Raw genomic sequence first — 57671 nt, forward strand, 5'->3', positions numbered from 1 at the left:
CTATTTCGACGCAACCACAAATACGCAATATGGCCTGTATGGCTATACGCTGAAGAGGCGAACCTGGTAAATGGATCCGTCTCGCTGACAGAGCAAGATGCAGGATCGTCTGTCTCTCGCCCTAAGCGCAACAACGCAATTTGGGAGCGGTTAGTGTGACATCGAAGAATCCGCATCCCGGGCTTGGCGGTCACTTTTCCGGCTTTGCTCCGCTCGTGCTGCCCTGCGAGGCGTTCGGTGGTGGATACGATATATCGTGCGGCGATACGGAAGATGGAGCGTCCATAGTCTGTTACGCCAATGCCGTCAGCGTGAATCGACTCCGTATAACGCGGCATGGCCCAGGAACCGGGGTACGCGCCGCAACCGGCCGCGTGGGTAGGCCGCCCGCTGTTCTACAGCGCTGGACGCGGGCGCCTGTAGGCGACGTCCGTGTCGGAGGACCGGTATCCAATCGCAGGATCATCCTGCGTACTGACAGGGCCTTGCCTTCGCTTGCGCTCGTATGGAGAATTCAATGCTGCGATTTGTCGTAGTCCGAGGGGTCTTGATGTGGGGCGTTGTTACGGCGGTTCTTTTCACTGCCATTCAGTTTGTCCAGCACCACGAAGTCGGGGCGCTAGACGTCGTTAGAAATTTCGCTACGTTCATGGTCGGTGGTATTTTTTGGGGAGCCACGATGTGGTGGTTAGGCAGCCGCAAAAAGGGAAAGTCGGGACACGATCGATGAGTCAATCCATTCAGGGATTCTCGGCGGACGATATTGGGCAATAGCCGGCCAGTTGCAGCAGCTCGCGCTCTCCATCTAGATGGGCCTAGTCGTGCGACGTAGTGCTAATGTGGTCAGTATCGTAACTGTGTATAAGAGGCAGGGAATGGGAAGGTGGCTCGCGATCGGTATAGCTGTCGGCGTTGCAGTTGGCGCAGCAACTGCAAGTATGGGTCTCTGGTTAAGCTTGGGGGCAGCAATAGGCGGTGCAATTGGAGCGGGCTCTAAAAAGCGGCATCGGTAGTCGCATGCCAATGGTGCAACAGTTCAATGCCCACTATTGGGGGAACTGAAGGGATGTTCCGGGCCACTACACAGTCTTCCACGGCGAGAGGCGATCGGCTCGAAAGAGTCAGTTCGCGACCACATCTGACCGTGACTGTCAGGTCGCGTCTCGGCTTATACAATTTGCCGGGACTTGATCTCACAGGGCGGTGTGGCGATCGCGTCTGACGGTTGTCCTCAGACTGCCCAATCAACGAGCGGAACGATCACGGTATAGAGCCGGAGAGTAGAACGTCCTCCGACCCCAGGCCGTGTAGATTCGGTCGTCAGAGTCCTGAGTAGTGCGGCATGGTCGCCGTGCGGATCGTCAATCTATGTGAACGGTCGACGTTCCCGATTCGCAAAGCAGATTCTCAGCTATTCAGCCCACTAGACGCGCCGCAGCCCTAGAAATCCCGCTCTGACGCTCTACGCCAGCTTGATCCACGTCGGGTCTGCCGTCAGATAGCCAACGGCCGCGCCGAAACGATCCTTGTAATTCGCGCGTATCAGCGGATCGAGTTCGGTCTGCACTTTCGAGTGCACGGACGTCCAGTCGCCCGCGTGCTGGAAATTGCTCATGATGTAGGTCCAGCCGTTGATTTCGTCGACGGCATGCAAGCCGGTCGATTCCGCACCTGCCGGACACGACAGCACGCGCGAGAGTACTTTCGTGTCGACGTTATAGGCCCACAGAAAATTGTTGATATGCATGCCGCTGTCTTCACCGATGAAGAGTGTGCGCAGCCGCTCCGAGAACTTGAGGTTGTCCGGATTCGCGATCTTTTCCGGATTCGCGGTGTTACCGAGGCTATCGGCACTCGCGAGGTCTTCGCCAACGAGTTGCGCGGGCGCGCTCATATCGATCGGCACCCATTCGCTGTCGATCGCCGCGCCCTCGAGATCGCGTTGGCCGCCCGTCATGTTCAACGCGTAGACCGCCCCCGATGAAATACCCTTGTCGAGCGCGATATCCGTCGAATGCGCATTGCCGCGCACCATCGATGCCGTGATTTGCGACATGGCCGAGTACAGGACCTTGTCTTTCGCATTCACCGTCGTGCCTTCGAGTTTCGTGAAACCCATGCTCGCGCCGCGCAACGCGGCGTAACGGTGCGTTTCCAGAAATGCGGCGGCTTTCTCCATGCCCGGCTTCAGTCGGATCCAGTTGAATTTGCCGCCGTAGTGGATCTGGGTGAAGCTCGGATCGGTGGGCGAATTCTTCTCGTCGGTGACGATGTCCATGATGTCCGCGATGGTCAGCGTATTGGCGAGCGCCTCGATTTCATCGCTGCTCGCGTGACCGAGTTTGAGCCACGTCAGCGTCGCGGCGCCCGCGTCCGCCGATGATCGTTGCGTCCACTTCGCGACATACAGCGTGCCCGCCGATAGATCCGCCTGCTTGTCCGCGACGAACATGAAGAGGCCGCCGTTGGTTGCGTCGTCGCCCATCAGCACGGTGCGCCTGTCGGGCATCACCTGAATCAGCTCATGGGAAAGGCGGCCGAGGCAGTAGTGCTTCCTGACCGTACCGGTGCCGTCGGGGTGAACGGTGACTTCGGGCAGATGCCCATAGTGATACGGCCGCGCCGCCGATGCGCTGCCGTAAAGGTTCTGACTGTACGCCTGGAACTGTTTGTTCGTCGCGATGGTCGCGGCATCCGGCTCGTACTCTTCGCTCGACAGATGCGTATTCCACGGCGACAGGCTCGCGCCGCAGGTAATCCACAATCCATGCGCGGCCGATGTATCGACGTTCGAATAGCTAACCAGCGTGAGCTTGCCCGTCGCCGGGTCCTGATCGAGCGTCAGCACGGCAATCGGCGACGGCAGCTTGCCGTACATGTCGCCTGCTGCTGTTTCCGTCTGGTCGCGCGTCGTGTATTCGAACTGGACCACGGCGAACACCGCGTTTCCCTTGACGCCCTTCACCGTCGGCTGGTCGAGACGGATCAGCGAGGTGCCGTCCGGGCAGTCGGAGAAAAACTGGCGCTCCTTGCCCGGCACGGAGCTGTCGATGATCGGCTGGTTGTTGATGTCGAAATAGCCGCCCGCCACGATCGTGCCGCCGGTCGTGTTCGCGACGATGTCGCCCGTCGTGAAGAACGGCTGATACGCGAGTTTGTAGGTGCGGCTGCTGCCGTCGCTGAACTGTGCGGTCAGCGTGGAGCCGACCGTCGTCTTCGCCATCGCCGCGGGATTCGCCAGCGAAGGTGCGGCCATGCCGCCGAACGACGCCGTTACGAAGGTGGCTTGCGTCGGGGCCGGGGTATGACTCGCCAGGTGGTCCTCACCACTGCCGCAGGCGGCGAGAAGCGATGTCGCGGCGCCGCCGAGCGGCAGCATCGGCGCGCCCGCGATGATCTTGAGGGCTTTGCGGCGGGAGTGGTCGAATGATTGCGCCATGTTCTCGTGATCCATGTTGAGTGAACCGGAGACGCAGGATCGGAGTGACCATGGCGCGCCGGATTGACGCGCCACTGTATTGAATGAATATGAAATATTGTTGACAGGACAATGTAATTTAATCGACTAGTCGTCGTCACATCGGCCTTGCTTCGGGCAGGAAAGCGCCCCGCCTGCCTTTGGGTAGAGGAGTGGTCTGTTTTTGGTGGCTTCCCACTCCCGGTGCGTCAGCGATGTGCTGAGGCGAAGAATCAATTGACGTCGACGAGAACCCGACCGGTCAGCTTGCCCGCCAGCATCGCTTCGGCTGCGGATTTCACCTCGTCGAGACGAACAGTTTTCTGTGTGATTGTTTCGAGCACGCCCAGTGGCAGATCGCGGGTCAACCGATCCCAGGCCCGGATTCGTTTCTCGATAGGCGCCATGACGGAGTCGAAGCCCAGCAATCGCACGCCGCGCAGAATGAAAGGCATGACCGACGTGGGAAGATCGGCACCGCCCGCGAGACCACAGGCCGCAACGATGCCGCCGTAGTTCATCTCGGCCAGAACACGGGCGAGGACGCCTGAGCCGACCGTATCGATGGCCGCAGCCCACTTTTGGCCTTCCAGCGGGCGTGCTGCCGTTTTCCACTGCTCACCGTCGACGATGCTGCTTGCGCCGAGGCCGACGACGTACGCATGCTTCGCGGGATCATCGCTGCCGGTGAGGGCGGCCACGGTGTAGCCGAGCCGGCTCAGAATGGCGACCGCGACGCTACCGACGCCGCCCGCTGCGCCCGTGACGAGCACGGTGCCGCTCGATGGCGAAACGCCGGCGGCTTCCAGTGCGTCGACGCACAACATGGCCGTGAAGCCAGCGGTGCCCACCATCATCGCGTTGCGGGTTGTCAGGCCTTCAGGCAGCGGCACCAGCCAGTCGCCGCGGACGCTCTGAAACTGGCTATATCCACCCCACCAGGCTTCGCCAACGCTCCATCCGGTCAGCACGACGCGTTGTCCCGCTGCGAGTCGCGGATGCGTGGTGTTGACCACCGTTCCAGCGAAGTCCACGCCGGGAACGAGCGGCCACTGTCGAACGATCTTGCCTTTGCCGGTGACGGCAAGCGCATCCTTGAAATTCAGCGTCGAATAGTCGATTTTCACCAGCGTGTCTTCCTTGGGAAGATCGCTGAAGCCGAGCGGCTCGACGGAGGAGAGCGTGTTTTTCTGATCGTCCTGTCTGAGGACCATGGCGTTGAACGTTTCGCTGTGCATGTCCGATCCGTTGGGTGTTGATAGGGAAACTAGACCCGTGACCTCCTGGTATCCCCGCATCGGGATGTTGGTCTGCCGTCCATTTAATTGGGGCGTTCGGTCTAATTAAATGGATTTATAGCCGCTTCGCGAATGCGCGTCAACAGGAGAAGTGAAGTGCGATGCGCCACAAGGGGAGCAGGGTGCGCAGAATCGGCGGTGTCCGGGCGTCGCCGGACTCACGTTCATACGCAGTAGTTCTAATTAAGCTGCAGACGAGAAGGCCTGCAAACGGCATGATCGGAGGGTCGGGACGGAGAATCGGGACGGCGCATAGACGGGCCGCCCCACAGCCGCGGGAATCGTCCGCTGGACCGCAGCGCTCTAGCGTTGGATGCTATCGACAAAAATTTTGGCGAACATGCGCAGTGGCGTGGCGCTGCGCTCGAGTTTCGCGCGCAGAACTGCACCCTCCCAACCCGTCCACAGGTAGGCGGACCATTCGGCGCAGTCAATGGACGCGTCGATTTCACCAGCGGCCTTCGCCTGTTCCAGCACCGTGGCGGTGCGCCGCTGCCAGCCGAGCAGCACGTCGGTCAACTGCGAGCGAAACGATTCGGGCAATGCGCCCATTTCCTGGCCCAGATTTCCGATCAGGCAACCGCGCCGAAACGCGAACCGCTTCATCCCCCGTTCGGCATCGACAAAGAAAGCCTGAATCCTGTCGAGGCCAGGCCGCGATTCGTCGAGGAAGAACCGGTCCAGCTTCTTGACGAAATAGGCGTCGTAACGCGCAATGAGTTCCGACCCGAAGACCTCTTTGCTGCCAAAGAAGTTGTAGAACGAGCCCTTGGGCACGCCGATCGATTTGAGAATTTCGTCGATGCCGGTGCCCGAGAAACCCTTTTCGGTGAGGGCCGCGACGCCGGCGTCGAGTAGTGCTTCGCGGGTTTCACGGAAGTCGCCTGCCTCCCTGGCTGGGCGTCCGCGCTTGCGGGGCGGTGTGATCGTCTGGTTCATGCGCCGAATATTGGACCGACTGTCTCGTGCGGTCAAGACCAGATTCTCCGGATCGGCGTTGGCAACGGCGGTTGGCTATAGCACGTCGATCCACGCGGAAATGGCAGCATTTACGTCGCCACTTTGGTCCTGCATGATCCAATGGCCCGCACCCGTCCATACGTCCACTTTCGACTTCGGATGCGAGAACCAGGAGCGCATACGATTGGCCTGCGCCGGGTCGCGGCACAAATGATAGAAGGGAACGGTAAGGCTCCTGCAGAACGTCGCGCTTGCTTCTCCAATGCCCACCTGATCGTTACCGAAGAACAGCGGGCCGAAGGATTCGCGCACGACATGCTGGGGCATACCCAGGACACGCCTTTCATGCCAACGTTTGAACGCCGGATCGGTGTCGCGGCCGTACACAAGCGGAAACAGGGCGGTGGCCACGACGCGGGGATCGTTCGAATTCAGGTCATGCGTGACTTTTGCAAAGAGTTCGGCCGCAGCGCCGGTAAATCCAAGCGCACCGTCGACTGACACCACCGCACTGACCAGATCCGGGCGCTTTGCGGCGAGTCGGGCGGCGATTTGGCCGCCCATCGAATGCCCGACGATGATGAATTTCTGTCCGGGATATTTCGTCGCAATAAACGCCTCGATGTCCGTGACGTAGTCCATGGGCGCATAAGTCCCCGGCGGCATCAGTTCCGATTTGCCATGTCCGCGGAGATCGACGGCGACGACGTGATACCTGCTTTCGAAGAATGGAAGTTGCCAACTCCAGTCATGGGAGTCGCAGGTCCAGCCATGAATAAACATGATATTTTTGCCTGCGCCTGCGTCTGTCGCGAACAAGGTGGCCGATGGCCTTATTGCACCAACGGCTTGATGGTTGCCGAAAGTGGCTGAAATCGCCACCGCACCGGCGACCTTGAGCAGATCACGACGGGAAATTTCGCGATGCTTATTTTCCATTTTTTCCTAAGTATTTTTACATTAGCGTGACGCTAACCAGTCCATTCTGGAATTTCAAAAAGCGCAGTGTGCTGAGCAATTTGTGTCACGTCATGTTATACATGGAATATCTACAGTCAATTACGCACCTTAAAGTGCGTAGATATACAGGAGGATATCGGCATGACATGCGAGGCGGACCAGGTGTTCTTTGCGGACTGCGCCGCGCGGTCCTTTTTCGATCAGGTGGCGAACAAATGGTCGGTGATGATTCTGACGCTGCTGACGCAGAGACCAACGCGCTTCAATGAACTCAAGCGCAGGCTAGAAGGAATCACGCACAAGGCGCTGACGGAGGCGTTAAGGCGTCTCGAACGCAATGGCCTGATCGCTCGGGCGGTGCTCAACACGTCGCCCGTGGCAGTCGAGTATTCAATCACCGACCTCGGACGAACGCTTCAGGTCCCGTTTGGAGCAGTGTACGACTGGTCGATCAAGCACCTGCATGCGATCCAGCAGGCGCAAATAGCCTACGATCAACACGCATTCGGGAAGTAATCTGGAATACTTCTGTCGATGCTACGCGACAAGCTGAGCATCAGCTACTCCGCATGCAGTTCGTCTTGGCTTCCTTCACTATCCCCAAAGCAATAGCGCCTGTCCAATGCCGTTTTCTGCCGCCGGCGATTCCCTGAATGCATCACTCTCTACGCGCATCTCGTCAACGTGACACGTCAGGAGACCGCCCGCCGCAAGGGGTCGACAAAGCGATCCAGAGTTGGGCTTACTCCGTTTGCCAGGAAGCAGAAGTCGAGTAGCAGCGGCACCGAAAGATCCTGCAGATCGACGAAACGCACGCGCGCCGGTGGCCTGTCACGATTCGCGCCGTTCACGATCGCGGCGCCCACGCCCGCGGATACGAGCGACAGGATCGCCGTTTCGGTGCTGGCCTCCTGCCGGATGTCGAGCGTGAGACCGCGTTCGGCGCAGGCACCCAGCAATCGATCGTAGTACGCGGGATACACGCGACGCGGAAACGCGATGAAGGGTTTGCCCCGAAGCGCCGCCGTTGCGACGGCCCCCTCTTTGCCGAGCGGCCACGCTTCGGGGACGGCCAGCACGACATTCTGTTCGAGCACGCGCACGCTGGCCATCCCTTCGGGAAGCACGCCCTCGCGATAGCAGAAGCCACCGTCGAGACGCCCGGCGGCAATCGATTCGAGTTGCTGCGGCGTGTTCATCGGTAGCAGTTCGAGTCTCACGTTCGGGACAGCCTGTTCGAATTCGCGCAACGTGCGCGAGACCACACCGCTCCACGCCGCGTTTTCGACGAAGCCGACGCGTAAATGTCCATGCAAGCCGGAAGCGATCTGGCGGGCGAGGCGATTGGCGGCATCGACGCGGGCCAGAATCTCACGTGCTTCTGTCAGGTAGGCTTCGCCCGCGGCCGTGAGCACGAGGCCGCGTGGCGTGCGTTCGAACAACGCCGTCCCGATGGCTTCTTCAAGACTCTGGATTTGTCGCGAGATAGCGGGCTGAGTGACGTGCAGCTGCTCAGACGCCGCGCGTACGCTACGCAATTCGGCGACGGCAATGAAATAGCGGAGATGCCGGAGTTCCATCGTGGGAAGGCCAAGAACGCAGGAGCCAGATAATAAATCATCGCGCGTTACGTGGTTACGATAAGGCGCCGGTGCAACACGGTAGTGCAGGGCCGATCCTGATGATCGCGGAACTGTTCGACCGTAAGTCTGACGGGTTGACAACGATAAAAACGACTATTTAGAATATGATCGTTTCCTAAATTGGTCGATCAAGATGATCAAAGCAGTCGCAGGCCGCCCGCGGGGCCGGCCCAGAGCATTCGATGAAGAACGGGTTCTGAGTCGCGCTATTGCGCTGTTTAGCGCTTCGGGGTATTCGGCCGCCGGGATCAGCGATCTATCAAAGGCTACCGGTCTGACGGCCGGCAGCCTATACAAGGCCTACTCCGACAAGGAGGGCATCTTTGCCAAAGCGCTGGAATGCTATATAAGCCGGCGCGAGGCGCAAGTCGCAGCCATGCTGGAAGGTGCGCAGAACGGGCGTGCCGGCATCGCGTCTCTACTCGGCCTTTATGCCAGGCTGAGTCAGGGCAAAGAGGGCAAGCTCGGCTGTTTGCTGGTGACAGGCATTGCAGAGCTACCTCAATTCTCGCGTGTGGACACTGTGTTACGCGGCCAGCTTGCGCGGCGCAGAACTCTATTGGCCGGACTCGTCGCTCGGGGGCAAGAGGACGGTTCGATTACCACCGCGAGCGCGCCGACAACGGTGGCCGACCTGTTGCTTGCGCTTCTGCAAGGGATGCGCGTGCTTGGAAAAGCCGGATCGTTTAGCGAAGATGCCGACGCATTCGTTGCGCTCGCACTCAAAGTGCTAGAGCGACCGTGAACAACTGGGCTCTATTCGCTTTCATGGCCGGGACAATGCTTCCGCTGCAGGCGGTGATCAATGCGCGACTCGCCCGTCCACTGGGATCGCCAATCTGGGCTGCCGCCTTGTCCGGCGCCGTCACAACGATCGCACTTGTTCTGATCGGTCTGGCCACCAGTCGCGGTTTGCCGAGGGGCGACGGTGGCGTCGATCTGCCGGCCTGGTCATGGACCGGCGGCCTTTGCGGTGCGTTCGCGCTAACCGCGATGACCGCCACCGCACCACGAATCGGCGCCGCAACCATGATCTCGATGATCATCACGGGGCAGGCGATGTTTTCCCTTCTGATCGATCATTACGGGTTGTTCGGCTCGGCTTCCTGTCCCATTACCTCCCGGCGAGTCATCGCAGTCTGTCTGCTGATCGCTGGTGCGGTTCTTTTTTCAAAAAGGATTCCTGCATGATACATGGCGCGCTTCCGGCTGCCCCCACCGGTTTTGAGCATAAATTTGCAACTGCGGAGGGGCTGCGATACCACTATGTCGAGGGTGGTGCGAATGCAGAACGTACTATCGTCCTCATCGCGGGCTTTCCCGAGAGCTGGTATGCATGGCGTAAGGTCATGCCGCTACTTGGCAGCCGCTTTCGCGTCGTTGCCATTGACCTGCCAGGGCAGGGCGATAGCGATCGACCGATAGACGGCTACGACACGCAAACGGTCGCGCAACGCGTGCACGATCTCGTGAGTCATCTTGGACTCAAGCGATATAGTCTCGCCGCGCATGATGTCGGCGCGTGGGTCGCGTTCCCTTATGCTCACCTGTTCGGCGAGGAAGTCGAGGCGCTGGCGCTGATGGATGCGGGAATTCCGGGTATTACGTTGCCGGATATGCTGCCGTCCTCTTCCGATCGGTCGTGGAAGACCTGGCATTTTTCCTTTCACGCGGTCCCGGATCTTCCCGAGATTCTTCTCGCGGGTCGTGAAAGAGCGTATCTGGAATGGTTCTTCTGGAGCAAGACGGCTAATCCGGCGTGCTACGGCGAGGAAGAGATCGCCGAGTATCTGAGGACGTATTGTGCGCCTGGCGGAATGCGCTCGGGCCTCGCGTTCTATCGCGCCGCGGCACTTTCCGTCGAGCAAAACCGAGCGTTGTCGCGCGACCGCAAACTGGCGATGCCGGTGCTCGGCCTCAGTGCAGACCAAGGGTCGATCCCGGATATGTCAGCGGCTCTCCGTCCGTTTGCCAACGAGGTCAAAGGCGAGACCATTGCGAATTGCGGGCACTTTCAGCCCGAGGAGCAGCCTGAAGCCGTGGCGGATGCTTTGGCGCGTTTTTTCGCTTCAGTCTGAAGTCCGCAAGGCAATTGAAACGATCAGTCGCAGGGGCAATCGGCGCTTGTCCGGCGAAGTTCCCTGCGACAGTTATCTTCGCGCGGTTTTCCGGTTAGACCGCGCGAGGACCGGAAGAACCTTGTTGAAAAGAGAAATAGAGCTGTATTGGTTCGAAGAGATTTGCCGGCAGAGCGTCTTCTGCGAACCATGACCATGCCTCGCATTTATCCGGCTCCATACGATGAATACACCGCGACAACTCAATTCGATTTGACGAGATGCGCGTAGAGAGTGATGCATCCAGGGCATCGCCGGCAGTAGAAAACGGCATTGGGCAGGCGCTTTTGCTTCAGCGATAGTGAACGCATCAATGCCCGTTCGACTCACTACAGAATGCACGGCCTTGTCATCGACGATAAGGAAACATGTCATGAAAGACTCTTCCAACACCTGGCGCGTAGGCGCCGCAACGATTACCCGGGTCGACGAAACGGCCTTCGCGCTGGCTCCCGAAGTGTTGTTCCCCGAGTGGGATGCCGAAAGCGAGCACATGCTGCAAACGCACTTTTCAGCGGCCAGCCTCGACCTCGCGAATCGACGGCTAGCGCTGAAAACGCACTTATGGGTCGTCGAACTGGACGGTCGGACCGTCGTCGTCGACACGGGGATCGGCAACGGCAAGGCGCGGCCGTTCAGTGCGCTTTTCGACCGGCTCGGCAACCCCGTCCTCGAACGTTTCGAAGCCGCCGGGTTCCGGCGCGAGCAAGTGGACTATGTACTGCTGACCCATTTGCATGTCGATCACGTCGGATGGAACACGCATTGGCAGGACAATCGCTGGGCTCCGGTCTTTCCGAACGCCACCTATGTGTTCAGCCAGCGCGAGCGCGACTACTTCGCCACGCCAGCCGGAGAACCGCGCCGAATGGTATTCGAGGACAGCGTGCAGCCCATCATCGAAGCGCGGCAGGCCCGCGTGGTGCCGGACGCCGGGGAGGAGGTTGTCGACGGCATTCGCTTTCTGCCGACGCCGGGCCACAGCATCGGGCACATGGCGATCGAGATTCACACGCAAGGACACACGGCACTGTTCTCCGGTGACGTTATGCATAGCCCGCTGCAGGTCTATCGTCCGCAGTGGAATTCGGCGTTCTGCCGGGACCCGTCGCAGGCGCGAGCCTCGCGACAATGGCTGCTCAATCATGCAGCGAAAACAGGTGCGATCGTCTTTCCCGCACACTTTCCCGAGACGTCGGTTGGTACGGTGCGGGAGGGACCGCACGGCTTCGACTGGCACTACCTGAATGGTGCAAGATCGGGAGAGGTTTGAAGGAAATGGGGAGACGGCTACGCGGGCAAAAGGCCTGCTTTTCGATAGTTTCCGATTAGCGCGTCATAGAGGGAGAGATCGGAACGGCTCCTCGCGACTTCCGGCAGGTCGTCAATTTCGGCGGCCATGAAGCGCTGGTGTCGGCGGCGGATTGAAAGGAGTAGATCGCCTCCGCTACTTTCCATTATTTGACATAATCTTTATTATCAACATTTTCGATAGCATGCCCGACGCCGCCAGCCATCAGCAATGCCGCCAGACCGGCGACCGCTTTTCAAAGAACGCCTGATTCCCCTCAATCGCGTCACGCGACTGATACGTTTCCACGAATTCCTCGAGCTCCACGGCGAGATGCTGTTCGAAGTCGTTGCGAAACTCCCGGTCGATCAGCCGTGTAATCGTGCGCACCGATTGGTTCGGCTTGGAAGCGTAAAACGCGGCTCGTTCGATCGCACGCTGCTCGAGCATTTCTTCGTCGGCGACTTCATCGACGAGGCCAAGCGCCAACGCCTCGTCGGCACCGAACCTGCGACCGCTATACAGCAACTCTTTCGCAGCCCGCGCACCGATCAGTCGATTGAGAAGCACGATCCCGCCGGTGCCAGGCCAAACGCCGCGATCGATCTCGGGCAATGCGAACACAGCATCGCGCGCACAAATCCGGAACGCACAGCCCAACGCCAGCTCCAGACCACCGCCCATGCAAAAGCCGCGGATCGACGCGATGACAGGAACATCCAGTTTGACGAGTTGAAGAATCATTCGATGGGCGTTTTCCCCATGCTCTCTGGCGACCCTCGCATCGAAACGCAGTGGAAATTCGCGCAAATCGGCACCTGCGGAAAATGCGCGCTCGCCACTGGCAAAGATCACACAGCGCAGATCGCGCCGATTTTGGGCATCCATAAAGAGGTCGCCGAGTTCGCGCCGAACCGTTTGCGTCAGCACGTTCAGCGGCGGATTTGCGATCCTGACGCTCAGGACGCCAGGCACGCATTCGTGCACATCGATGGCCGCGGCGGCCAGGGTGTCGTTCATATCGTTTCCTTGACGCGTTGCTCCGTCACGCCCGTTATTGCGGACGAACGGATCATCTGTGCGGCACGCTCGGCAATCATCAGCACGGTCGCGTTGGTATTAGTCGACGTGATCGTCGGCATCACCGATGCATCCACGACGCGCAGTCCGCTCACGCCATGCACGCGCAGATCGGCATCGACCACGCTCATCCGGTCCTCGCCCATCCGGCACGTACCGACAGCGTGATACACCGTCGAACCATTGTCGCGAGCGTACTGCAGCAATTGCGCGTCGCTGTCGGCGGCTCGCCCGGGCACGGTCTCGTCGACGATAAACCGCGCGATCTCCGGTTGCGCAAAAATGTTGCGGCCGATGCGCAGTCCCTCGACCGTCGTCGCGCAGTCCCGCTCGTCGCTCAGATAGGCGGGCGCGATCGCCGGCGAGTCCTGCACTTCTTTGCTGCGGATATGGACGTGGCCACGACTTTCGGGCCTCATCTGCCACACCCCGCAGGAAATGCCCGGCTCGCTTTCCAGCACGCCGATGCGTCCCGCCGCGAAGCTGCCGGGCGCAATCACGAGCTGAACATCCGGACGGCTCGCATAGCGGGTCTGAACGAATCCGCCGACAAGCGCCGCGCTATAGGTAAGCACGCCGGTTCCTGAAACGGCGTAGCGCATCATTTCGCGGGCCAGCGCCAGACCGTGGGAGCGCTCGTTCGCGGTGCCCGCGCCACGCACCCGGAATCCGAGCCGCACCACATAGTGATCCTGCAAATTGGCACCGACGCCCGGTAATGCGACCCGCGTGCGAATCCCCGCGTTATCGAGCACATCCTTATCGCCGATACCGGAGAGTTCGAGCAGCCTCGGCGTACCGATCACGCCCGCGCACGAAATCACCTCGCGTCTCGCACTGATAACGCAGGGCTCGGCCGACGCCGTCATCGCATGTACGCCGGTCACGCGCGTGCCGCTGAACTCCAGTTTCGACACCTGCAAGCCAGTCAGTACTTTCAGGTTCGGCCGGCCCATAACCGGTCGCAAATAGCCGCGCGCCGCGCTCGAACGACGGCGGCCGTCGCGAGTTTGCTGGTAGTACCAGATCGACGGGCCGCGCGTCGTCGAATTGGGATCGTCGAGAAATTCGAGTCCCGCCTGCCGCGCCGCCGCTACCGCGGCACCGCAAATCTCCGGCGGATTCTGTACCCGGCTAACCTTGATCGGACCATCGGTGCCGCGCTGCGGACTTCGACCTTCGGTCCACGTCTCCGACCGGCTGTAGTGAGGCAGACAATCGGCGAAGTTCCAGCCTCGCGCACCTGCTGTTTCCCAGCTATCGATGTCCTCGGCGAACGGGCGTACATACAGCAGTCCATTGATCGCACTCGATCCGCCCAGGCCGCGACCGCGCGGAAACAGGATCTCGCGGTGACTCGTGTGCGCGTTCGCCTCGGTGTGATAGCGCCAGGTGACGCTCGGATGATCGAGCAGGCGCACGAATCCCGCTGGAACGTGAATGAACGGGTGGCGGTCCCGCTCGCCTGCTTCGATCAGAATGACCTCGACCTGCGGATCCTCCGACAGCCGGTTGGCGAGCACGCAGCCGGCCGTTCCCGCACCGACGATCACGTAATCCGCTATGAGCGTTTTCACGAAACGGCCTCCTTCTTTTCGGTCTGTAGCCCGGCGGTTCGGCCTTCCAGTACGGCAATTTCGTCGTCCGAAAAGCCGAACTCCAGGAGTACTTCCACGGTGTGCTCACCGAGCACGGGCGGTGGACGCCGATAAGCGACCGGGCTGCCATGAAAATTGACCGGACTGGCGATGTTCGTGACCTTCCCTGCCCGCGGATGATCAAGCTCGACGACCGTGCCGTTGTGCTGGATCTGCGGGTCCAGCGTTAGAGCAGTGTGATAGTCCTGCACTTTCGCGCACGGCACGTCGGCCGCGCTCAGATGAGCGACCCAATGGTCGGCCGGGTGGCGCAGAAACTCCTGCTCGAGGAGCGCATCCAGCGCGTGGCGATTCGCGGTGCGCGCGGTGTTGCCGATAAAGCGCTCGTCGCTCAGCAAATCTTCGCGGTCCAGCGCATGACACAGGTTCTGCCAGAACTTCTCGGTGAAACACGCGGCAAAGAAATAGTGCCCATCGGCGCCCTGATAGTTCCGGTACGGCACCATCGTCGGATGCCCGCTACCCAGGCGCTCGGGCGCCTTGCCGCTGCGCAGCGTCTCGCCGTCGCGCGGGATCGTGCTAAAGAGTGCCGCCGACAACAGCGAGGTATCGATCTTTTGCCCGACGCCGTGCCGCTCGCGATGCAATAGCGCGGTGGAAATGCCGAATGCCAGCAGCGCCGCCGCGCCGAAGTCCGGCAACGGCGCGCCGAGGCGCACCGGATTGCCGCCCGCCTCGCCCGTCATATCCATCAGCCCGGCCACCGCCTGCACGATCGGATCGTTCGCGGGCCACGCGGCATAAGGGCCACTCTGCCCAAACGCCGATACGCTCGCGTACACGATCTTCGGGTTGACGGCCTTCACCGCGTCATAGCCGATGCCGAGTCTTTCGACCGTTCCAGGGCGGAAGTTCTCGACAACCACATCGGCATGCTCGGCCATACGCAGAAATGCATCGCGGCCCTTCGGCGATTTCAGGTCGAGCCGGATGCTGCGCTTGTTGCGGTTCTGCGAGAGGAATTGAACGCTTTCGCCGCCGACGAACTGATTGCCGAGATTACGCGACAAGTCGCCGGCGCGCGGCTCTTCCACCTTGATGACGTCGGCGCCCAGATCGGCCAACAACACCGTGCCGACAGGGCCGGCGGTCATCACCGTCAGGTCGAGGATGCGATAGCCCGACAACGGGCCAGTTTGGTTCTTATCCATGATTGGCTGCCTGCGAAGTCGGTTGTTCGGAAAGATCCGCGTGCGCGTAGTGCAGCGCGTCGAATCGCAATTCGAACGGATCGTCATTGCCCCGCGTGATCGTGAACGCGTGTCCGAAGTTTGCGTCGTCACGGGCAGCGAAATCCGTCCGGTAGTGGCTGCTGCGCGATTCGCGCCGCTCGATACAGGCGCGCAAGATTACTTCCGCTGTGGTTGTCATGTTGTCGACTGTCAGCGCCTCCATGATGTCGTGCGGCGTGCAAGAAGCACCTTGCTGAAGCCGGCCGCGCCCTTCGCGCACTACCTGCAACGCGCGCATCAGGCCGCTCTCGGTCTTTTCGACCAGGCAATGCGTCTGCATCGCGTCTCGCAAGCTGCCGGCTATCGCGGCTGCGTCGAAGTCCGGATTCGGCTTGAGCGCGAGTTCGAGCCGCGCGGCAGGCGTGTCGGCGTCGATAGCGCCCGCCGCGCAACTCTGGCGCGCGAACGCGGCGGCGCCCGAGCCCGCACGATGGCCGAACACCTGGCCTTCGGCGAGTGAGTTGCCGCCCGGCCGGTCCGGGCCGCGCACGCCGCCCGCCAGTTCGCCGATCACGAACAGCCCGTCGATGGTGGACATGCCGTTGGCGTCCGTCATGCGTACACCGCCGTTCAGGCATTGAAACGCGATGCCGACATCGAGAAGATCGCGCTGCGGATCCACACCTTTCGCACGCAACCACCGCATCGTGTTCGGGATCGTCGCGAGCAGCGTTTCGGGCGCGACGTGAGCGAACGAAAACTGCACCGTGCCGCGTTCGGTGCCGCGCCCCGCCGCAATTTCCGAAGCGATCGCAAGATCGATATAACGCGACTCGTTCGAGATCGTGAACGGAAAGACCTTCTCGTCCATCGCGGCTTCGGCGCTCACCCCTTGCGGCAGATAGTCGGCGAGAAATTCGCGGCCTTCGCGATTGAGCATCCGCGGATGCAGCACGAAACACGATTTGCTGAAGAGTTGAACGTACGGATGCACCATCGCTGGACCGAACTGATGGAACTCCATGTTGACGAGTTCGGCGCCGTGTCTGAAGCAGATCGCCTGGCCATCGCCCGTCATCTCGGCCGTCGATACCTGCTGGGAGAAAAGACCGTGCGCGCCGCCGGTGCCGAGCACGACCGCACGCGCCGACACCACCAGCAGGCGCCGCACAATCGCATCAAACGCCAGCACGCCCGCCACGCGCCCCGCCGTATCGCGCAACAGATCGACGAACGCCACCGAGTGCCGCGTCTCTACGCCAAGCCGTTTCGCTTCATCGGCGAGCGCCGCGACAAATGCTTTGCCGGTCTTGCCCTTCACGCCGAGCGCGCGAGCATAGCTGCCGAAGTCGCTGCGAATCAGCTTGTAGCCGTCGCCGTTTCGATCGAACGGGACACCGAGCGTGATCAGATCAGCGATACGCGCCGGCGCATCTTCCGCGAGGACCCGCACGAGCTCGCGGTCGATAAAGCCACCGGCAGGCCGCATCGTGTCTTCGTAATGGACGGTGGGACCGTCCTGTTCGCTGCCGTAGCCCGACGCGCCCATGCTCATGATCTCGCTCGCACCGTGCACGGTGCTGCCGCCCTGCCCGACCGGCGCTTTCGCCAGCATCAGCACACTGGCGCCGGCCTTCGCGGCGGACACGGCGGCGCGCGACGCCGCCCCTCCACCGCCGACCACGACCACATCGGCGTGAGCGGATTCAACCTCAAAACCAAGCGTTTCCAACCTTTGAACCAGGGTCACCATCGGTCTCCGTTATGACTTCAGCGCGCGCGCGACGATGTTGCGCTGGATTTGATTGGTACCGCCGAAAATCTGGAACATCTTCGCTTCGCGGAAATGCCGCTGCATCGCGTACTCGGCGGAATAGCCATTGGCGCCCATGATCTGGATACCATCGGTTGCAACCTGTACGTAGGTATCCGAGGCCAGGTACTTGGCCTGGGACGATTCGACGTCGCACGGCTGCCCGTCGTCGAGTAGCCTGGCCGCACGAAACGACATCATGCGCGCGGCGTCGACGCGGGTCTGCATATCGGCGAGCAGGTGCGAGACGGCTTGAAAATCGATGACCGCCTGGCCGAACTGCTTGCGATCGTTCGCATACCAGCGCGCGAGATCGATCGCCGCCTGCGCGCCGCCGACACACATCGCCGACAGCGCGATGCGTTCTTTCGACAGCACGGTCGTCAACTTCTTCCAACCCACATCGAGGCCGCCGACAATGCTCTCCTTCGACACCCGTACACCGTCGTACACGACTTCGCAGGTGCGAATCGCGTGGCCGCCGAGCAGGTCGATCGGGTTGATCGTGAGCCCGCGCGTTTCGGTCGGAACGAGAAACAGGCTGATGCCGTCGTGCTTCTTTGCACCCGGATCGGTACGCACGGCGGTGAGGATGTAGTCGGCCTGCATGGCCCCCGAGATCCACATTTTCGTGCCGTCGATGCGGTAGTGCTCGCCGTCCGCATCAGCCACACCGCGCGTTGTCAGCGAAGCCGCGTCCGAACCCGAGCCGTTCTCGCTCAGCGCGAATGCGAGCCAGGCGTTGCCCGCCGCCAGCTTCGGCAAAACCTCGGCCTTGATATGTTCCGGCGCGAAACGCGCGAGCGCGCCGCCGCACATGTTCACGTTCGCATTCCAGAAGCGGGCGAGCGCGATCGTGTGGTACGCGACTACTTCAAGGTAGGCGGCCATGTCGAGATAGCCGCCGATACCGCCATACTCTTCAGGCAACGTAATGCCGAACCAGCCCTGTTCGGCGGCGACGTTCACGAGTTCCTGCGGGAACCGCTTCTCCTCATCGCAGTGACGAACATATTCCGGAGAAGCGTGTTTCGTCAGCACGCGATTCACAGAATCGCGAAATTCAAACTGATCCGCATTCAGATACGGTTGCAGATCGCGACGGTTGACGAGGTTTGCTGCATATTCTGGGTTCACTTATGTCTCCTCCAACATCCTCAGGATGCGACGCGTTCCAATGCGGCGCCCTGCTCTACCGCGAGAGAAATGGAGCGAAGCATCGTCGAGCGTGACTTTGCGCCGGACATCAGGAACGCGAGGTCAGAACCGCTCAGAATGAAACGCGCGCCCTTCTGCACATACGCACGCATCAGTGCTTCGTCGTACACGCCGCCCACGCCCGGCACCTTACCGTGGCGCGCGCAGGCGGCGCAAACCGTATCGATTGCGTCGCCAATACGCAGGTGGCCGAGTTGTCCCGTGATACCCAGGTCGGCCGCGAGATCGGTGGCGCCGACGAGCAGCACGTCGATGCCCTGCACCGCCGCGATCTCCTCGACGTTGGCGAGACCCTCTGCCGTTTCGATCATCGCCACGACGAGCACCTCATCGTTGATCGCACTGACCACGTCGGCGATCGGCAAAGCTTCGAAACCGACCTGCGGCAGCATGCCGGGTATCGACCGGCTGCCTGCCGGAGGGAACCGGCACATATCGGCAACGTGCCGCGCCTGCTCCGCCGTGCTGACGTGCGGCACCACGATACCCATTGCGCCGGTATCGAGCAGACGGGTGGCATGAAATGCCTCGTGGCCAGGCACACGGATGATCGGCGTGATGCCGCCCAACAGCGCGCCCGCGCAGATTTGAGCGGCCGTATCGACATCCATCGAGTTATGTTCCATGTCGATGAATAGCCAGTCGAAACCGGCGGTCCTGGCAATCTGCGCGATATCCACCGTGCGAGCCTGCCGAAGACCCATGCCGAGGGCGAGTTCGCCCGCTTGCAACCGTGCTTTCGCGTGATTCCTGATGCTTTGCATGATGTGCCTTCTGTCCAGGTCAGGCGCTGGCTTGACTTGCCTTCACAGGCTCGTCGTCGGCCAACTCCAGGTTGATGAATTTGGTGTCCAGATAGTCGCGGATCGCGTGCGGACCGCCTTCGCGTCCGAAGCCGCTGTCTTTGGAGCCGCCGAACGGCGTTTCCGCCACGGATGCGACGAAGGTGTTCACGCCGATCACGCCGGCCTGCAGACGCTCGGTGGTTTCCATGGTGTTGCGCATCGAACGGGTGAACACGTAAGCAGCGAGCGCGAATGGAAGGCGATTGGCCTCTGCGATGACTTCGTCGGTGGTTGCGAACGGCGTCAGTGTGCCGACCGGACCGAACGGCTCTTCATTCATCAGACGCGTGTGTGCGGCCGGATTCGCGACGAGCGTGGGCTCGTAGAACCATCCGCGTCCCTCTTGCGACGGGCGGCGGCCGCCGCACAACACCTGCGCGCCGTCCCTCACGGCTTCGTCGACCAGACGTTCGATCGCATCGCGGCGGCGCGACGTGGTGAGCGGCCCCAGATCGGTGCGCTGATCCAGCGGATCGCCCACCTTGAGCGCGTTCGAACGCTCGACCAGCGCTGCGGCGGTCTGCTCGAAAATCGATTCGTGTACGTAGAAGCGCGTCGGCGATGCGCACACCTGCCCGGCGTTGCGGAATTTGCCGAGGGCGGCGAGACGCGCGAACGCGTCGATATCCGCGTCGCGATGCACGATCACCGGCGCATGGCCGCCGAGTTCCATCGTGACTTTCTTCAGCGTCTGCGCGGACGCTTCGACGATTTGCCGGCCGACCGGCACCGAACCGGTGAAGCTGACCTTCGCAACCCGGGCATCGGCCATGATGACCGGCGTGATGTTCTCGGGCGCGCCGACCACGAGGTTCACCGCGCCTTCGGGGAAACCGGCATCGACGAAGCAGCGCACCAGTGACATCGTCGCGCCGGCGGCCTCGTTCGATGGCCGGATCACGAGCGCGTTGCCGGCGGCCAGTGCCGGCCCCATCTTGCGCGCGAGCAGCAGGAGCGGAAAATTCCACGGCGTGAAAGCCGCGACGACGCCGAGCGGTTCGTAGTGCACAAGATAGCGTCCTCCCTTGACGCGACTCTCATACGACATGCCGAAGACCCGGCGTGCTTCGTCGGCGAACCAGTCGACCGATTCCGCCGCCGCGTTCGCCTCGCCGATCGCTTGCGAGATCGGCTTGCCGGTTTCCAGCGCGACGATTCGGCCAAGCTGCGCGGCCCGCTCACGGATCAGAATGGCCGCCCGCCTCAATAGCGCCGAACGCTCCCACGGCGTGATTTTCAGCATGGCCTGCGAGCCGATGACCGCGGCATCGACCGCTTGCGTCACGTGCTCTTTGCTCGCGAGCGGAAGATGCCCGAGCGGCGCTTCGGTTGCCGGATTGATCGACAGTTGCCGGTCGACACCGGTTTGCGCCTGCCAGTGCCCGCCGATCAGCAAGCCGTGCTGGCTGTAGTGCTCCTCTAAATCCATGCCGTCTCCTCAATTGAGTTCAGGACGAATCGTCACCGGTGCCGCTGCTCGGGCATCGATCAAGAGCCGTCTTTGCGTACATCCTGTTTAAAAGTATCTACACCTTGACACCAATGTGTCAACACTTTTATAGTCGGTGTCAGCAGATAGCTCTCGATAGCCCGTAGCGCATCGAGTCGTAAAAAATGTGCCTCGGCGAGTCGGGCACGTCCATTTCATGGAGCGAGACAATGAATTCGTTTTCCCGTCGTGGTTTTCTCCAGCTCATCGGCACGGCATCCGCCGCCGCGCTCGGCGCCGGCGTCATTGCCGCTCCGGCGCGCGCGCAAGGAGCGGCGCAGTTCAAGCTGAAGTACGCGAACAACCTGGCGATCGCGCATCCGCTGAACGTGCGCGCCAAAGAGGCGGCGGAAGCGATCCGTCGGGAAACCGGCGGTCGCGTCGAACTCCAGATCTTTCCGAACGGCCAGATGGGTACCGACACGGACATGCTGTCGCAGGTGCGCTCCGGAGCAATCGACTTCCTGACGCAAGGCGGCACGGTTCTGTCCACGCTCGTGCCGGTTTCGTCAATTAACGGAATCGGCTTTGCGTTCAAGGACTACAACGAAGTGTGGACCGCGATGGATGGCGCACTTGGCGCGCACATCCGCGCGGCGATTTCGAAGGTGGGCCTCGTCGCGATGGACAAGGTTTGGGACAACGGCTTTCGCCATGTGACGAGTTCCATCAAACCGGTGCAGTCGCCCGCGGATCTGAAGGGCCTGAAGATTCGTGTACCGGTGAGCCCGCTTTGGACGTCGATGTTCAAGGCGTTCGATGCGTCGCCAACCAGTATCAATTTCAGCGAAACCTACTCGGCTCTGCAGACCAAGGTCGTCGACGCACAGGAAAACCCGCTTGCCCTGATTGATACGGGCCGCTTCTATGAGGTGCAGAAATACTGCTCCCTCACCGGTCACATGTGGGATGGCTTCTGGTTCCTCGCGAACGCGCGCTCATGGGGGAAATTGCCGCCGCAACTGCAAACGGTCGTTGCGAAGCATTTGAACGCCGCCGCCGTGAAACAGCGCGCGGACATCGCGTCGCTCAATTCCACGCTCGCGACGCAATTGCAAACCCGCGGCATGGTCTTCAACAAACCGGAAATCGAGCCGTTTCGCACAACGTTGCAAAAGGCCGGCTTTTACGACCAGTGGCGCAAAAAGTACGGCGACGAATCGTGGGCGCTACTCGAGAAGTACACGCAGAAGCTCGCATGAGAACGCACCGCTCACACGTGTCTGGAGAGGATGTCATGACTTCCCGAGTTTATCCGGAGCAGGTTCTAGCGAATGAATTGGACGGCGCCCAAATGTCCGCGGGTATAGCAAGGATCCCGCGCATCGGCGCCGCGCTCGAAACCGTCATTAAGTGGATCACCGAGGTGCCGGCCGCCGTGCTTCTGCTCGCCGAGGTCGGGTTGCTGCTCGCCAACGTCTCGTGTCGCTATTTATTGCACGACCCGATCATCTGGGGCGACGAGCTGGCATCCATCCTTTTCATCTGGCTTTCGATGCTCGGCGCGGTGATCGCGCTAAGGCGCGGCGAGCACATGCGTCTGACGATGTTTCTGGCGAAGATGCCGCCGTCGCGACGCGTGTTCGCCGAGACGCTCGGCAACGTCATCGTGATGACCTTCGTGTTGCTGCTGGTTCGCCCGGCTACCGAGTGGGCGCTGGACGAATGGATCATCACCACACCCGCGCTGAGCCTGCCGAACGCACTACCGGCGGCGGCGATTCCGGTCGGAGCAATCCTGATGCTCGTGCTTGCCGCGACCCGCCTGCTCGAACGCTCGACTCTGCGCGACTGCGCCGCCGCGTTCGCGCTCGTCGGCGGGATCGCGCTGGCACTGTATCTGGGCCGTAACGCGCTCGCACCGCTGACCGCCGTCAACCTGCTGCTATTTTTCGGCGTCGGCACGATCACGATCATCTGCCTTGGCGTGCCGATCATGGTCGCATTTGGCGTGTGCACACTCGCGTACCTCGCGACGGTCACCGACGCCCCGCTGACGATCGTGGTCAGCACGATGAGCCAGGGCATGTCGGGACTGATCCTGCTTGCGGTGCCGCTGTTCATTCTTCTCGGCTCGTTGATGGAAGCGATGGGCCTGGCGGAAGTGATGATCCGCTTTCTTGCCTCGCTTATCGGCCACAAGCGCGGAGGGCTGGCCTACGTGCTGGTAGGGGCGATGTATCTCGTCTCGGGGATTTCCGGTTCGAAAGTCGCGGACATGGCCGCGCTTGCGCCGGGCCTGTTTCCGGAAATGAAAAAACGCGGTGCGAACGAAGGCGACCTCGTTGCGATGCTCAGCGCCGCCGCGGCGATGTCCGAGACCATTCCGCCCAGTCTCGTGCTGATTACAATCGGCTCCGTCACGGGCGTATCGATTGCCGCGTTGTTCACCGGCGGCTTCATGCCCGCGGCGGTTGGTGCGGCAGCCTTGTGCGCGGTGATCTGGTACAAAAGTCGCAAGGAGAAACTCGAAGGCGTGGTGCGTGCCACCCGCGGCGAGATCGGCCGCACGCTGCTTGCCGCCGCGCCGGCGCTCGCGCTGCCGTTCGTGATCCGGGCGGCCGTGGTCGAGGGCGTCGCAACCGCCACGGAAGTGGCGACCATCGGCGTGGCTTACACTTGCATCGTCGGCTTGCTGATCTATCGGCGCTTCAAGTGGAACCGGCTGTATCCGATCCTCGTCGAAACCGTATCTTTGTCCGGTGCGATCCTGATCATCATCGGCTGCGCGACGGCGATGGGATGGGCGCTCACGCAGTCGGGCTTCTCGTCGCAACTGGCCACGCTGATGATGGCGATGTCCGGCGGCAAGTTTGGTTTCCTTGCGATCTCGGCGGTGACCTTCGTGATCCTCGGCAGCTTTCTGGAAGGCATTCCCGCGATCGTGCTGTTTGGTCCGCTCCTCTTTCCGGTCGCACACGCGATGGGGATCTCGGACGTGCATTACGCAATGGTGGTGGTTTTTGCAATGGGCCTCGGTCTGTTTGCGCCGCCGATCGGCCTCGGCTTTTACTCGGCATGCGCGGTCAGCAAAGTCGACCCGACCAAGGCGATGCGCCGCGTATGGCCATATCTCGGCGCGTTGGCGGTTGCGCTCCTCGTGATCGTTGCCGTGCCTTGGGTATCGACCGGATTTCTGCGCTGACAACCCGTGCAACATAGGATGCAATATGACATTGATGAGGGCCAAAGTCCCCAAAACCACGATCAGGCGCGGCGCGAAGAGCGCGACGTCGATCGCACTCGACAGCAAGGTCAACACTCGGGCACCGGAGGCGATCGCGTCCAAACTGGATGACGTCCGCGCGCAGGTACGGGCCATGATCCAGCGAGGCGAACTTCGCCCCGGCGAGCGCGTGAACGAACAGGCGCTTGCGCAACAGATCGGCGTTGGACGCAACTCGGCACGCGAGGCGCTGCGCGCGCTCGAACAGGCGGGACTCGTACGCATCGTTCCCAACCGCGGCGCCGAGGTGAGGCGCCTGTCGCTCGAAGAAGCCATGGACCTCTACGAGATCCGCGCGGGACTGGCGCGCACCGCGGGACGCCTCGCCACGCTGCGGATCACCGGCGAGGAAGAGCAAATACTCGCCAATCTCATCGAGCGGATGGAGGCGGCTGTCGTGGCTCGCGACGAACGTGAGTATCAGGCGCTGAACGACGAATTCCACCGCCACCTGTTGAACGCAACCAAGAACCCGCGTCTCATCAAAATCAACCAGGCCGTGGAAGAAGAACTGACGCTCTATATCCACAAGGGCGTCTATTCGTTCGCGCAGATGCAGCGCTCGGCGAAAGAGCACCGCGAGATTTTCGACGCACTGCGGACCGGACAGCCGGACCTTGCCGCACAGGCGTTCGAGATGCACGTACTGACCGGTAAAAAGCGCATGCTGGACACCGTTTCGACGGATGCTCAAGACCGCTGAATAAATTCGTCACTCCGACGAGCAAGAGGACCAACAGTTGAAAACCATCGTCGTCCTGGATCGCGCGACATTGCCCGCGAACCTGCCGCAGTTTTCCTTTGCCCATCAGTGGGTCGAGTATGCGTTCACGGAACCCGGGCAGGTGGTTGAACGCTGCCGCGACGCGCAGATCGTCATCACCAATAAGGTTCCGCTTACCCGCGAAGCGCTGCTGCAACTGCGTGAATTAAAACTGGTCGGTGTCCCCGCGGCCGGGGTCAACCACCTGCATCTCGCAACTTGCTCGGAGCGCGGCATCCCGGTCGTTGCATGCCCGGGCTACTCGACGCTATCGGTGCCGGAGCACGCGTTTGCGCTCATGATGGCACTGCGCCGCAATCTCGTCCCCTATTGGCGCGATGTCCATGCGGGCGGATGGAGCGGCTCGCCGACGTTCTTCGCGGAACTGCATCCCGTCTCCGACCTGTTCGGGTCTACGCTGGGAATCGTCGGTGCGGGGCACGGCGGGAAACGAATGGCGCAGTTGGCCGAAGCGTTCGGAATGCGGGTACTTTTCGCGGAACGCAGGAACGCCGCCACGGTTCGGCCCGGCTACACGGCGTTTACAGAGGTGTTGCGCGAAGCCGATATCATCAGCCTGCATTGCCCGCTGACCGACGACACGCGTCGCCTGTTCGCTCTGCCCGAGTTCGAACAGATGAAGCGAACCGCCTCGCTCGTCAACACGGCGCGCGGAGGCATCGTCGATGAAAGCGCCCTTATCGAAGCACTCGACCGCAAGCTGATCGCCAATGCGGCACTCGACGTTCTTGAAGAAGAACCGCCGTCGGCTGCGCATCCGTTGCTGTGCAATCCGCGGGCCGATCTGATCGTCACGCCACATGTCGCGTGGCGGACCGATGTGGCAATGACACGGCTGCTCACTCAACTGGAACAGGGAATCGAGCAGCACTTTGCGCGTGGCGCATAGCGAACAGTCAGCCGGCTTCGGCGATTTCCGCTTACGCGCTTCGCACAGCGTGACCTGGTTCTCGGTGATGCCGCGTTGCGCGAGTGATCGCGTCGCCGAATTAGCAACGTGTTTTCGTCGCAAAAAGAGCGTACCGCCGCATCAGGTTAGAAGCTGAACTTATAAATGGTACGATCCGATTTATCGACAGGAGCCGGTCGCGCCCGCGTATGCCGGCGAAAGTACGCCACTTCCCTGTTCGCCGGGGCATAATCTCCGAGCTCATTGTTCCGCTTCCCCTCATGAAGAAAAACGGCCCGACCAGAAACGTTTCCCGAACCGAACCATCGAACTCGCCCGATCAGCTGCTGGCCGACGTCGCATTTGCGCAGATCGAGGAAATGATCATCACACGCAAACTGCAGCCCGGTTCGATGATTTCCGAAAGCCAGCTCGCCGCCGATATGGAGATGGGACGCACACCGGTCCGCGAAGCATTGCAGAGGTTGCGACAGATCGGTTTCGTCGAAATGCTGCCCAGACGCGGCACGCTCGTCGCCGGCGTCGATATTCGCCAGCAGCTCGAGCTGCTCGAAGTCAGACGCCCGCTCGAGGAACTCGTCGTCCGCATGGCGGCGCTGCGCGCCACGCCGGAGGAGCGCGCGGACCTGAAGAGGCTCGCGCAGCAGATGATTACCGCGGCGAAACGCAACGATATGAAGGCATGGATCACGACCGGCGGGGAAATCCACGACGCGGAAGTGCGCGCGACTCACAACAGTATGCTGATCACCAGCATGCTGCCGATTCACGCGCAATCGCGGCGCTTCTGGTATCACCACATCGCGCAGAATCGCGCATACGTCGAAGGGGCGCAGTTGCACTCGAACGTGTTGACTGCTATTGCCGACGGAGACAGCGACCGGGCCGCCGCGGCTGCCCAGCAATTGATGCAGTTCATCGAGCGCTTTACCCGCTCTACGCTCGACACCTTCTAACGCAACGATGCAGGAAAGCGTGCAAGACGCTTCCCTGCTCTATTAATTCCCGCTCCAGCCGGCAGTAAGAGCCCGGCTCCGGATCTTACTCAACCTGTCGCTGCCGAAGCTTGAGGCCACCGGCTGCGGTCTCGACATCCTCACGCGGAGCAGTCACAAACACTGCCACCGCGATCGCCCCTGCCAACGCCACGCCCCCGCTCAACAGAAACGCGCTTTTGAATACGTGCGTCCATTGCACGAGGAAACCCGTGATAATCGGTGCGAGAATCCCGGCGGTATTCGCGAGCAGGTGCATGAAGCCGCCCACGCCGCCCATCCGCTCAGGTTCGACGGTATCGAGAATGATCGCCCAGTACACGCTGAGCGTGAGATTCATGAAGAATACAGTCGTGCCCATCAGAGCAACCGCCGCGCCGACGCTACTTGCCGTGCCCGCGATCGCAACGCACACCGCCGCGACCAGCAAGCCGCCCACGATCACGATCTTGCGCGACTTCAGTGCATCGCCGGTCCAGCGATAAATCATGTCGGACGTGAGGCCGCCGAGCGCAATCCCCGCGAAACCCAGCAACCACGGAATGACGTTGACGATGCTCATCGACGACAGACTCAGGTGCCGCTCCATCATCAGATAGCTCGGGAACCACGAGAGGAAGAAGTACAGAATATAGGCATAACCGAAGTACGCGAGCGAAGTGGCCCAGATCGTCGGGCTCGTCAGATAATGACCCAGCGACATCTTCGGCAACGCTTTGGATTCCGTATGATCGACCTTCGCCTGCATCGAAGGCGAGACCATGCCGCGCGCCCAGCGATTGTGCTCGGGCCGGTCAGTCGAAAAGATCGACCACATCAGCACCCACAGCAGCCCGAACGCACCGATCACGATAAACGGAATGCGCCACCCCCAATGGAGCGCCATCAGTCCGACGATCGGCCCGGCGAGCGCGGCGCCCAGTTGCAGGCCCGAATTCGCGAAACCAACGGCCGTGGTCTGCTCCTTGCGCTCGAACCAGTTGCTGATGATCTTGCTCGTGCAGGTCGCCAGCGGTCCTTCGCCTGCGCCGAATATGACGCGGATCACCAGCAGGCTCAGCAGGGTCGACGCTGCCGCGGTCAGTCCACAGAAAATCGACCACAGACCGATCGCAACGATCAGTACCCGCTTGGCGCCGAAGCGGTCCGCCGCATAACCGCCGACAAAGCAGAACAACGCATAGCCGACAAAGAACGCGCTAAAGACAATGCCGAGATGGGCGGCATCGAGCTGAAGATCCTTGGCAATAAGCGGTGCGGCAACCGAGAGCGCTGCGCGGTCGAGATAGCTGATTGCACACGCAAGAAACAGCATGAAAACAATAAACCAGCGGTACTTCATGATTGTCTCCTCCTGATCCGCATCGGTGATCGGGATGGTTGGGCGGTTATCGACGCCGCGCGCCCGCGCGGCGTTGTACAACCTTGTTATTGAGTCTGGCGTGGTGCCCGGTCGGAGGCAATTTCTGCCGCACGTAACCGGAGCGGCCACGCCATTGCCGGTGCCGTTCTAGCCTTCGACGGCAGCTTCGGTCTGGTGAGCGACGTTGTCGATGAACAGCGATTCATGCATGAGCGGCAACGGGTCGAGGATATGAGCGGGCCGGAACGCCATCAGATCGAGTACGTCGCGGCGCACGTCGACGCCCGGAGCAACTTCGGTCAGCACGAGGCCGGCTGTGGTTTGCTCGAATACCGCGCGTTCGGTCACGACCAGTGCGCTCTGCCCCGTTGCCACGCCATTCGCGACCGGATAGGTTCGGCTTTGCACCGTATCGACGAACTTGCTGACCTTGCCCTCTTTCACGATCCGCATACGGCCCGCGTCGTAAGCGATATCGAGCCCGCCGGTCGTGAATGAGCCCGTAAATACGAGCCGTTGCGCATTCATCGCGATATCGATGAAGCCGCCCGCGCCCGGGTTCACCTTGCCGAATTTGCTGACGTTGACCGTGCCATGCGAATCGTATTCGGCGAACGCGAGTGCCGCGAACCGGCACAATCCCCCGTCGATCACGTCGAATTGCGTGACGCCATCGAGCAGCGCCTGGGGCCGAAGATTCGCCGAAAACTGCCAGCCGTTCATGACGATACCACCGTAAGAACCGTGCTCCGTCGTGAACCAGTAGTCGTGCGGGCGATTCTCCAGATCGAGGAGGCCCTGCTCCGCCATGATGAGCGGCACGTCCGCTGCCGCGCCGAAGCCGAAAATCGACAGCTCGTGCTTGCGAACTTCGAGCGCCGCGCGACGCGCGATGACCTTGTCCGGGCCGAACGGAATCGCCGGCAAACGCGTCTGCACACCGGCCGGCCGCAGATATGACTCGTCGTACGGCGTATCGGTGCTCATCATCATGTGCGGATCGACGACGAGCGAGTCGACGAACATCCCCGGCAGGCGCACCGACGTCGCCGCACGCTCGCTACCGGGCACGATGCGGCGAACCTGCGCGATCACCCGCCCGCCGCTTGCCTTCGCCGCCAGCGCGAGCGCGAGGCTTGCGGAAACCAGCGGTTCGTCTTCGAACGAAAGATTGCCGAATTCGTCGGCGCTGCTGGCCCGGATGATCGCGACATCGATCGGCCAGCTCGGATAAAACAGCAGGTCTTCGTTGTTCAGCCGGATCTTCTGGATGAGATCGTCCTCGCAGCGGCTGGTGAACTTGCCGCCGCCGTGCTCTGGGTCCGCATAGGTGCCGAGCCCGACGCGCGTCATATAGCCGGGACTTCTGCGCGCGACTTCACGCAGCCAGTGCATCGATGCACCGATCGGCCACGAATACGCCTCGATCCGGTTCTCCTGAATCAATCGCATCAACGCGGGGCGCTCGCCGGTTTTCGGATTGACCGGGTTAATGTAGGAACCCGAAACGATGCGCTTCATCAAGCCTTCCTGCGCGACGTGATCCATCCCGCGGATATCGACTGCATCACCGGTACCGCACGGGAAGTAAAACGTCAGATTGCGCGGTGCGCCCGTTTCGCGAAATCGCTTGCCGATCGCCGCGAGCGTCGCATCCGGCACAACCCAGCCGATAACGCCGACCGATGCGACGCTCTGGCCGTCCTGAATCGAAGCGACGGCCTGTGCCGCCGACATGATTTTCGTCATCACTTCACCTTGAATTTCGAAAAGATTGCCTTGGCCGCGCCGCCTTCGCAGTTACGTGCGAAATGTCGTGAAGCCAGATTGTCGAGACGCTCGCCGTCGAGCGAGACGAAAGGTTCGAAGAATTGCTTTGTCGATGCCACCGCGGCAGGCGGCAGCGCGGCAAGCCGCTTCGCGAGCGCGAGCGCCTGCTGGTCAGCGGCACCCGGTTCGCTCAGATAGTCGGCAATACCGAGGCGGTGCGCTTCGACGCCATCCATTGGATCGGCCGCCCAGGTAAGCAGGCGCGCACGCACCGGCCCCACGCGGGCCAGGAGTGCCTGCAGACCCCAGGGCGGCAGCCAGCCGTTCGGCACTTCGGGAAGATGCCAGCGCACATTGGATGCGCTCACAACGATATCGCACGAGATCGCCAGCACGAAGCCACCACCCAGTGCGAAACCTTCCACCGCGGCGATCACCGGCTTCGACAGACTCGCAATCGAACGTGCGACGCGCGCGGTGTCCGACTCGGAATCGCACATCTGCTGAATCGACATCGTCGCGAGTTCTTTCAGGTCACTGCCCGAACAGAAAGCAGGTGCTGCGCCCGAGAGCACAATTGCACGCACTTCCGGATCGCGGTCGGCCTGCTGCAATGCCTGCCCGAGTTCGTCGATCGATTTGCCGTCGAGCGCATTGCGCCGTTCGGGCCGGTTCAACGTCAGGTGACGGACCTCACCCATGTTCACGCTAATCACTTACATCCCTCCTTGTAGACCTTTTCAGTCGCTGTCTCTCAGTTACAGATGTGCACCGTCGCGCCCAAGTGCATGACGTATTGCCTGCGGATCGACCCGACGGGGTTCGATGCCCTGCCGTACGGCAAGGGTGGCGGCATGACCGATCGCATGGCCGTATGAAAAGCACTGCGCCGTGACGCGGGCAGACGCCACCGCTTCATGTTCCGCGGACAGACACCGTCCCGCGACAAGCAGCCCCTCACCGCGCGACGGCACGAAACAGCCGTAGGGCACTTCGTAGTAGTCGTCGAGCACCCACTCCACCTTCGGCTTTGCTCCCGCGTGCAATTCGATCGGCCACGGCGAACGCGCGATACCGTCGGAGAACTTCCGCGCGCCGACCACATCGCTATTCATCAGCTTTGCGACACCTTCGACTTGCCGCGTCTGGCGCACGCCGACCTGAACCGCGGTGTCGTTGATGTAAGCGTCCTCGCAGCCTGCTACGTAATCCTTAAGAAATTGGGCATACGCATGAACCTGTTTTCTGCCGTTCAATTCACCTTCGGTGAAATCGTCGTAGAAAAGCGGGTTGAGTTCGCGACCGTCGGAGCCTGTGATGCGCGTACAGTTGCAGAGGAGTTCGCCACGACGTGTCGTCGGAAAGAGCCAGATTTTCGAGCGCGGCAGGTTGTCTCCGGCGAGCTGACGTTCGCGCAGCAGCGCCGAAATCGCTTCGCCCATGATCGTGTCGTCGCCGTAAGCGTCGGTAAAGCGCGCGACGTTCACGCCCTGCAACCTGAAAATCATCGTCGGATTCTGCACGCGAGTACCGTCGCCGATGAAGCTATCAAGGCCGGCCATCGCGACGAGGTCGGCGTCGCCGCTGGCGTCCACGGTGACACCAGCGCGAATCGTCAACGGCCCCTGCTTGGTCCACGCCGTCACTCCTTCGACCCGCTCGTTGCCGTCCAGCAATACACCAGTTGCAACCGCGTGATAAATGACCTTGACTCCCGACGCTTCCAGCAGGCTGTCGGCCGTATCGCGCCAGACCAGCGGGTCATGAACGCGCGTCCAGGTTTTCCCGTAGCGTACCGGCGCGGCCAGACCGCCACGCTGCTCCAGCGCATCGCAGAACTCTTTCGCAAAGCCGGCGACGATCGCCTCCGGTTTCGCGCCCGCCCGCTCGGTCGCGAGGTACATGCCGCACACCGTTCCCGAAAGTCCGGCAACTGCACCGCCACCGCAAAAACCATAGCGTTCTAGCAGGATCACCTTGAGCCCCTGCCGGCTCGCGGTAACGGCCGTTGCGACGCCCGCCGCGCCCCCACCTGTCACGAGTACGTCGCATTGAAGTCCGTCAACAGACCGGACGTCGATTCCCGAATTTCGCATCTGTCACTCCCATTGTCGTCAACTGACATATCAGTTGACGACATTTGTACCGAGACGAAATTAGTCTGTCAATGATGAAGGCAGCAAGTGAGAGACGGCGGCAATGGAATAGACGCCCCAGGTGCCAGACGGGACGGGGGTTTGCAGGCGAAGAGACCCGCAGAGCCGTGGTTTTCCCTGGTTCAGGCTGGCTCAATAAATCACTTAGCCAAAGAGTCCCGTGCTCTTTGACGTGCGCAAAGTTTTATTCGGCTAAGAAGCGCTTCTGTATGCGTCGGTTCACGCGTTCAGTAGAACTTCGCGAATGATGCGCTTGATGTATTGCTAGACCCGTGGTGCTAGGCAGTGCCCGGTGGCTGCCATTCAAAGCTGGGCTGTCAGTGCTACCGCGATGGGATAGCGCCTCGAATTTGTTGGCCCGGTTCGAGTCAGCGAAAGTAGACCTTACACGTCCCGAAAGAGGCGCCGTTCGTTGTTCCTCACAGTGGTACTCAAGCGTCCGCACTCGAAAACGAACGTTGACCGCGATCGAAAGCTTGCCTACCCTGTGGCGCACCCGCTATTCCTCAGACGATACAGGCTTCGCGCTACACCCCGATACTGCTCTCATGACGAACCCCGATTCCAGGAATTTGCCTACTCGTTGGACTACCCTTTGGCTCGAGGTTCGTAAATACCTGCTTTCAGGGCGTCGCATCGTTGAAGACTCGTTTGTGCCCGACCTGAGGCGATGGCGGCATGGACGGGCGCTGATCGATGCACCCATCGTTGCCCAGATCCGCAGCCCGTTATGGGACGAGGGACGTCCGGACGAGTTCCTGCTCCTCGCGGGCAAGGTGGAGAACCTTCGGATTGCCCGAGCCGCATTCCATGCTATCGAGGTGCCGCCGGGTGGCATCATGAGTTTCTGGCAGCAGCTCGGCAGGCCGGTTCGTCGGCGCGGCTTCGTACTTGGGCGCGAAATTCGGCATGGTTGTGTAGTACCCGCGATCGCCGGCGGCATTTGCCAGATTTCCAATGCGTTGCTGCGCTGTGCGCTTCAGGCGGGTCTTGAGGTTGTCGAGCGGCATTCGCACAGTGCGACGATTCAGCCCGGCGATAGCACTCCTACAGATCGCGACCAGGCCGATGCCACAGTTTCGTGGAACTATGTCGATCTGCGCTTGCGCGACGATCACGCGTGGCGTATCGAACTGGAAATTGGCTCCGACGAAATGGCACTCACCATCCGCTCGCGCCGCCCGGAATGCAACATTCCGCAACGATCTGCAAGTCAACGCTCGTTTCCAATTCACCATTCAGGAACACGGCCCACGGCACGCAGTTGTTTGACCTGCCAGCAGATTAGCTGTCACCAGCACCGGCCGGATCTTGCCGGAAGCGAGTCGCGCTTTACGACAGAAGCATGGCTGCTGGACAGTTCCGTTCGAACACCTGAATTTCAAAAGTACCTTGATGAACGCGGTGCGGATACCCCACGTGTCGTCCTCAAGTCGCCGACTCATCATGTTGGCGCGTTCCGACCCAAAAGCGTGCTGATCGCGGCGTACTGGCGCTGGCGTTTCCGGTTTCCCGGCCGCCACGGCATCCATGCGCGGCGACTCGATCATGCCGAGTCGCTCGCGCGTGCCTATGCGCGGACCTTGGCGCCGCAGCATGTCCGACTGATCGTCAGTCAAACCCTGCTGCCTTTTCTTTGGGAGCTTGGAGTACTCGCGGGGCGCCGCTATGAAGTCCTCGCGCACGCTCTTCCCATGCGTGAAATCGAGTGCCGGCTCGATCGCGCTAACCGGCTGTGGCCCACCGAGTCCAGCCTCGCAATGTTTAGAGCTCCGGACGATCTCGTCCGCGCGGAATTGGCGGCACTTCGACATGCTGCCCGGATCGTCACTGCGCACCCCGAAGTTGCGGCTGAAATCGCCAAATTGCGGCAGGAACCGGCGGACGGGGCACGAATAAGCGTTCTGCCATGGGTCCTTCCTGCGCATCAGCCTATGCCGGCCGTCCCGGAAGATCGCAGTCGAAGAAAGATTGTGGTCATGCCCGCCAGTGCGTTGGCGCGTAAAGGAGCTCGCGAACTGGCTGAAGCCCTGCGCGGCTTGCCTTGTGAGCTTTGGGTATTAGGTACTGTCCCGCAGTCATGGTTTTCAGCCGTGAAGCCTGATGTTGTGAAGTCCATTGACCCACAGGAAGACTGGCTCGCACATGCCACGGTCGTCGTGCTTCCCGCGCATGTCGAGCATTCGCCTCGAGCCGCGCTGACTGCGATCGCTGCCGGGTTACCCGTCGTGGCAAGCACTGCTTGTGGACTGGACGGACTGCCTGGGGTGACGTCGGTGCCCGCCGGTGACGTCGAGGCTCTGCGTCGCGCCCTCTCCCCTTATCTGAGCGGCGCAGACGAGGCGTGCGCCCTCGACATCGAATAACCGTCGCCACCGCTTTGACAGGTCATCGGCGATTGACGGCGCTCGCGTCAGGCAATCGCCGACACCCCAACGCCCCCCGCCAATTCAACCGTCACCTCGTCCCGCTCCCGAAACGGCGCCAGCGTAGCTTCGTCCGCCAGTGCCGACGTGATGAGCCGCCAGTCACGCAGCAGCGGCGTCCAGTGCTGCTGACGCGCGCGGCCAAGTTTGGTCGAATCGGCGAGCACGATCACCTCCGCGGCGCGGGCGATGATGCACTCCTTCAGCCACGCCTGCTGCGCCGATGCCTCGCACAAACCGAATTCCGCCACCACGCCGTCGGCGCCGAGGAATGCCACATCGATCGTGAGCCGGCCCAAGGTGAGCTCGGCAATCGGCCCGAGCGTACTCATACTCGTGCTGCGCAACTCGCCGCCGATCAGCGTAAGCCGTACGCCCGGCGCGTTCGCGAGCGCCATCACCGCGAGCAGGTTGTTGGTGACGACATGCAGATCCGCACGCGTCGACAGATGGCGCGCAAGCGCGGCGCAGGTGGTGCCGCCGTCGAGCAGCACGGTCGCGCCTTCGCGAACATGCGCGGCGGCCGCCTGCGCAATCGCCTCCTTCTGTTCGCGTTGCGCGCCCTTGCGCTCCTCGAGCGACGCTTCCGGCTCGTGCATACCGACCTGCGCCGTTGCGCCGCCGTAAGTACGCACGAGTCGCCGCTCTTTTGCGAGCACCGTCAGGTCGCGCCGGATCGTCGCTTCCGACACCTCCAGCGCGGCGCACAACTCCTCGACGCTGGCGTCGCGTGCCCTGACAAATTCAAGAATGGCCTGATGGCGTTCGATGGTCTTTTTCACTTCGTCAGCGGCGTCTCAAGGGGGTTCGATTCTACCCGACCCACTGAAGCACCTCAGCGTTGCTTCAGTGACGGCGCGTCGCCAGCTCCGCGCCCTGGCGCAACGCTTCGAGCATGCTGCCTTCGTCGACGATACCCTTGCCCGCGATATCGAACGCCGTGCCGTGATCGACCGACGTGCGGATCACGTCGAGCCCCACCGTGACGTTCACGCCGGCTTCGAGGCCGAGCACCTTCACCGGACCGTGCCCCTGATCGTGATACATCGCGACGACCAGATCGAAGTCGCCGCGGCCCGCGCGGAAGAACAGCGTGTCGGCCGGCAGCGGACCGGTCACGTCGAGGCCTTGCTCCTGCAGCAGCTTGACCGCCGGGATGATCTTTTCTTCCTCTTCGCCATAACCGAACAGGCCGTTCTCACCCGCATGCGGATTGATCCCGCACACGCCGATGCGCGGCTTAGCGATGCCCGCCTTCACGAGCGTCGCGTTGCCACGCTCGATGGTCCGTTGCACCAGACCCGGCTCGATCTTGCGGATCGCGTCGATGATGCCGATATGCGTCGTCACGTGAATCACGCGCAGTTGCGGCGCGACGAGCATCATCGATACTTCGTCGACGCCCGTCAGATGCGCGAGCATTTCCGTATGCCCCGGATACTTGTGGCCGCCCGCGTGCAGCGCTTCCTTGTTCAGCGGCGCGGTGCAGATCGCATCGATAACGCCCGCCTGCGCGAACTGCGCGGCGCGCTTGATGTACTGGTACGCGGCATCGCCGGCCACCGCGGACAGTTGCCCGAACGGCAGGTCGTCGGGAATTAGCCCGAGGTCGATACAGTCGATCGTGCCCTGCTCGTAGCGCGCCTGCGCGGGATCGTCGATGCGGCGGATTTTCATCTGGCCGCCGACGATCTCGTTGGCGAGTTCGAGGCGCTTCGCGTCGCCGATCACGAGCGGACGGCATTGCGCGTAGACCGACTGATGCGCGAGGCTCTTGACGACGACTTCAGCGCCGACGCCAGCCGCATCGCCCATCGTGATGCCGATAACAGGAAGGTAGTTGCTCATGATGTGATCTCGTTATGCCTCAGGGTTTGCTGCTTGTTTCATTCACGGACATCAGCGCGGTGCGACGCCCGGTTCGGTTTCGTTACGCAAGGTCAGCCATGCCGCGTACAACGCGTGATCGGTGCCGAATGCACCGGCCTTCGTGACGATGCCGGGGCAATGTTCGCGCGCGCCGCCGAGCGGACGCGCGACGGCGACACCGGCCTCGACCTCGGCCAGCAGTTGCAGATTGCCGATTTGCGCGGCCGCGAGCATCGCGCGCGCGGTCTCGCCGCCCGTCGCGATCAGACCGCCCGCCTTCGTGAAGTGCGGCGCGACGAGTTGCGCGAGCGCGGCCGACAGTTGCATCCCTTCCGCGGGATCGAAGCTGTCGTCGCGTCCGATGCGCAGTAGCAGATCGCAACCGGCGCGCAGCGACACGGCGATCTGCTGCTGCAACGCATTCCAGTCGGAATGGCTGGCACCGGAGCGCAGCACGGCCGGCGGCACGATCAGTTCCTCGACGCCACCACGCTCGCGCAGCAACGCGCACTGGCGCTCGCTGACCGCGGACAGACTGCCGACGAGGATCAGGATCGGTCCACCCGGAAATGCGGCGTTGTTCGCCGCGTAACCTGCACCGCCGTGTGCCCCGCCGTCTGCCCCGCCGTCTGCCCGCTCACGCGTCTCGAGCGCCGCGATCTCGCGCGCCAGACCGCCGGAGCCGACCCAGAAAAACGGCGCGCGGCTACGCAGGCTGGCCGTTGCCAGCGTGCGCAGCGCCTGCTCGGTCTGCGTGTCGACGACCAGCGCCTGCACGCCGCGCGCGGCCATTGCATCGATACGCATCGCCAGCTCGTGCGGCTGCTCGCGCAGCGCTTCAGCGTCCAGCCACTGCGTGAGCAGACCCGCCAGCGTCAGCTGCGTGGCGATATCGGCGGACACGCCCGCATGTTCGAGCTTCCAGGTGGCCGTCGTTTCGAGCGGCTCGCCGTGGACGAACACGCGGCCGCCCCGCACCGTGCGACCCATCGCCGGAAACGCGGGCGCGACGATCGCCATGCCGGCGAGCGGCTGCAGGCCCGCGACTTCGGCCGCCCAGTTGCCGCGCAGCGTCGAATCGATTTTCTTGTACAGCCGCTGGTCCCACGAGCTCATCTCCGCATACGCGGCGCGGGTTCGCGCGGCGGCGGCATCGGGCGTCAGACGGCGCGTATCGGTGTCGACGGCGATCGTGTCGACGCCTTCATGCACCGGCTCACGCGTCGCCTGCAGCGTGACAACCGTGCGATGCCCGGCGTGCGCAAAACCGATCGCGCAGTCCGCGGCACCCGACAGGTCGTCCGCGATGATCAAAAATTTCATCGCGCGAGCCCCGGGCGATTCTCCGCGCGGATCCGCTCCTGGCGCTGCTGATACCGCTTCGCGATCGACGCGGTCAGGATCGGCGACAGGATCGCCGTCACGACCACGCAGGCGGCGACCAGCAGGGTCGCGCTCTTGGCCGCTTCGTTGTACACGGGATTGGCCGCGGCGACGAGCGCCGGCACGGCGGCCGCATTGCCCGCGGTATTGGCGGCGGCCACGCCCGCGACACCGGTGCCGCCCGTCAGACGGTCGGCGAAATACAGCGGAATGCCGGTCACGATCACGACAGCGATGCCCAGACCGATTCCAAGCAGGCCCGCCTGCCACACCTTGTGCAGATCGAGCCCGGCGCCGAGCGCCAGCGCGAAGAACGGAATCATGACCGGCACGGCCTTCGCGAGGAAGTCGCGCATGTCGCGATCGAGGTTGCCGAGCAGCATGCCGAGCGCGAGCGGCAGGATGCTGCCGACCAGCGTTTGCCACGGAAACGCGGACAGGCCGGCGACGCCGAGCGTGACCATCGTCAGGAACGGTCCCGATTCGAGCGACATCAGCGTATAGGCGCCGACGTCTTCCGATCTGCCGTACTGGCCCATCAGCGCCATATAGAGACCGCCGTTCGTGTCGTTCATCGCCGCGACGACCGCAAGGGTCGAGATGCCGGCAAAGAGCCCCGATGAAATCGGCTGTTCGCCGAGCAGGCGGCCGAGAATCACGCCGACGATTATCGCCGCGCCGACCTTCGTGACGAGCAGCGCGCCGCCCTTCTTCAGCAGATACGGCGTCGCCTTCACGCTGATGCTCGCCCCCATGCACACATAGAAGACGGCGAGGATCGGCAGCGCGCCCGTGAACAGCGCATTGGTGAACGAGCCGAAGAATTTCGGCATGCCGGGCAGGAACGTCGCGACCATCGAGCCGATCAGCAAAGGCACGATCATCATGCCGCCGGGAACGCGCTCGATCGAGCGTTTAATGGGAATCTGGACCATGCATGTCTCCTGGCGTTATTCGGCGCGTTGATTGTTCCGCGCACGGAAGCTATGTCGAAGTGATCGAATCGATCATGCCGGAGTGTAATGCTCGCGGACGGAATGCGCAAATCAATCACCAAGATGATCGCCGCGATCATCTTGGTGATTGATGAGGAGTTAAACGGGGACAGGAAGGCTGGAAGGATGCGGCTAAGGGCGTGACCTCAACGCGGCCGTTGCCGCACGAATGGTCCGTCAGAAATCCGCTTCGGCAATCGGCACCGGCCGGACGGCACCGTCGGTCGCCGGGTACAGCGTGATTCTAAGGTCGCCGGCCTCGACCTCCGACGCCGCGCCTTGCTCGGGAAAATTGAACGACTCGGATTTGAACAGACTGCCCGTCATCACGTCCTGGTAGCGGATGTCGTAATTCCCGGGCGTGATATCCGACAGGGTGAAGCTGGCGCCCGCGGGGATATAGAACTGGCGCACCGGGACGTGCGCGATGCTGTCGACCCACGTCAGCTTCGCAAACACGCCGAAGTCGTTGCGCGCGTTGTCGACCGTCACCTGCCAGTGCCCGCTGTTTTGCCGGATCGCCTCGCCCGCGATATAGCCCGCCTCGGTCGGCCACGGCGTCCCGTTCGGAGCAAGCGGCCGTGCCGGTGCGACAGCAGACGTGCCGGCGGCGGCCGAGGCCTTGAGCGCCGCCGCATCGATGTTCGCTGGCGACACCGCCGCGTGCGCCGCGCCGTCGGTCCCGGCGTGCTTCCGGTCTTCGTTCGACGCTTCAGCCGCCGGCACCGCGCTCGTCGCGCTCCGTTTCGCGGCGTACTGGGTCGCGCGCACATCGAGCGTTGGAGGTTCGTCCAGTATCAGCGCCTTGACTCCCACGATCCCGAGCAGAGCCAGCGGAATCCAGAGCCGCGGCCCCCACAGGTGCCTGAAACGGCGCGCGGGACGGGACTGCTTTGACGTCGACGTCGACTTCGGCTTTGAATGCGACCTCGCGCCACGACCGCGCGGCGCGGGCTGCGGCCTGATCGGCGCGCGCGGCGACATATAGGATTCGCCGGCCAGATCGAGAAACGGTGCCGGCGCCGCCGGTATCGCGTGCGTCGCGGCCTCGCGTTCCTTGCGGGCCAGCCACTCGTCGTGCGCCCTGCGTTTGGCCGGATCGCTTAGCACTTCGTAGGAGCCGTTGATGATCTTCATCACGTTGACCGCGTCCGGATCGTCGGGACGCCGGTCCGGGTGATGTTTCTGGCTCAGTGTCTTGTAGGCAGCACGAATCACCTCCGGCGGCGCGTCGCGCGACACCTTGAGGTTGTCGTAATGACTGTGAATTTTCTCGCCCACGCGCTTGCCCCGGTGGTTGTAATCATTTTCGCGGGATTCTACTCGCGCAGCGGATTTTTCAATGGGCGCTCGACCGCACTGAAACAGCAATTCCTCCCGCGCCTGGCGCTGTGGCGGAACACTTGCCTTCCGGGATAAAGCTGTATAAATTAACAGTACTGTGTTTTTATACAGTAACACCAGGAGGCGCAATGGAACATCTGGTCAGGGTCTACAACGAGAAGGACCGTCGAACGCTCGAATGGCTTCGCCGGTATGTGGGCGATGCGGCGCTTGCCAGCGCCATCGCGCGGTGTGCGGGACCGGGCAAACCGTATCTGTCGGCAGTGTGCAGACGCCTCGGGGTGCGAGCGCCGGAGTTCTCCATCGCGCGGCCAATGCCGAGCGCAATCGCCGAACACTCGCTGGCAACCATGCGCAGCATTCTGGCTGCCCGCACGATGTCGGCAAAACAAGGCGCCATCGCGACCGGCCATTTTCGTTGAGCCGTGACGTGAGCTTTTATATTTTTAGAACCGGCCGCTCAACTTTGATTAGTTGAGCGATCCATTTTTGCGGTCATCAACTGCCGGCCTGGCAGAAGTGCGGAAACCATTCATCGAGCATTGAGCGGCTGTGCGTCAGGGATTTCACCAAGTATTCGTGAACTGACGGTCGTGCCAATCTAGGCACAAGTGCCTTTTCCAATGGAGACCGGCATGCAAGCTGAAACGCTCAAGAACGTCAGGGCCGCCGCCTTTTTGCGTTGGTCGGCACTATGTCTGCTGATGCTGCCGGTTACCGGCCTTCTCTGGGCGTCGAATGCGTCTCCACCACAAAGTGCGGCCTGGCTCTGTTTCTCGTTCGCGGTCTATCTCTGGCCTTTAGCCGGCATCCTGCTGGTCATCGCAGCGGGATTCGATAGCCCCCGGCGCACCCCACACCCCGAAAAAGACGCGATCTGGCGTGAGGCGCACGGGCGCTAACGTCGGGGCTTACTGGTCGAGAAATTGACGCAGTTTGTCGGCGCGGCTCGGGTGCATCAGTTTGCGCATTGCCTTGCTTTCGATCTGCCGGACCCGTTCGCGCGTCAAATCGAACTGCTTGCCCAGTTCCTCGAGCGTATGGTCCGACGCGGTGTCGATCCCGAAGCGCATGCGCAGCACCTTCGCTTCACGCGGCGACAATGCGTCGAGCGCCTCGTCGATCGCGCTGCGCATGTTCGCATCGACAGCGGCCTGCGCGGGCGACGCCGCCAGCGGGTCTTCGATCATATCGCCGAGCGTCGCGTCGGCGTCTTCGCCCACTGGCGTCTCAAGCGACACCGGCTGGCGCGCGACCTTCAACATACTGCGCACCTTCTCTTCCGACAGCTCCATGCGCTCCGCCAGCACGGCCGGATGCGCTTCCTGCCCGGTCTGCTGCAGGATCTCGCGTGAAATGCGGTTGAGCTTGTTGATCGACTCGATCATGTGCACCGGCACGCGGATCGTGCGCGCCTGATCCGCGAGCGCGCGCGTGACGGCTTGACGGACCCACCACGTCGCGTAGGTCGAAAATTTCCAGCCGCGTCGGTATTCGAATTTGTCGACTGCTTTCATCAGGCCGATATTGCCTTCCTGAATCAGGTCGAGAAAATGCATGCCGCGATTCACGTATTTCTTCGCGATCGAAATCACGAGGCGCAGATTGGCCTCGATCATTTCGCCCTTCGCCTGGCGCATTTTCGATTCGGCCACCACCATCTGCCGGTTGATCTTCTTCAGCTGTTGCAGCGGCAGTCCCGTATTCGCTTCGATCTCGATCAGCTTCTGCTGTTCGGCGTGAATCGCCGGGAGACTGCGTTCGAGCGCGGCGCCGTATTTGCGCGATGCCGCGGCAGTGCGCTGCCCCCAGTCCAGATCGGTTTCGTGGCCCGGAAACGACTCGACGAACTTGTCGCGCGGCATCGCGCAACGGTCGACGGCAATCGCGAGAATACGACGCTCGACCGCGCGCGCCTGCGCGACCTGGTTCTGCACGTCGCTGCACAGCCGGTCGATGGAGCGCGCGGTGAAGCGAATCGGCGCCAGCTCGCGCTGGATCGCCGTACACGCGCGCGCGAACGCTGCTTTGCCCTTGCCTTGCGCGGCGCCGGCACGCAAAACCGGCTCGGCCAATTTACGCACTCGCGCAAAGATAACGAGGCTGTCGCTGGTCAGCTGTTCGAGCCGCGCCGCGTTCGCCTTCGCCGAATCTTCCTCGGCCATCTCGCCGTCGTTCTCTTCGTCGTCGCTATCGGTGGTGTCCGCCGCTTCGAGGTCCGTCGTATCGGCCGACTCAACCGCTTCGGAGTCCTCGTTGAGACCGTCGACCAGCTCGTCGATGCGCAACTCGCCCGCCTCGATCTGATCGACGCTCGCGAGGATCGCGCGGACCGTGGCCGGACACGCGGCAATCGCCTGGATCATTTCCTGAAGGCCCGCTTCGATGCGCTTCGCGATCTCCACTTCGCCCGCGCGGGTCAGCAATTCGGTCGCGCCCATTTCGCGCATGTACATGCGGACCGGGTCGGTGGTGCGGCCGAATTCCGAATCGACCGTGGACAGCGCCACTTCGGCTTCCTCGTCAGCCTGTTCGTCCGACACCGCGGCCGGCGCCGCGTCGTTCAGCAGCAGCGTCTCCGCGCTGGGCGCCTGCTCGTACACGGCAACGCCCATGTCGTTGAAGGTGCTGACGATGGTTTCGATCGCGGCGGTCTGCGCGAAGTTATCCGGCAAGTAGTCGTTGATATCGGCGTGCGTGAGATAGCCCCGCTCCCTGCCCAACTGGATCAGCGCGCGCATCTGCTGTTGCCGTTCTTCGTCCTGCAACTCTCTGGACGCGGCGTCCACCGGCAGCAGAACCGCGGCGGCCTTGTCCTTCGTCGCGCGCCGCGCCAACGTCTTGTGCATGAATGCGACCGTGTCTCGGCCTGAATCATCCCGAACGGAACTTGCCATATTTTCTCCTGGACAGATTTGCCCGGCGATAGCGCGACCATTGGCTACTGCGCACCGCAGCCGGTGAACCACATACACTCATGTGCTTCAGGTGGGGAGCAATTGCAGAATCGCAACGAGCAGGAAACGCGGCCTGCTCGACGGAGCGGACCGGTTGGAACAGCGCAACAAACGAAAGAACAGCGCAGGGAAAAACCACTGCCTAAAATTATAGCACAAATTGTTGCGTCGCACCAACAGGGTGCGTTCCGGCCGCTGGCGGCGCCCGGACAAAGGATCGGCGGTGCGTCGACGTGGCGAGCGAATTACCCGGACGCCCCCGCTCCGTGCGGATCGTTATCGCCGCCCTGGCTCAAATAACGGAGCTCGAGTTCGAGCACCCGGCCGACGTCGCGCACGAATTCCTCCATCGCCGCGAGGCATTCGGCACTTCCCAACGGGAAATCCTCGGGATTGCTCTTCCCTTGCGCCCGCCGGATTGCCCGGATGCTGGCTTCGAGCGCACGCGCTTCGGCCAGGATCGGGTCGTCGCCCGGAAAGTTCGGTAGTTCATCCGTCATGCCAAGAATTTCGGCCTGGGCCGGGCAAACTTTAGCGCGCTGCGCCGACGGGAGCCGGGGCGCCCGGGTGAGAAACCGGGCGCCATGCCGATTGCCGGGGTCGATGTGAATTCCTGCGGCGGCACATGCTTTGCTGCGCTTGCAACGTCGTTTGCAACAAGTTAGCCAGCGTGACAAAAAAAGGACCCCTGCCATGAAGCTCTACTATTCCCCCGGCGCGTGCAGCCTTGCCGACCATATCGCGATGCATGAGGCCGGTCTGACGTTCGACCGCGTTCGCGTCGACCTGAAGACCAAGGAAACGGAAACGGGCGAGCAGTTCAACCAGATCAATCCCAAGGGTTACGTGCCCACCCTGGAGATGGATGATGGAACGCGTTTGACCGAAAACGTCGCGATCCTTTCGTGGGTCGCGCAGCGCAAACCCTCGCTTGCGCCGAACGACGAACCCGGCAGTTTGCGGCTCCTCGAGATGCTCGCCTTCATTTCGACGGAAATTCACAAGCAGTTCGGCCGGGTTTTCAAGCCCGCATCGGATGCGGAAGCCGCAGCGGCGCGCGAGAAGCTCGGTCAACGTTTCCAGTTGATCGCCAGCATGTTTGCCGGCGATTACCTGTTCGGCCGCGATGCGAGTGTCGCCGATGCCTATCTGTTCACGATGCTGCTGTGGGCAAACAAGGTAGGCATTGAAGTCCCGGCAAAACTGAACGACTTCGCCGGCCGGATGCGCGCGCGTCCAGCCGTCCAGCTCGCGCTGAAGCACGAGGGCCTGGATTGACGATCACTTCACGTGCGCCGCAAATCGCCGCTCCGTCTCCACCGCCTCCGGCAGGCCGATGAACTGCTTGAAGTCGTCGAACGTGGTGAGCCGGTCGGCGACCGCCTCGGTGGTCCCCTCGCGCATGAAAATATCGAACATTTCCTTGACGGCCTTGTGCGCGGCCGTCATCGATTCGATCGGCGCCAACGCGTAGGCAAAGCCCATCCGGTACGCGTCGTCGAGCGATACATACGGGCTCTTGCCGGTGCGCGCCATGTTGAACAGGATCGGCTTGTTCAGATGCTTGAGCCGCTTCGTCAACTGCTGCATCTGCTCGATGCTTTCCGGCGCATCGGCGTACAGGCCATCGGCACCCGCTTCCGCATACGCTTCGAGACGCTCGCATGCATCGTCGATGCCGGTCACCGCGATCGCGTCCGTGCGCGCGACCACGAAGAAATCCGGATCGCGTCGTGCCTCCAGCATCGCGCGTAACTTCAGTTGCATCTCTTCGGTCGAGACCAGTTGCTTGCCCGCGAAGTGCCCGCATTTTTTGGGCAGCGCCTGGTCTTCGAGATGCAGCACCGATGCCCCGGCTTCTTCCCATAGCCGGATCGTGCGCTGCACATCGAGGATGCCGCCGTAACCGGTATCGGCATCCGCGAAAACGGGAATCGTCGTCACCCGGCAAATGCGGCGGATGTGCTCGAACATTTCGGTCTGGGTCAACACACCGACGTCGGGCTCGCCGGCGACCACCGCCGCCGATGCGAAGCCGCTCACGTAGATCGCCTTCGCGCCGGCGTTTTCGGCAAGCTTGGCGGTCAGCGCGTCATGCGCGCCGAGACAGACGAACGGCGCGGACTCTTTGAACAGTGCGCGAAAACGGGCTGAGCGGCTCAAGACAGTTCTCCTCGTAGCAGGTTGATTTGTTCGGATCCCCAGGCATTGCGCGATGCTGATGGTTAGCGTGCGTGCCTAGCGCGCGTCGCCCGGCCATGCCCATGCGCGGGACCGCCGGTCGGCCGCGCGGAATCGCGCGATCTGTTCGTGCAGGCGCAGCGTCTGGTCGATTTCGTCGAGCCCTTCGAGCAGCGCGGCCTGCTGCGCGGGATCGAATGCGAACGCGACCGGTTCGAGCCCCGGCGCGCGGATTTCCAGCGTGCGCAGATCGACTTCGAACGGCGCGCCGGACTGCGCGACAGCGGCGAGCGTCGCGATGCGCGCGGCGTCGAGCACGATCGGCAGCAGGCCGTTCTGCAGGCAGTTGTTGAAGAAGATGTCGCCGAACGAAGGCGCGATCACGCATTCGATCCCATGCTCCTCCAGCGCCCACACGGCCATCTCGCGCGAGCTGCCGCAGCCGAAGTTCTGCCCGCCGAGAATGATCCGCGCGTCGCGAAACGCCGGCTGGTTCAGGATGAAATCGTCGCGCTCGCCGCTTTCGGGCCCAACGCCCCGGTAACGCAGCGTCTCGAACAGCCACGGCCCAAGCTGGCCGCGCTTCAGTTGCGAAATCCGCTCGATGCGGATGATCAGATCGGTATCGACGTTGTTGCGCAGCAGCGGCGCGGCGGCGCCGCGAATCAGCGTGACGGCTTTCATCGTTGTGCTCCGGGCGGCGTGGCGAGCGTGGCGGTGGTGGCGGGTGTGGGCGTGGCGGGTGCCGTCGCTAACGGCGGCGCGGCGATGTGTCCCGCGAGCGCACTGGCGGCGGCCACCGCCGGGCTCGCCAGATGCGTGCGCGCGCCGGGCCCCTGGCGGCCGATGAAGTTGCGGTTCGACGTCGATACGCAGCGCTCGCCCGGCGCCGCGATATCGCCGTTCGCGCCGACGCACATCGAGCAGCCCGGCTCGCGCCATTCGAAGCCCGCGTTCGCGAACACCGTGTCCAGTCCTTCTTCGTGCGCCTGGCGCGCGACCGTCAGCGAACCGGGCACGACCCACGCCTTCACGTGCGGCGCGACGTGCGCGCCTTCCACGACCCGAGCCGCCGCGCGCAGATCCTCGATCCGGCTATTCGTGCACGAACCGATGAAGACCCGGTCGACGCTCAGTTCTCCCAACTGCTGCCCCGGCTTCACGCCCATGTAGTCGAGCGCGTTGCGCCACGCGCCGCGCTTGCCCGCATCGGCGACGCTGTCGGGATCGGGCACGCGCTGATCGAGCGCGACCACGTGCTCGGGACTCGTGCCCCACGTGACCTGCACGCCGATGTCCGCCGCGTCGATCTCGACCTCGCGATCGAAGTGCGCTCCCGGCTCGCTCGCCAGCGCGCGCCATTCGGCGACGGCGGCGTCGAACGCGGCGCCCTGCGGCGCGTGTGGACGGCCGCGCAGATAGTCGAAAGTGATGTCGTCGGGCGCGACGAGGCCGAACTTGGCGCCCATTTCGATCGTCAGATTGCACAGCGTAAGTCGGCTCTCGATCGACAGCGCGCTAACGGCCGAGCCCGCGTATTCGACCGCATAGCCGGTGCCGCCGGCGGCGCCGAGCCGGCCGATCAGATACAGGATCATGTCCTTCGCGCCGACGCCGTCGCGCAGCGTGCCGTCAAAGCGCACGCGCATTGTCCTCGGACGCTTCTGCCGGATCGTCTGCGTCGCGAGCACGTGCACCACTTCGGTCGAACCGATGCCGAACGCGAGCGAGCCCATCGCGCCATGCGTGCAGGTGTGGCTATCCGCGCAGACCAGCAGCGTGCCGGGCAGCGACAGCCCCAGCTCCGGCCCGATCACGTGCACGATGCCCTGCTGGCCGCTCGCGCCGCGGTCGAACAGCGGTATCGCGTGATGCTTCATCTGCGCGCGCATCGCGTCGACCATCTCGGTGCTCCAGTCCGCGTCGCCGGCGCGGCGGCCGGGCTGCGTCGAGATCACGTGATCGAGCGTCGCGAAGGTTTGTCCCGGGCTATCGACCGCGAGCGAGCGCTTCTCCAGTACGCGCACCGCCTCGACGCCGGTCAGTTCGTGCAGCAGATGACGGTCGACCTGCAGCAGGTCGATGCCGCTCGCCAGATGCGCGATCACATGGCTGTCCCACAGTTTGTCGAACAGCGTGCGAGGCGTGGCGCCGGACGACGCCGGGGCGGGGGTGTGCATACGAAATCTCCGTGGTGGCGCGCGGCGAACCGCGCGCGCGTTGAGCGCCAGATTGAGTGCTAAGCGTCGTGCGCGAGGTGTTTTTGCCAGGCCAGAAACAGCAGATTGACGACGGTGGCGAACACGAACAGCATCAGCGCGAGCGCCATGATCGTGCTGGTCTCGCTGCGGTTCATCGCGATCATCAACAGCCGGCCGATCCCGCTTTGCGACGCGAACATCTCGCCGATCAGCGTGCCGAGCAGCGTCAGCGAAAAGCCGATGCGCAGCCCCGCCACGACTTCCGGCAGGCAGGCGGGCAACAGAATGTGCTTGGCGAATTGCGCGGGCCCGAGCCGGTACGTATGCGCGGCGCGCGTATAAATGGGCGGCAGGTTGCGCACCGCGTTCATCGTGAACAGCGCGATCGGCACGATCCCGTGAATCACGCCGAACACGATCTTGGCCCACAGGCCGAGTCCGCACGCGAGCAGCACGACCGGATAGAGCGTGACCTTCGGAATCGAGTAGAAGCCCATCATCAGCGGTTCGGCCACCTCGCCGGCGATGCGCCGCGCGCCGAGCAGCAGACCGAGCGCGACGCCGCCCACCGCCGAGATCACGAACGCCGAGCCGAACGCGATCGACGTCACGCGCAGGCTTTCGGGGAAATCCGCGTCGCTGACGATATGCGTGGCCCGCATCAGTGTGCGCCACGGCGTCGTCACCACCGTCGGCCCGAGCAGTTCGCTGACGAGCTGCCACAGCGCCAGCAGCACGACGACCAGCACGACGCCGTCGAGCCAGCGGCGCGCATGGCGCGGCCGCGACGTATGCGATACGACGATCGTACTCATGCGGCCTCCCGCCGGATGCGCCGGTACAGGCGCGTTTCGGCCGCGCGCAACAGGCCGTTCAGGGTCGCGACGAACACGAGCATCAACACCATCAGCCCGTACATGGTCGGATTGTCGAAGGCGTTGTACGCGAACGCGATCTGATAGCCGAAGCCGGAACCGGACAACACGAACTCGCCGGCCACCACCGCGATAAACGCGTAGACCACGGTCAATTTGATGCCGGTAAACACGTACGGCAGACTCGCCGGCAGCGTAATCAGCCGGATCTCCTGCAACGCGCTCATCCGGCAAACCTTCGCGGTCCGAAGCATCACGCGCGGCACGCGTTCGAGCCCGTTGAGCGTATTTACCGCCATCGCCACCACCGCGAAAATGAAACCGATGCCGACCAGCGGCCAGCGGTTCAGCCCAAAAATCACGATCAGGATCGGATACAGCACGAACACCGGCACCGCGTAATACGACAACAAAAGCGGATCGAGCACGCGCCGCAAACGCGGCAGCCGGAACAGCACGACACCGCCGATAAAGCCGAACACGACCGCAAGCAACACCGCGAGCAGCGCGGTGCCGAGCGTTTGCACAATGTCGCTGGTGTACTGGCCGGAGACCAGCAGACTCCACGCGCTCGCGAGCATCGCCGACGGCGGAATGAACGACACCGGATTGATCCACGCCATCCGCGTGACGAGTTCGAGCAGCGCGACGAGCGCGACCACGATGCCGATGCGCCAACGCGCGGCCACGCTCATGACTGGCTCCCGAGCGCCTTCATCGCCTCGGCGCGCAGCAGGCCCCACACCTGCGCGCTCAGTTCTCCGAAGCGTGCATCGGTGGCGATCTGACTATCGCGCAGGCGCGGCCAGTGAGTTTCGATCGTCGCGATGAAACGGCCCGGACAGGCCGACATCACGCCGATCCGGTCCGACAGCAGCACCGCTTCGTCGATCGAGTGGGTAATCAGCATCACGGTCGCGCCGGTGTCGCGCCACAGCTTCAGCGTCTCGTCGCCCATCAGCAGACGGGTCTGCTGATCGAGCGCGCCGAACGGCTCGTCGAGCAGCAACAGGCGCGGCCGCACCACCATTGCGCGCGCGATGCACACGCGCTGGCGCATGCCGCCGGACAGTTGCGCCGGATACGCATTCGCGAACGCCTTCAGCCCCATGAACGACAGCGCGTGCTCGACCCGCTCGCGCACTTCGGTCTCCGAAACACCGGCGCGGCGCGCGGCGAACGCGGCGTTGTCGAACACGTTCAGCCACGGAAAACTCGCGTCCTCCTGAAACACCACCGCGACGCCGTCGGGCACCTGGCGCCCCACCTCGCGGCCTTCGAATTCGACCTTGCCGCCGCTCGCCGGATTGAGCCCGGCGAGCACGTCGAGCAGCGTGGACTTGCCGCAGCCCGACGGGCCGACCACCGAGAAGAACTCGCCCGCGCGCAGTTCGAGACTCACCGGACCGAGCGCGTGAAACGGCGGCTTGCCGCCGCTGCCCGGATAGATGCGCGTGACGTCGGTCAGCCGCGCCTCGACGCGCTCGCCGTCGCCGCGCGCCGCCTGGTCCGGCACGACCGAGATGCGCGCGCCCTTGTTCGCGAATGCGCTCATCGTGACCTCAGCCTTTCGAGCGCAAATCGGCCGGCAGTTGCGACTGATCGATGATCTTCGACCAGTCGAACGGACCCGCGGGAATCGCTTTCACCAGAATCAGGCCCTTCAGCACTTCGTCCATGCTGGCCATGTCGAAGCTGCCTTCGCTCCAGTATTTCGGATCGTTGTCGAGCACGTCGCTGATCGCCGACAGCGCCACCTTCGGATCCATCTTGTACTGGCGCGCGACGATCTGCGCGCTCTCGTCGCGATGCGCGGCGATGTATTGCACCGCCTTGCGACGCGCGAGAATGATCCCGCGAATCACCTCCGGATGCGCTTTCAGATAATCGGTGCGCACCACGCCGACCGTTTGCGTTTCGTTCGGCACGACGTCGCTCGCGCGGAACGCGATCTTCACGATGTCTTTTTTCTCGCTGAACGCGGGCTCGGTCATATAGCCGGCGTCGATCGCGCCCTGCTGCAACGAGGTCAGCATCCCGCTCGAACTGCCGACCGGTTTGCGCTGCACCTGGCCGGTCAAGCCGGCTCGATCGAGCGCGATCGTGCTGATCGTGTCGGTGGTCGACTTCGGGCTGCTGTAGCCCATCGTCTTGCCCTTCATCTGCTTGATGCCGGTGATCGTGCCGCTCTTCGGCTGGACCCACACGAGATCGGCGAGGCTTTGCACGCCGCCGTGCACGATGGTCAGATCGACGCCCTGCTTGATCGCCGAGATCGCCGCGGGCAATGCGACTTCACCGTACGGAATCTCCGAGGCCATCGCATTGCGCACCGTCGTGCCGCCGCCTTCCGACGTGATGAAGCCCGTCACGTCGACGCCCTGCTCCTTGAAAAAGCCCTTTTCCAGCGCGACCGCGAAAGGCACGCCGTACATGCCGTCGCCCCAGTGCGTGACAGTGAGCGGCGCGGCTTGCGCGGACGGCGCGAACGCGGGGCCGGCCACGGTGGCCGCGAGCGCGACCGTCAGACAGATAGTTCGCGCGAATCGACGAGTCGCCAGCATCGTTTTGTCTCCATCCAGTAGTCACGGTCGAGCCGTTTTTTGTGGTGTGGCCGCGGCGTTTGCACCGATTCGCGAACGCCGCCGCGACGCGTTTCGATTCGAAACGCGTAAATTAATGTATGCGTTATTTGCGACTAAGGAAAGGAGAATCGCGTGCAGGTTAACCCGCTTACCGGCCGACGCGCACCTGGCGGGGCCGTCGCACAGTCAGGTCGTCAGGCCTGCTGAATGCCGAACTGCGTCAGCACATTGGTCTGATCGCGCCAGCCGCGTTCGCGATGCGCGCGATACAGGCCGCTCGCGCGCGCCGCGTCGCCGCCACGGATCGCGGCAACGATCGCGCGGTGTTCCTCGATCGATTTGGCCGGCTGCGGATGCGGCTTCACGCGCTGGGTCAAACGCCGCACGCGATGCACCTGGTCGCGGCAGTTCATCACGAGTCGCACCAGACGCGCGTTGCCGCCGAGCGTGACGAGGGTCTCGTGAAACACCTCGTCGGCTTCGGCCCACGCGAGCATGTCGCCGCGCGCGAGCGCGTCGGTCATCTGCGCGCACGCGTCGTCGAGCGGGGTGAGATCGACGTCGGCGCGTTCGGCCAGCAGCGCCGCCGCGGTCGATTCGAGGCTGATCAGCACCTCGTAGATATGACGAATGTCGGACAGCGAGACGGGCACGATGCGGATACCGCGGCGCGGCACGATCCGCACGAGCCCTTCGCTTTGCAGCCGCACCGCAGCCTCGCGGATCGGCGTGCGACTAAAGCCGAGCAGCAACGCGAGTTCCTGTTCGAGCAGTTGCGTGCCGGGCGTCAATTCGCTTTCGATAATCCTGCGGCGCAACTCGCGATAAGCGGCTTCGGTGGAACTCGGGCGGCGCGCGTCGGCGGGTTCGTGGTGATCGGAGTGATCGGCTTGAACGGCCGCTTGCGGAGTGGACTGCGTGGGCTGTGCGGCGGACGCCTGCTTCGCCGCCCTCGATGCGCGCGCCGGTGCGCGACTGCTGGTGTGCTTCGCGGAGCGGGCCGGCGGTGTCGCGCGCGAAGCAGACATGGTGTGATCCTCGTTTGAATCGCATCGGCACGATGCGGGTGTGTGGCGGCAATCTTAGCACCGCTAAATCAACGCGGCGTGGCCCCGCTTTGCCCGCTAACGTCTGCTCTCACACGCCGGCCAGATGCGTGAGCAACGCGCGGCACGCGGCCGGCAAAGCATCGAGCGAACGCACGCCGACCAGCAGCTCGCGCGCCGCCCACGGGTCGGTCAGCGCGACGATCGCGAGACCGTCGCGGCCCGCGTGCTGCCGCGCGACCGCTTCCGGCATCACGCCCAGCCCGAGGCCGGCGGCGATCATCACGCACTGCGCGTCGTAGCCGGTCACCTGAATACGGACCTGCACGGGCCGGCCGTGTTCGTGCGCGGCGCGCGTCAACTGCTGGCTGATCGCGGTATCCGGCGGCAACGCGACGAATTCGTGCGCGAGCGTGTCGGCGAACGGCAGCGCGTCGGCGCTCGCAAGCGGATGACCGGGCGGCGTAACCAGCACCAGATTGTCGTGGCGATAAGCAAACGTCTGCACCGCATAGCCATGCGGGACCGACGTGAAGATGCCGATATCGGCCGCGTTATCGACCAGCGCGCGGACCACCTGGGTACTCGGCTTTTCTTCGAGCTGGATCCTCACCTGCGGATGACTCGCCGCGAAACCGCGCAACTCACGCGGCAAAAACTGCACGATAGACGAGATGTTCGCGGCGACCCGCACCAGACCGCTCACGTCCTCGGTGTAATCGCGCATCTGCACCGCGATGTCGTCGAGTTGATGCAGCGCGCGATGGGCGAGCGCAACGAGCCGCCGCCCCGCATCGGTCGGCGCGACGCCCTTGTTCGTGCGATGCAGCAGGCTCACGCCGAGCAGCGCTTCGATTTCGCTGATGCGCTTGCTGACCGCCGCGGCGGCGATGTGCTCGCGCCCGGCGGCGGCCGCGATCGTGCCGGTCTCGGCGACAGCGACGAACAGGCGTAACGACAGCGGATCGAGCGAGGACATGACGGCAACGGATCGGGTCACGGAGATCGCAGTGTAGCGAATCGCACGCGTCGCAACACGCTGTCATCGCGCGCGACGATGGCGGCATGGCGAAGCACTGCTTTTATAGCGCACGTATCCGCGGGATCATCGGGCATCACGACATGCGGCGGGAGACGACCATGAGCACAACGGTAAATACGGCGATGAGCGCAACACCCCAACCCACCACAGCCAGCACGAACGCAGGCGCGAAGATCCGGGTGTTCTGGCAGCCCGGCTGTTCGTCGTGCCTGCGCACCAAGGAATTCCTCACCAAACAGGGAATCGCATTCGAATCGATCGACGTGCACAACGATCCGGCCGGCCGCGACGCGCTGTTCGAACTCGGCGTGCGCAGCGTGCCGGTCGTCGCGATCGGGATGCGCTACACGTTCTGCCAGAGCATCAACGACGTGATCCGCTTCCTCGACCTGAAGACCGATCCGAATCCGCCGTTGCCGCCGGCCGAACTGGTGGAGAAGCTCGCGCACGTGCTCGCGGCCAACGTGCGCTACACCCGTCAATTCGGCGACGCGTATTTCCGCGAGCCGTTCCGCAACCGCAACCGCACGCCCGCCGGGCTCACGTTCCATGTGTTCCGCGTCGCCGAAATGGGTATCGAGGCCGCCCGGCAGATCGATCTGCGTTTCGAATCGTTCGACGACCAGCCGCCCGCCGACTGGTCCCAGCAGGACATCGCGCGCCGGGGCGAGAGCGTGCGGCAGCGTCTGCTCGACTGGTGGGACAGCGAGGCGGACCGTTCGCTATCCTACGAAGTGCCGACCTATTACGGCCGCCGCTCGATGCACGAGGTGCTGGAACGCACCGCATGGCACGCGGCGCAGCATACGCGGCAGGTCGCGTTGATGCTGGAGCGCGAAAACATCGCCGCCGACGGCCCGCTGACGCGCGACGACCTCGCCGGTCTGCCGGTGCCCGACGAAGTGTGGGACGACCAGAAGTAATGCTTCGGCTTCGCAAAACGCGGCAAAAGCGGATATCCCGGTAGTTTTTCCTTTCAACATGCCGACGTTAACGTATGCATTGCTTGGCGTTGCGCCGCGCTCCCGTATAATCGGCTGACGCCGTCGCGCGAAACCGCGACGGCGTCAGTCGGCGTGCCGTCGCCCGCAAGCGGCGCCGGTCGGCCGCTCCGAGTCCGCCTTTTCGACGTCCGTACGCAAGGTACGCGCTCGCACAACATGGCCCACGCTTCGACTGCCGGCGCGGCATCGCAACCGCCGCGCGAAACCTCGACCGACGCGGTCTATCAACAGATTCGCGCGCGCATTCTGTCCAACGAATTCCGCCCGGGCACGCAGCTGCTCGAACAGGAACTGGTCGCCCTGTTCGGCGTCAGCCGCACGCCGGTGCGCGAAGCCTTGATCCGTCTGCAGAAGGAAAATCTGCTGGTCATCGTGCCGCGCCACGGGATGCGGGTGCGCAGCATCTCGATCGCGGATATCGAGGAAGTGCAGCAGGTGCAGGCGAGTCTGGAAGCGACTGCCGCCGAGGCGGTCGCGCGCGCCGCCCCGAAAGCGAAAGACCTGAAGCCGCTCGACAAAGCCTGTACCGAGATGGAGCGCGCGTTCGAGCGCGACGATCTGGCCGCGTGGGCCGCGGCCGCCGACGCGTTCTATGCGCATCTGCTCACGCTCGCGGGCAATCCGCGCCTCACGCAGATCGTCGGCGAATGCCGCGCGCAGATGGGGCATGTGCGCGATATGACGTTGCGGCTGGTCGACTGGCCGGATGCGCAGACCGACGCGTTGCGCGCGATCGTCGCCGCCGCGCGCGCGGGCGATGCGGCGACGGCGGGCAGCGTCGCGCGTGCGCACCGAACGCGGATCGTGCAGTGGCAGGTCGACGCGTTGCGGCGGCACCGGATTTTCGACGTATAGCGCGCCGCCGCGCGCAGCGCGCATCCCGCCTGGCCTCCTGAATACCGCCCGCCTGCGTTGCGCTCGCCGCAACGCTCGATTGCGCGCCGGCCGGCTTCCGCCCGGATGCCGCCTCTTCTAATCTCTGCTCCTGAAAACCTTGCCCCGCCGAACCGGCACAGTCATGCCGCGGCCGGGCGACCGCCCCGCCTCGCCCGTATTCGCGAGGTACCCGTTCAAGGAACCGAGATGTCCACACCGTCACGCACTATCGGCAGCAAACCCCACTCAAGCCCGCTATCGACGGGCCTCGTCGCCCTTTTCGCGTTCAGTTGCGGCGCGATCGTCGCGAACCTCTACTACGCGCAGCCGATCACGCTGCTGATCGGCTCTTCTCTGCACATGTCCGGCGACACCGCCAGCCTGATCGTGTCGCTGACGCAGATCGGCTACGCGCTCGGGCTCTTTTTCATCGTGCCGCTCGGCGATCTGCTCGAGAACCGCAAGCTGATGATCACGACCGCGCTGGTCGCGATCGCCAGTCTTGCCACGGCGTCGTTCGCGCATTCCGCCAGCGTGTTTCTGCTGCTGTCGTTGCTGATCGGCTTCAGCTCGGTCGCCGTACAGATTCTGATCCCGCTCGCGGCGCACCTCGCTCCCGACCATTCGCGCGGGCGCATCGTCGGCACGATCATGAGCGGGCTGTTGCTCGGCGTGCTGCTGGCGCGCCCGCTGGCCAGCGTGATCGCCGATCATTTCGGCTGGCGCGTGGTGTTCGGCAGCGCGGCGGTCCTGATGGCACTCGTGACCGCGCTGCTCGCGCTGACCATTCCGCGCCGCCAGCCGCAACACCGTGCCACCTACGTCGAACTGCTCGGCTCGCTGATCGCGCTGACGCGCACGTTGCCGGTGCTGCGCGATCGCGCGCTCTACCAGGGTTTGATGTTCGCGTCGTTCAGTCTGTTCTGGACCGCGGTGCCGATCGAGCTGACCCGGCAATATGGGCTGTCGCAATCGCAGATCGCGTTGTTCGCCCTCGTCGGCGCGATTGGCGCGACCTCCGCGCCGGTCGCCGGGCGGCTGGCCGATGCCGGGCACGCGGTGCGCGCGACGATCGTCGCGCTGGTCACCGCCGCGCTCTCGTACCTGCCCGCGCTCGTGTATCCCGGCAGCGGCCTGTTCGGGCTCGTCGTCACCGGTATCGCGCTCGATTTCGCGGTGCAGATGAACATGGTGGTCGGCCAGCGCGAGATCTACGCACTCGATCCGGCCAGCCGCAATCGTCTGAACGCGCTCTATATGACGAGCATTTTCGTGGGCGGCGCGCTGGGCTCCGCGCTCGCGAGCCTGCTGTTCGAGCGCGGCGGCTGGCCGCTCGTCGCCGGTGTCGCGTTGAGCTTTCCGCTGCTCGCGCTGGCGCACTTCCTGGCGGTGGGACGCAGCCACGCCCGTGTGAACCGCTGAACCGCTGAACCGCTGAACCAATGACGTCGTCCGCCGCGCGCGGGCGACGCGTTACTGGAGCCGCGTTTCGATGAACTGCAGGAACGCGCGCACTTTCAGCGATTGACGCCGGTTCGGCAGGAACGCGGCGAACACGACCGCCGCATCGTCGTGCGGCGTGACGTGATGATCCGCGAACAACGCGGTCAGTTGCCCCGCCCGCAGATGCGGCTCGACCAGCCAGCGCGGCAACAGCGCGATCCCTTGCGCGGCGAGCACGGCCGCGAGCAGCATATCGAGGCTGTTGGTCACGAGCCGTCCGCGCACGTTGACCCGCTCCTGCTGACCGGCGTGCGTGAACATCCATGCCTGACGCGCACGATAGCTGCCGCCGTACGCGATCCGTAGACATTGATGGTCGGCCAGTTCGGCGGGCGCGGCAGGCGTGCCGTGACGTTGCAGATAGTCGGGACTCGCGACGACCAGCCGCGGGTTATCGGCGAGTACTTTCGCGACGAGTTGGGGATTGTCGGCCGGCACGCCGATACGAATGGCGACGTCGATCCGGTCGAGCGCAAGATCGACCATCTGGTCGGCGACGACCACGTCGAGCGCGACGTTGGGTTGCTCGCGCATGAACGCCGCGAGATGCGGCGCGAGCACAACGCGGTTGTAAGTCGCCGGGACGGTGAGCCGCAGCGTACCGACCGGCACCGCGCCGCTATCGAGAATGCTTTCGTCCGCTTCGGCCAGTCCGTCGAGCACGGCGGCGATGCGCTCCACGTAGTTCGCGCCGGCGTCGGTCAGGCTGACGCGCCGCGGGGTGCGCGTCAGCAACGCAGTGCCGAGATCGGCCTCCAGCGCATCCATCAGCCGGGCAACCGATGACGTGGCGACCCCCATCCGCTTTGCCGCCTTGGCGAAGCCCTCGGCATCGGCTACTTCGAGCAACGTTTTGAGGGCGACGAGTTTGTCCATGACTCCTTGGTTCACGCACCGTGCGCAATGTCGCGGTAGCTTACACGTGAACGCGGGGCCGTGCGGTTACCGTCGCGTCAGTCCTGAAGTTGCTGGCGCAAATACACCGCGGTCCGGCTGTCCGGCTCGCCCGCCACTTCGCGCGGCGTGCCGCTCGCGACGATTTTCCCGCCGGCGTCGCCGGCTCCCGGGCCCACGTCGATCACCCAGTCGCTCTGGATCGCCACCCGCATATCGTGTTCGACCAGCACCACCGTGTTGCCCGCGTCGACGAGTCCCTGCAACTGCACCATCAGGCGGTCG

51 protein-coding genes (1 of these 51 running past the window's edge) are annotated in these 57671 nt (G+C 63.1%); 17 read left to right on the forward strand and 34 right to left on the reverse strand.

Features of this window, described 5'->3' with window-relative positions; genetic code table 11:
- Positions 1–1462 precede the first annotated feature (1462 nt).
- The 4 genes from BTH42_RS23300 to BTH42_RS23315 all read right to left on the reverse strand — a co-directional run bounded on the left by BTH42_RS23300 (position 1463) and on the right by BTH42_RS23315 (position 6654).
- The gene (locus tag BTH42_RS23300; RefSeq protein WP_075303526.1) at positions 1463–3439 is read right to left on the reverse strand and encodes a PhoX family phosphatase; all 1977 of its coding nucleotides are present in this window, start codon (positions 3437–3439) and stop codon (positions 1463–1465) included.
- Between the two features lie 251 nt (positions 3440–3690).
- On the reverse strand, positions 3691–4695 hold the full coding sequence (locus BTH42_RS23305; RefSeq protein WP_075303527.1) for an MDR family oxidoreductase: 1005 nt from the start codon (positions 4693–4695) through the stop codon (positions 3691–3693).
- Positions 4696–5058: 363 nt separating this feature from the next.
- A complete protein-coding gene (locus BTH42_RS23310; RefSeq protein WP_075303528.1) occupies positions 5059–5694 on the reverse strand; it encodes a TetR/AcrR family transcriptional regulator in 636 nt (211 codons plus the stop codon).
- A 75-nt stretch (positions 5695–5769) separates the two neighbouring features.
- Positions 5770–6654, reverse strand: coding sequence for an alpha/beta fold hydrolase (locus BTH42_RS23315; protein WP_075303529.1), 885 nt, complete (start codon positions 6652–6654; stop codon positions 5770–5772).
- Between the two features lie 162 nt (positions 6655–6816).
- Between BTH42_RS23315 and BTH42_RS23320 the strand changes: the two genes are divergently transcribed.
- Positions 6817–7191 carry a helix-turn-helix domain-containing protein gene (locus BTH42_RS23320; RefSeq protein WP_075303530.1) on the forward strand — a complete coding sequence of 125 codons (375 nt, stop codon included), beginning with the start codon at positions 6817–6819 and terminating at the stop codon, positions 7189–7191.
- Positions 7192–7367: 176 nt separating this feature from the next.
- Here BTH42_RS23320 and BTH42_RS23325 read toward each other — a convergent pair whose 3' ends face one another.
- Positions 7368–8255 carry a LysR family transcriptional regulator gene (locus BTH42_RS23325; RefSeq protein WP_075303531.1) on the reverse strand — a complete coding sequence of 296 codons (888 nt, stop codon included), beginning with the start codon at positions 8253–8255 and terminating at the stop codon, positions 7368–7370.
- A gap of 196 nt (positions 8256–8451) precedes the next feature.
- On the opposite strand from BTH42_RS23325, the gene BTH42_RS23330 reads away from it, so the two are divergent.
- The 4 genes from BTH42_RS23330 (at position 8452) to BTH42_RS23345 (ending at position 11708) form a co-directional block, all read left to right on the forward strand.
- Positions 8452–9063: a TetR/AcrR family transcriptional regulator gene (locus BTH42_RS23330; protein WP_075303532.1), complete on the forward strand. Its 612-nt coding sequence runs from the start codon at positions 8452–8454 to the stop codon at positions 9061–9063.
- The gene (locus tag BTH42_RS23335) at positions 9060–9509 is read left to right on the forward strand and encodes a DMT family transporter (protein ID WP_083654875.1); all 450 of its coding nucleotides are present in this window, start codon (positions 9060–9062) and stop codon (positions 9507–9509) included. Before BTH42_RS23330 ends, BTH42_RS23335 begins: the two co-directional genes overlap by 4 nt.
- Positions 9506–10396 carry an alpha/beta fold hydrolase gene (locus BTH42_RS23340; RefSeq protein ID WP_075303533.1) on the forward strand — a complete coding sequence of 297 codons (891 nt, stop codon included), beginning with the start codon at positions 9506–9508 and terminating at the stop codon, positions 10394–10396. Before BTH42_RS23335 ends, BTH42_RS23340 begins: the two co-directional genes overlap by 4 nt.
- A gap of 412 nt (positions 10397–10808) precedes the next feature.
- Positions 10809–11708 (forward strand): MBL fold metallo-hydrolase, encoded by a 900-nt coding sequence (locus BTH42_RS23345; protein ID WP_075303534.1) that lies wholly within the window; start codon positions 10809–10811, stop codon positions 11706–11708.
- A 243-nt stretch (positions 11709–11951) separates the two neighbouring features.
- Here BTH42_RS23345 and BTH42_RS23350 read toward each other — a convergent pair whose 3' ends face one another.
- From BTH42_RS23350 to BTH42_RS23380, 7 genes are read right to left on the reverse strand one after another with little or no spacing between them, the layout of a single operon-like run.
- Positions 11952–12746: an enoyl-CoA hydratase/isomerase family protein gene (locus BTH42_RS23350; RefSeq protein WP_083654876.1), complete on the reverse strand. Its 795-nt coding sequence runs from the start codon at positions 12744–12746 to the stop codon at positions 11952–11954.
- The gene (locus tag BTH42_RS23355) at positions 12743–14383 is read right to left on the reverse strand and encodes a GMC family oxidoreductase (protein ID WP_075303535.1); all 1641 of its coding nucleotides are present in this window, start codon (positions 14381–14383) and stop codon (positions 12743–12745) included. The genes BTH42_RS23350 and BTH42_RS23355 overlap by 4 nt, the downstream gene beginning before the upstream one ends.
- Positions 14380–15615 (reverse strand): CaiB/BaiF CoA-transferase family protein, encoded by a 1236-nt coding sequence (locus BTH42_RS23360; protein WP_075303536.1) that lies wholly within the window; start codon positions 15613–15615, stop codon positions 14380–14382. The genes BTH42_RS23355 and BTH42_RS23360 overlap by 4 nt, the downstream gene beginning before the upstream one ends.
- Positions 15608–17389 (reverse strand): FAD-binding protein, encoded by a 1782-nt coding sequence (locus BTH42_RS23365; protein ID WP_256702174.1) that lies wholly within the window; start codon positions 17387–17389, stop codon positions 15608–15610. Before BTH42_RS23365 ends, BTH42_RS23360 begins: the two co-directional genes overlap by 8 nt.
- Before the next feature lie 9 nt (positions 17390–17398).
- Positions 17399–18586, reverse strand: coding sequence for an acyl-CoA dehydrogenase family protein (locus tag BTH42_RS23370; RefSeq protein WP_075303537.1), 1188 nt, complete (start codon positions 18584–18586; stop codon positions 17399–17401).
- Positions 18587–18606: 20 nt separating this feature from the next.
- A complete protein-coding gene (locus BTH42_RS23375) occupies positions 18607–19431 on the reverse strand; it encodes an HpcH/HpaI aldolase/citrate lyase family protein (RefSeq protein WP_075303538.1) in 825 nt (274 codons plus the stop codon).
- Positions 19432–19450: 19 nt separating this feature from the next.
- Positions 19451–20941, reverse strand: a complete 1491-nt coding sequence (locus tag BTH42_RS23380) for an NAD-dependent succinate-semialdehyde dehydrogenase (protein WP_083654877.1) — start codon at positions 20939–20941, stop codon at positions 19451–19453.
- A 230-nt stretch (positions 20942–21171) separates the two neighbouring features.
- On the opposite strand from BTH42_RS23380, the gene BTH42_RS23385 reads away from it, so the two are divergent.
- From BTH42_RS23385 to BTH42_RS23405, 5 genes are all read left to right on the forward strand, one after another.
- A complete protein-coding gene (locus BTH42_RS23385; protein WP_075303539.1) occupies positions 21172–22203 on the forward strand; it encodes a TRAP transporter substrate-binding protein in 1032 nt (343 codons plus the stop codon).
- A 92-nt stretch (positions 22204–22295) separates the two neighbouring features.
- On the forward strand, positions 22296–24146 hold the full coding sequence (locus BTH42_RS23390) for a TRAP transporter large permease subunit (protein WP_075303540.1): 1851 nt from the start codon (positions 22296–22298) through the stop codon (positions 24144–24146).
- A 25-nt stretch (positions 24147–24171) separates the two neighbouring features.
- Complete coding sequence (locus tag BTH42_RS23395) at positions 24172–24930, forward strand: GntR family transcriptional regulator (protein ID WP_256702175.1); 759 nt, start codon at positions 24172–24174, stop codon at positions 24928–24930.
- Between the two features lie 37 nt (positions 24931–24967).
- Positions 24968–25900 carry a D-2-hydroxyacid dehydrogenase gene (locus tag BTH42_RS23400; protein WP_075303541.1) on the forward strand — a complete coding sequence of 311 codons (933 nt, stop codon included), beginning with the start codon at positions 24968–24970 and terminating at the stop codon, positions 25898–25900.
- Positions 25901–26109: 209 nt separating this feature from the next.
- On the forward strand, positions 26110–26877 hold the full coding sequence (locus BTH42_RS23405) for a GntR family transcriptional regulator (RefSeq protein ID WP_083654879.1): 768 nt from the start codon (positions 26110–26112) through the stop codon (positions 26875–26877).
- Between the two features lie 85 nt (positions 26878–26962).
- Here BTH42_RS23405 and BTH42_RS23410 read toward each other — a convergent pair whose 3' ends face one another.
- The 4 genes from BTH42_RS23410 to BTH42_RS23425 all read right to left on the reverse strand — a co-directional run bounded on the left by BTH42_RS23410 (position 26963) and on the right by BTH42_RS23425 (position 32145).
- Entirely contained in the window at positions 26963–28258 is a 1296-nt protein-coding gene (locus BTH42_RS23410; protein WP_075303603.1) for an MFS transporter, read from the reverse strand.
- Positions 28259–28426: 168 nt separating this feature from the next.
- A complete protein-coding gene (locus BTH42_RS23415) occupies positions 28427–30028 on the reverse strand; it encodes a CoA-transferase (RefSeq protein WP_075303543.1) in 1602 nt (533 codons plus the stop codon).
- The gene (locus BTH42_RS23420; protein ID WP_218642017.1) at positions 30028–30765 is read right to left on the reverse strand and encodes an enoyl-CoA hydratase/isomerase family protein; all 738 of its coding nucleotides are present in this window, start codon (positions 30763–30765) and stop codon (positions 30028–30030) included. Before BTH42_RS23420 ends, BTH42_RS23415 begins: the two co-directional genes overlap by 1 nt.
- Positions 30766–30807: 42 nt before the next feature.
- On the reverse strand, positions 30808–32145 hold the full coding sequence (locus BTH42_RS23425) for an FAD-dependent oxidoreductase (protein ID WP_075303545.1): 1338 nt from the start codon (positions 32143–32145) through the stop codon (positions 30808–30810).
- 608 nt (positions 32146–32753) lie between these two features.
- Here BTH42_RS23425 and BTH42_RS23430 point away from each other — a divergent pair.
- The gene (locus BTH42_RS23430; protein WP_075303546.1) at positions 32754–34571 is read left to right on the forward strand and encodes a VanW family protein; all 1818 of its coding nucleotides are present in this window, start codon (positions 32754–32756) and stop codon (positions 34569–34571) included.
- A 47-nt stretch (positions 34572–34618) separates the two neighbouring features.
- On the opposite strand, the gene BTH42_RS23435 is transcribed toward BTH42_RS23430, so the two are convergent.
- The 5 genes from BTH42_RS23435 to BTH42_RS35825 all read right to left on the reverse strand — a co-directional run bounded on the left by BTH42_RS23435 (position 34619) and on the right by BTH42_RS35825 (position 40249).
- The gene (locus tag BTH42_RS23435; protein ID WP_075303547.1) at positions 34619–35413 is read right to left on the reverse strand and encodes a DeoR/GlpR family DNA-binding transcription regulator; all 795 of its coding nucleotides are present in this window, start codon (positions 35411–35413) and stop codon (positions 34619–34621) included.
- A 64-nt stretch (positions 35414–35477) separates the two neighbouring features.
- Positions 35478–36479: a 4-hydroxythreonine-4-phosphate dehydrogenase PdxA gene (gene pdxA, locus BTH42_RS23440; protein WP_075303548.1), complete on the reverse strand. Its 1002-nt coding sequence runs from the start codon at positions 36477–36479 to the stop codon at positions 35478–35480.
- 51 nt (positions 36480–36530) lie between these two features.
- A complete protein-coding gene (locus BTH42_RS23445) occupies positions 36531–37823 on the reverse strand; it encodes a four-carbon acid sugar kinase family protein (protein WP_075303549.1) in 1293 nt (430 codons plus the stop codon).
- Positions 37820–38818 carry a 2-keto-3-deoxygluconate permease gene (locus BTH42_RS23450; RefSeq protein WP_075303550.1) on the reverse strand — a complete coding sequence of 333 codons (999 nt, stop codon included), beginning with the start codon at positions 38816–38818 and terminating at the stop codon, positions 37820–37822. Before BTH42_RS23450 ends, BTH42_RS23445 begins: the two co-directional genes overlap by 4 nt.
- A 237-nt stretch (positions 38819–39055) precedes the next feature.
- Positions 39056–40249 carry a J domain-containing protein gene (locus tag BTH42_RS35825; RefSeq protein ID WP_218642018.1) on the reverse strand — a complete coding sequence of 398 codons (1194 nt, stop codon included), beginning with the start codon at positions 40247–40249 and terminating at the stop codon, positions 39056–39058.
- Positions 40250–40350: 101 nt separating this feature from the next.
- Between BTH42_RS35825 and BTH42_RS23460 the strand changes: the two genes are divergently transcribed.
- The gene (locus tag BTH42_RS23460) at positions 40351–40644 is read left to right on the forward strand and encodes a hypothetical protein (RefSeq protein WP_075303552.1); all 294 of its coding nucleotides are present in this window, start codon (positions 40351–40353) and stop codon (positions 40642–40644) included.
- Between the two features lie 213 nt (positions 40645–40857).
- Positions 40858–41124, forward strand: coding sequence for a hypothetical protein (locus BTH42_RS23465; protein ID WP_075303553.1), 267 nt, complete (start codon positions 40858–40860; stop codon positions 41122–41124).
- Positions 41125–41133: 9 nt separating this feature from the next.
- Here BTH42_RS23465 and rpoD read toward each other — a convergent pair whose 3' ends face one another.
- Both rpoD and BTH42_RS23475 read right to left on the reverse strand, forming a co-directional pair.
- Positions 41134–43119 (reverse strand): RNA polymerase sigma factor RpoD, encoded by a 1986-nt coding sequence (gene rpoD / locus BTH42_RS23470; RefSeq protein WP_075303554.1) that lies wholly within the window; start codon positions 43117–43119, stop codon positions 41134–41136.
- 305 nt (positions 43120–43424) lie between these two features.
- Positions 43425–43679: a hypothetical protein gene (locus BTH42_RS23475; RefSeq protein ID WP_075303555.1), complete on the reverse strand. Its 255-nt coding sequence runs from the start codon at positions 43677–43679 to the stop codon at positions 43425–43427.
- Between the two features lie 193 nt (positions 43680–43872).
- Between BTH42_RS23475 and BTH42_RS23480 the strand changes: the two genes are divergently transcribed.
- Entirely contained in the window at positions 43873–44457 is a 585-nt protein-coding gene (locus BTH42_RS23480; RefSeq protein WP_075303556.1) for a glutathione binding-like protein, read from the forward strand.
- A gap of 3 nt (positions 44458–44460) precedes the next feature.
- On the opposite strand, the gene BTH42_RS23485 is transcribed toward BTH42_RS23480, so the two are convergent.
- The 9 genes from BTH42_RS23485 to BTH42_RS23525 all read right to left on the reverse strand — a co-directional run bounded on the left by BTH42_RS23485 (position 44461) and on the right by BTH42_RS23525 (position 53046).
- Positions 44461–45342 carry an oxaloacetate decarboxylase gene (locus BTH42_RS23485; protein WP_075303557.1) on the reverse strand — a complete coding sequence of 294 codons (882 nt, stop codon included), beginning with the start codon at positions 45340–45342 and terminating at the stop codon, positions 44461–44463.
- Between the two features lie 75 nt (positions 45343–45417).
- Positions 45418–46044 (reverse strand): 3-isopropylmalate dehydratase small subunit, encoded by a 627-nt coding sequence (gene leuD, locus BTH42_RS23490; protein ID WP_075303558.1) that lies wholly within the window; start codon positions 46042–46044, stop codon positions 45418–45420.
- Positions 46041–47540, reverse strand: a complete 1500-nt coding sequence (leuC, locus tag BTH42_RS23495) for a 3-isopropylmalate dehydratase large subunit (RefSeq protein ID WP_075303559.1) — start codon at positions 47538–47540, stop codon at positions 46041–46043. Before leuC ends, leuD begins: the two co-directional genes overlap by 4 nt.
- Positions 47541–47599: 59 nt before the next feature.
- Positions 47600–48376, reverse strand: a complete 777-nt coding sequence (locus tag BTH42_RS23500) for an ABC transporter permease (RefSeq protein WP_075303560.1) — start codon at positions 48374–48376, stop codon at positions 47600–47602.
- Entirely contained in the window at positions 48373–49131 is a 759-nt protein-coding gene (locus BTH42_RS23505) for an ABC transporter permease (protein WP_075303561.1), read from the reverse strand. Before BTH42_RS23505 ends, BTH42_RS23500 begins: the two co-directional genes overlap by 4 nt.
- Positions 49128–49991 (reverse strand): ABC transporter ATP-binding protein, encoded by an 864-nt coding sequence (locus BTH42_RS23510; protein ID WP_075303562.1) that lies wholly within the window; start codon positions 49989–49991, stop codon positions 49128–49130. The genes BTH42_RS23505 and BTH42_RS23510 overlap by 4 nt, the downstream gene beginning before the upstream one ends.
- A 7-nt stretch (positions 49992–49998) precedes the next feature.
- The gene (locus BTH42_RS23515) at positions 49999–51000 is read right to left on the reverse strand and encodes an ABC transporter substrate-binding protein (RefSeq protein ID WP_075303563.1); all 1002 of its coding nucleotides are present in this window, start codon (positions 50998–51000) and stop codon (positions 49999–50001) included.
- A gap of 215 nt (positions 51001–51215) precedes the next feature.
- Positions 51216–52049 (reverse strand): GntR family transcriptional regulator, encoded by an 834-nt coding sequence (locus BTH42_RS23520; RefSeq protein WP_075303564.1) that lies wholly within the window; start codon positions 52047–52049, stop codon positions 51216–51218.
- A 109-nt stretch (positions 52050–52158) separates the two neighbouring features.
- Positions 52159–53046, reverse strand: coding sequence for a LysR family transcriptional regulator (locus tag BTH42_RS23525; RefSeq protein WP_075303565.1), 888 nt, complete (start codon positions 53044–53046; stop codon positions 52159–52161).
- A gap of 161 nt (positions 53047–53207) precedes the next feature.
- On the opposite strand from BTH42_RS23525, the gene BTH42_RS23530 reads away from it, so the two are divergent.
- The 3 genes from BTH42_RS23530 to BTH42_RS23540 all read left to right on the forward strand — a co-directional run bounded on the left by BTH42_RS23530 (position 53208) and on the right by BTH42_RS23540 (position 56411).
- A complete protein-coding gene (locus BTH42_RS23530) occupies positions 53208–54032 on the forward strand; it encodes a glutaredoxin domain-containing protein (protein WP_256702184.1) in 825 nt (274 codons plus the stop codon).
- Positions 54033–54269: 237 nt separating this feature from the next.
- Positions 54270–54968, forward strand: coding sequence for a GntR family transcriptional regulator (locus tag BTH42_RS23535; RefSeq protein WP_075303566.1), 699 nt, complete (start codon positions 54270–54272; stop codon positions 54966–54968).
- 228 nt (positions 54969–55196) lie between these two features.
- A complete protein-coding gene (locus BTH42_RS23540; protein WP_075303567.1) occupies positions 55197–56411 on the forward strand; it encodes an MFS transporter in 1215 nt (404 codons plus the stop codon).
- 51 nt (positions 56412–56462) lie between these two features.
- Here the strand turns inward: BTH42_RS23540 and BTH42_RS23545 are convergent, their stop codons facing one another.
- On the reverse strand, positions 56463–57368 hold the full coding sequence (locus BTH42_RS23545) for a LysR family transcriptional regulator (protein ID WP_075303568.1): 906 nt from the start codon (positions 57366–57368) through the stop codon (positions 56463–56465).
- Between the two features lie 77 nt (positions 57369–57445).
- On the reverse strand, positions 57446–57671 hold the end of the coding sequence (locus BTH42_RS23550) for an excinuclease ABC subunit UvrA (protein WP_075303569.1). It continues 2441 nt past the right edge of the window; the window shows 226 of its 2667 coding nt (coding positions 2442–2667); the start codon falls outside the window, past its right edge; its stop codon occupies positions 57446–57448.

The organism is Burkholderia sp. SRS-W-2-2016 (genome assembly GCF_001931485.1).
GTDB lineage: Bacteria > Pseudomonadota > Gammaproteobacteria > Burkholderiales > Burkholderiaceae > Paraburkholderia.

What these genes read in the sequence shown, in the direction of transcription:
- BTH42_RS23300 (WP_075303526.1), bottom strand. Translation starts at nt 3,439, where the DNA reads ATGGCGCAATCATTCGACCACTCCCGCCGCAAAGCCCTCAAGATCATC.
- BTH42_RS23305 (WP_075303527.1), bottom strand. Translation starts at nt 4,695, where the DNA reads ATGCACAGCGAAACGTTCAACGCCATGGTCCTCAGACAGGACGATCAG.
- BTH42_RS23310 (WP_075303528.1), bottom strand. Translation starts at nt 5,694, where the DNA reads ATGAACCAGACGATCACACCGCCCCGCAAGCGCGGACGCCCAGCCAGG.
- BTH42_RS23315 (WP_075303529.1), bottom strand. Translation starts at nt 6,654, where the DNA reads ATGGAAAATAAGCATCGCGAAATTTCCCGTCGTGATCTGCTCAAGGTC.
- BTH42_RS23320 (WP_075303530.1), top strand. Translation starts at nt 6,817, where the DNA reads ATGACATGCGAGGCGGACCAGGTGTTCTTTGCGGACTGCGCCGCGCGG.
- BTH42_RS23325 (WP_075303531.1), bottom strand. Translation starts at nt 8,255, where the DNA reads ATGGAACTCCGGCATCTCCGCTATTTCATTGCCGTCGCCGAATTGCGT.
- BTH42_RS23330 (WP_075303532.1), top strand. Translation starts at nt 8,452, where the DNA reads ATGATCAAAGCAGTCGCAGGCCGCCCGCGGGGCCGGCCCAGAGCATTC.
- BTH42_RS23340 (WP_075303533.1), top strand. Translation starts at nt 9,506, where the DNA reads ATGATACATGGCGCGCTTCCGGCTGCCCCCACCGGTTTTGAGCATAAA.
- BTH42_RS23345 (WP_075303534.1), top strand. Translation starts at nt 10,809, where the DNA reads ATGAAAGACTCTTCCAACACCTGGCGCGTAGGCGCCGCAACGATTACC.
- BTH42_RS23350 (WP_083654876.1), bottom strand. Translation starts at nt 12,746, where the DNA reads ATGAACGACACCCTGGCCGCCGCGGCCATCGATGTGCACGAATGCGTG.
- BTH42_RS23360 (WP_075303536.1), bottom strand. Translation starts at nt 15,615, where the DNA reads ATGGATAAGAACCAAACTGGCCCGTTGTCGGGCTATCGCATCCTCGAC.
- BTH42_RS23365 (WP_256702174.1), bottom strand. Translation starts at nt 17,389, where the DNA reads ATGGTGACCCTGGTTCAAAGGTTGGAAACGCTTGGTTTTGAGGTTGAA.
- BTH42_RS23375 (WP_075303538.1), bottom strand. Translation starts at nt 19,431, where the DNA reads ATGCAAAGCATCAGGAATCACGCGAAAGCACGGTTGCAAGCGGGCGAA.
- BTH42_RS23380 (WP_083654877.1), bottom strand. Translation starts at nt 20,941, where the DNA reads ATGGATTTAGAGGAGCACTACAGCCAGCACGGCTTGCTGATCGGCGGG.
- BTH42_RS23385 (WP_075303539.1), top strand. Translation starts at nt 21,172, where the DNA reads ATGAATTCGTTTTCCCGTCGTGGTTTTCTCCAGCTCATCGGCACGGCA.
- BTH42_RS23390 (WP_075303540.1), top strand. Translation starts at nt 22,296, where the DNA reads ATGTCCGCGGGTATAGCAAGGATCCCGCGCATCGGCGCCGCGCTCGAA.
- BTH42_RS23395 (WP_256702175.1), top strand. Translation starts at nt 24,172, where the DNA reads ATGACATTGATGAGGGCCAAAGTCCCCAAAACCACGATCAGGCGCGGC.
- BTH42_RS23405 (WP_083654879.1), top strand. Translation starts at nt 26,110, where the DNA reads ATGCCGGCGAAAGTACGCCACTTCCCTGTTCGCCGGGGCATAATCTCC.
- BTH42_RS23410 (WP_075303603.1), bottom strand. Translation starts at nt 28,258, where the DNA reads ATGAAGTACCGCTGGTTTATTGTTTTCATGCTGTTTCTTGCGTGTGCA.
- BTH42_RS23415 (WP_075303543.1), bottom strand. Translation starts at nt 30,028, where the DNA reads ATGACGAAAATCATGTCGGCGGCACAGGCCGTCGCTTCGATTCAGGAC.
- BTH42_RS23425 (WP_075303545.1), bottom strand. Translation starts at nt 32,145, where the DNA reads ATGCGAAATTCGGGAATCGACGTCCGGTCTGTTGACGGACTTCAATGC.
- BTH42_RS23430 (WP_075303546.1), top strand. Translation starts at nt 32,754, where the DNA reads ATGACGAACCCCGATTCCAGGAATTTGCCTACTCGTTGGACTACCCTT.
- pdxA (WP_075303548.1), bottom strand. Translation starts at nt 36,479, where the DNA reads ATGAGCAACTACCTTCCTGTTATCGGCATCACGATGGGCGATGCGGCT.
- BTH42_RS23445 (WP_075303549.1), bottom strand. Translation starts at nt 37,823, where the DNA reads ATGAAATTTTTGATCATCGCGGACGACCTGTCGGGTGCCGCGGACTGC.
- BTH42_RS23450 (WP_075303550.1), bottom strand. Translation starts at nt 38,818, where the DNA reads ATGGTCCAGATTCCCATTAAACGCTCGATCGAGCGCGTTCCCGGCGGC.
- BTH42_RS23460 (WP_075303552.1), top strand. Translation starts at nt 40,351, where the DNA reads ATGGAACATCTGGTCAGGGTCTACAACGAGAAGGACCGTCGAACGCTC.
- BTH42_RS23465 (WP_075303553.1), top strand. Translation starts at nt 40,858, where the DNA reads ATGCAAGCTGAAACGCTCAAGAACGTCAGGGCCGCCGCCTTTTTGCGT.
- rpoD (WP_075303554.1), bottom strand. Translation starts at nt 43,119, where the DNA reads ATGGCAAGTTCCGTTCGGGATGATTCAGGCCGAGACACGGTCGCATTC.
- BTH42_RS23475 (WP_075303555.1), bottom strand. Translation starts at nt 43,679, where the DNA reads ATGACGGATGAACTACCGAACTTTCCGGGCGACGACCCGATCCTGGCC.
- BTH42_RS23480 (WP_075303556.1), top strand. Translation starts at nt 43,873, where the DNA reads ATGAAGCTCTACTATTCCCCCGGCGCGTGCAGCCTTGCCGACCATATC.
- leuD (WP_075303558.1), bottom strand. Translation starts at nt 46,044, where the DNA reads ATGAAAGCCGTCACGCTGATTCGCGGCGCCGCCGCGCCGCTGCTGCGC.
- leuC (WP_075303559.1), bottom strand. Translation starts at nt 47,540, where the DNA reads ATGCACACCCCCGCCCCGGCGTCGTCCGGCGCCACGCCTCGCACGCTG.
- BTH42_RS23500 (WP_075303560.1), bottom strand. Translation starts at nt 48,376, where the DNA reads ATGAGTACGATCGTCGTATCGCATACGTCGCGGCCGCGCCATGCGCGC.
- BTH42_RS23505 (WP_075303561.1), bottom strand. Translation starts at nt 49,131, where the DNA reads ATGAGCGTGGCCGCGCGTTGGCGCATCGGCATCGTGGTCGCGCTCGTC.
- BTH42_RS23510 (WP_075303562.1), bottom strand. Translation starts at nt 49,991, where the DNA reads ATGAGCGCATTCGCGAACAAGGGCGCGCGCATCTCGGTCGTGCCGGAC.
- BTH42_RS23515 (WP_075303563.1), bottom strand. Translation starts at nt 51,000, where the DNA reads ATGCTGGCGACTCGTCGATTCGCGCGAACTATCTGTCTGACGGTCGCG.
- BTH42_RS23520 (WP_075303564.1), bottom strand. Translation starts at nt 52,049, where the DNA reads ATGTCTGCTTCGCGCGCGACACCGCCGGCCCGCTCCGCGAAGCACACC.
- BTH42_RS23525 (WP_075303565.1), bottom strand. Translation starts at nt 53,046, where the DNA reads ATGTCCTCGCTCGATCCGCTGTCGTTACGCCTGTTCGTCGCTGTCGCC.
- BTH42_RS23530 (WP_256702184.1), top strand. Translation starts at nt 53,208, where the DNA reads ATGAGCACAACGGTAAATACGGCGATGAGCGCAACACCCCAACCCACC.
- BTH42_RS23535 (WP_075303566.1), top strand. Translation starts at nt 54,270, where the DNA reads ATGGCCCACGCTTCGACTGCCGGCGCGGCATCGCAACCGCCGCGCGAA.
- BTH42_RS23540 (WP_075303567.1), top strand. Translation starts at nt 55,197, where the DNA reads ATGTCCACACCGTCACGCACTATCGGCAGCAAACCCCACTCAAGCCCG.
- BTH42_RS23545 (WP_075303568.1), bottom strand. Translation starts at nt 57,368, where the DNA reads ATGGACAAACTCGTCGCCCTCAAAACGTTGCTCGAAGTAGCCGATGCC.